This window comes from Pseudomonas sp. NPDC098740 (assembly GCF_044760065.1).
Taxonomy (GTDB): Bacteria; Pseudomonadota; Gammaproteobacteria; order Pseudomonadales; family Pseudomonadaceae; genus Aquipseudomonas; species Aquipseudomonas rossensis.
On record NZ_JBIWAM010000028.1, the window covers coordinates 13330 to 70236 of the forward strand.

General features: G+C 58.4%; 54 protein-coding genes (1 of these 54 only partly in view). 34 read left to right on the forward strand and 20 right to left on the reverse strand.

The genetic code is table 11. From position 1 onward, the window contains the following. Together ACIQU2_RS24935 and ACIQU2_RS24940 are read left to right on the forward strand one after the other, a co-directional pair. A partial coding sequence (locus tag ACIQU2_RS24935) for an ATP-binding cassette domain-containing protein (RefSeq protein WP_403144655.1) occupies positions 1 to 892 on the forward strand: 892 nt, incomplete at its 5' end. A 219-nt stretch (positions 893 to 1111) separates the two neighbouring features. Then, complete coding sequence (locus ACIQU2_RS24940) at positions 1112 to 2299, forward strand: MFS transporter (protein WP_403144658.1); 1188 nt, start codon at positions 1112 to 1114, stop codon at positions 2297 to 2299. Between the two features lie 126 nt (positions 2300 to 2425). Here ACIQU2_RS24940 and ACIQU2_RS24945 read toward each other — a convergent pair whose 3' ends face one another. Further along, positions 2426 to 3463: an alpha/beta hydrolase family protein gene (locus ACIQU2_RS24945; protein ID WP_403144661.1), complete on the reverse strand. Its 1038-nt coding sequence runs from the start codon at positions 3461 to 3463 to the stop codon at positions 2426 to 2428. Positions 3464 to 3641: 178 nt separating this feature from the next. After that, positions 3642 to 4253, reverse strand: coding sequence for an FMN-dependent NADH-azoreductase (locus tag ACIQU2_RS24950; protein ID WP_347804787.1), 612 nt, complete (start codon positions 4251 to 4253; stop codon positions 3642 to 3644). A 129-nt stretch (positions 4254 to 4382) separates the two neighbouring features. Between ACIQU2_RS24950 and ACIQU2_RS24955 the strand changes: the two genes are divergently transcribed. Further along, positions 4383 to 5291, forward strand: coding sequence for a LysR substrate-binding domain-containing protein (locus ACIQU2_RS24955; protein ID WP_403144664.1), 909 nt, complete (start codon positions 4383 to 4385; stop codon positions 5289 to 5291). Then, on the forward strand, positions 5288 to 5647 hold the full coding sequence (locus ACIQU2_RS24960) for an MmcQ/YjbR family DNA-binding protein (RefSeq protein WP_403144665.1): 360 nt from the start codon (positions 5288 to 5290) through the stop codon (positions 5645 to 5647). Before ACIQU2_RS24955 ends, ACIQU2_RS24960 begins: the two co-directional genes overlap by 4 nt. Here the strand turns inward: ACIQU2_RS24960 and ACIQU2_RS24965 are convergent. Together ACIQU2_RS24965 and ACIQU2_RS24970 are read right to left on the reverse strand one after the other, a co-directional pair. Then, on the reverse strand, positions 5644 to 6072 hold the full coding sequence (locus ACIQU2_RS24965; protein ID WP_403144667.1) for a DUF1294 domain-containing protein: 429 nt from the start codon (positions 6070 to 6072) through the stop codon (positions 5644 to 5646). The genes ACIQU2_RS24960 and ACIQU2_RS24965 overlap by 4 nt on opposite strands. Next, positions 6069 to 6899, reverse strand: coding sequence for an undecaprenyl-diphosphate phosphatase (locus ACIQU2_RS24970; protein ID WP_403144670.1), 831 nt, complete (start codon positions 6897 to 6899; stop codon positions 6069 to 6071). Before ACIQU2_RS24970 ends, ACIQU2_RS24965 begins: the two co-directional genes overlap by 4 nt. Positions 6900 to 7193: 294 nt before the next feature. Here ACIQU2_RS24970 and ACIQU2_RS24975 point away from each other — a divergent pair, with 294 nt between their 5' ends. The 3 genes from ACIQU2_RS24975 (at position 7194) to ACIQU2_RS24985 (ending at position 10058) form a co-directional block, all read left to right on the forward strand. After that, on the forward strand, positions 7194 to 8828 hold the full coding sequence (locus tag ACIQU2_RS24975) for a methyl-accepting chemotaxis protein (RefSeq protein ID WP_403144672.1): 1635 nt from the start codon (positions 7194 to 7196) through the stop codon (positions 8826 to 8828). A 145-nt stretch (positions 8829 to 8973) separates the two neighbouring features. Beyond that, positions 8974 to 9537: a nicotinamide riboside transporter PnuC gene (gene pnuC / locus ACIQU2_RS24980; protein WP_403144674.1), complete on the forward strand. Its 564-nt coding sequence runs from the start codon at positions 8974 to 8976 to the stop codon at positions 9535 to 9537. Continuing rightward, entirely contained in the window at positions 9534 to 10058 is a 525-nt protein-coding gene (locus tag ACIQU2_RS24985; RefSeq protein ID WP_403144677.1) for an AAA family ATPase, read from the forward strand. Before pnuC ends, ACIQU2_RS24985 begins: the two co-directional genes overlap by 4 nt. A 121-nt stretch (positions 10059 to 10179) precedes the next feature. On the opposite strand, the gene ACIQU2_RS24990 is transcribed toward ACIQU2_RS24985, so the two are convergent. After that, positions 10180 to 10413: a hypothetical protein gene (locus ACIQU2_RS24990; protein ID WP_403144679.1), complete on the reverse strand. Its 234-nt coding sequence runs from the start codon at positions 10411 to 10413 to the stop codon at positions 10180 to 10182. On the opposite strand from ACIQU2_RS24990, the gene ACIQU2_RS24995 reads away from it, so the two are divergent. From ACIQU2_RS24995 to ACIQU2_RS25020, 6 genes are all read left to right on the forward strand, one after another. Further along, positions 10391 to 10828, forward strand: a complete 438-nt coding sequence (locus ACIQU2_RS24995; RefSeq protein ID WP_347804779.1) for a hypothetical protein — start codon at positions 10391 to 10393, stop codon at positions 10826 to 10828. The genes ACIQU2_RS24990 and ACIQU2_RS24995 overlap by 23 nt on opposite strands. Position 10829: 1 nt before the next feature. Then, on the forward strand, positions 10830 to 11402 hold the full coding sequence (locus tag ACIQU2_RS25000) for an adhesin (RefSeq protein WP_347804778.1): 573 nt from the start codon (positions 10830 to 10832) through the stop codon (positions 11400 to 11402). A 51-nt stretch (positions 11403 to 11453) separates the two neighbouring features. Beyond that, on the forward strand, positions 11454 to 12926 hold the full coding sequence (locus ACIQU2_RS25005) for a heme utilization protein (protein WP_403144682.1): 1473 nt from the start codon (positions 11454 to 11456) through the stop codon (positions 12924 to 12926). A 63-nt stretch (positions 12927 to 12989) separates the two neighbouring features. After that, entirely contained in the window at positions 12990 to 13670 is a 681-nt protein-coding gene (locus ACIQU2_RS25010; RefSeq protein WP_347804776.1) for a C39 family peptidase, read from the forward strand. A 34-nt stretch (positions 13671 to 13704) separates the two neighbouring features. Further along, entirely contained in the window at positions 13705 to 14445 is a 741-nt protein-coding gene (locus tag ACIQU2_RS25015; protein WP_403144684.1) for a hypothetical protein, read from the forward strand. A gap of 46 nt (positions 14446 to 14491) precedes the next feature. Then, positions 14492 to 15772, forward strand: coding sequence for a hypothetical protein (locus tag ACIQU2_RS25020; protein WP_347804774.1), 1281 nt, complete (start codon positions 14492 to 14494; stop codon positions 15770 to 15772). A gap of 155 nt (positions 15773 to 15927) precedes the next feature. On the opposite strand, the gene ACIQU2_RS25025 is transcribed toward ACIQU2_RS25020, so the two are convergent. Then, on the reverse strand, positions 15928 to 17253 hold the full coding sequence (locus tag ACIQU2_RS25025; RefSeq protein ID WP_347804773.1) for a sigma-54 dependent transcriptional regulator: 1326 nt from the start codon (positions 17251 to 17253) through the stop codon (positions 15928 to 15930). 342 nt (positions 17254 to 17595) lie between these two features. Here ACIQU2_RS25025 and ACIQU2_RS25030 point away from each other — a divergent pair, with 342 nt between their 5' ends. From ACIQU2_RS25030 to nhaB, 3 genes are all read left to right on the forward strand, one after another. After that, positions 17596 to 17865, forward strand: a complete 270-nt coding sequence (locus ACIQU2_RS25030; protein WP_008149930.1) for a hypothetical protein — start codon at positions 17596 to 17598, stop codon at positions 17863 to 17865. 226 nt (positions 17866 to 18091) lie between these two features. Then, positions 18092 to 19381 carry a hypothetical protein gene (locus ACIQU2_RS25035; protein WP_403144686.1) on the forward strand — a complete coding sequence of 430 codons (1290 nt, stop codon included), beginning with the start codon at positions 18092 to 18094 and terminating at the stop codon, positions 19379 to 19381. Between the two features lie 78 nt (positions 19382 to 19459). After that, positions 19460 to 20962 (forward strand): sodium/proton antiporter NhaB, encoded by a 1503-nt coding sequence (gene nhaB, locus ACIQU2_RS25040; protein WP_403144688.1) that lies wholly within the window; start codon positions 19460 to 19462, stop codon positions 20960 to 20962. Between the two features lie 119 nt (positions 20963 to 21081). On the opposite strand, the gene ACIQU2_RS25045 is transcribed toward nhaB, so the two are convergent. From ACIQU2_RS25045 to gnd, 3 genes are read right to left on the reverse strand one after another with little or no spacing between them, the layout of a single operon-like run. Further along, positions 21082 to 21903 carry an HAD family hydrolase gene (locus ACIQU2_RS25045; RefSeq protein WP_403144689.1) on the reverse strand — a complete coding sequence of 274 codons (822 nt, stop codon included), beginning with the start codon at positions 21901 to 21903 and terminating at the stop codon, positions 21082 to 21084. Continuing rightward, positions 21900 to 23423, reverse strand: a complete 1524-nt coding sequence (gene zwf, locus ACIQU2_RS25050; protein ID WP_347804770.1) for a glucose-6-phosphate dehydrogenase — start codon at positions 23421 to 23423, stop codon at positions 21900 to 21902. Before zwf ends, ACIQU2_RS25045 begins: the two co-directional genes overlap by 4 nt. Further along, on the reverse strand, positions 23420 to 24400 hold the full coding sequence (gnd, locus tag ACIQU2_RS25055) for a phosphogluconate dehydrogenase (NAD(+)-dependent, decarboxylating) (RefSeq protein ID WP_403144690.1): 981 nt from the start codon (positions 24398 to 24400) through the stop codon (positions 23420 to 23422). Before gnd ends, zwf begins: the two co-directional genes overlap by 4 nt. Before the next feature lie 271 nt (positions 24401 to 24671). On the opposite strand from gnd, the gene ACIQU2_RS25060 reads away from it, so the two are divergent. From ACIQU2_RS25060 to ACIQU2_RS25075, 4 genes are all read left to right on the forward strand, one after another. Beyond that, positions 24672 to 24854, forward strand: a complete 183-nt coding sequence (locus ACIQU2_RS25060) for a DUF6026 family protein (RefSeq protein ID WP_056739988.1) — start codon at positions 24672 to 24674, stop codon at positions 24852 to 24854. A gap of 199 nt (positions 24855 to 25053) precedes the next feature. Beyond that, complete coding sequence (locus ACIQU2_RS25065) at positions 25054 to 26784, forward strand: phosphoethanolamine transferase CptA (protein WP_403144692.1); 1731 nt, start codon at positions 25054 to 25056, stop codon at positions 26782 to 26784. Positions 26785 to 26955: 171 nt separating this feature from the next. After that, positions 26956 to 29193: a TonB-dependent siderophore receptor gene (locus ACIQU2_RS25070; protein WP_403144694.1), complete on the forward strand. Its 2238-nt coding sequence runs from the start codon at positions 26956 to 26958 to the stop codon at positions 29191 to 29193. A 96-nt stretch (positions 29194 to 29289) separates the two neighbouring features. Next, positions 29290 to 29496 carry a hypothetical protein gene (locus tag ACIQU2_RS25075; protein ID WP_403144695.1) on the forward strand — a complete coding sequence of 69 codons (207 nt, stop codon included), beginning with the start codon at positions 29290 to 29292 and terminating at the stop codon, positions 29494 to 29496. 48 nt (positions 29497 to 29544) lie between these two features. Here the strand turns inward: ACIQU2_RS25075 and ACIQU2_RS25080 are convergent, their stop codons facing one another. From ACIQU2_RS25080 to ACIQU2_RS25100, 5 genes are all read right to left on the reverse strand, one after another. Then, the gene (locus ACIQU2_RS25080; protein ID WP_129444379.1) at positions 29545 to 30036 is read right to left on the reverse strand and encodes a GNAT family N-acetyltransferase; all 492 of its coding nucleotides are present in this window, start codon (positions 30034 to 30036) and stop codon (positions 29545 to 29547) included. 113 nt (positions 30037 to 30149) lie between these two features. Then, positions 30150 to 30731: a DinB family protein gene (locus ACIQU2_RS25085; RefSeq protein WP_403144698.1), complete on the reverse strand. Its 582-nt coding sequence runs from the start codon at positions 30729 to 30731 to the stop codon at positions 30150 to 30152. An 18-nt stretch (positions 30732 to 30749) separates the two neighbouring features. Then, the gene (zapE, locus tag ACIQU2_RS25090; RefSeq protein ID WP_403144701.1) at positions 30750 to 31868 is read right to left on the reverse strand and encodes a cell division protein ZapE; all 1119 of its coding nucleotides are present in this window, start codon (positions 31866 to 31868) and stop codon (positions 30750 to 30752) included. A 42-nt stretch (positions 31869 to 31910) separates the two neighbouring features. Further along, positions 31911 to 32252 (reverse strand): nuclear transport factor 2 family protein, encoded by a 342-nt coding sequence (locus tag ACIQU2_RS25095; RefSeq protein WP_007897370.1) that lies wholly within the window; start codon positions 32250 to 32252, stop codon positions 31911 to 31913. A 52-nt stretch (positions 32253 to 32304) separates the two neighbouring features. Next, the gene (locus ACIQU2_RS25100) at positions 32305 to 33021 is read right to left on the reverse strand and encodes a YafY family protein (RefSeq protein ID WP_347805766.1); all 717 of its coding nucleotides are present in this window, start codon (positions 33019 to 33021) and stop codon (positions 32305 to 32307) included. 203 nt (positions 33022 to 33224) lie between these two features. Between ACIQU2_RS25100 and ACIQU2_RS25105 the strand changes: the two genes are divergently transcribed. After that, the gene (locus ACIQU2_RS25105; protein WP_403144706.1) at positions 33225 to 34277 is read left to right on the forward strand and encodes an aldo/keto reductase; all 1053 of its coding nucleotides are present in this window, start codon (positions 33225 to 33227) and stop codon (positions 34275 to 34277) included. A gap of 131 nt (positions 34278 to 34408) precedes the next feature. On the opposite strand, the gene speB is transcribed toward ACIQU2_RS25105, so the two are convergent. Both speB and ACIQU2_RS25115 read right to left on the reverse strand, forming a co-directional pair. After that, complete coding sequence (gene speB / locus ACIQU2_RS25110) at positions 34409 to 35368, reverse strand: agmatinase (protein ID WP_140678502.1); 960 nt, start codon at positions 35366 to 35368, stop codon at positions 34409 to 34411. A gap of 13 nt (positions 35369 to 35381) precedes the next feature. Next, positions 35382 to 36473 (reverse strand): polyamine ABC transporter substrate-binding protein, encoded by a 1092-nt coding sequence (locus ACIQU2_RS25115; protein WP_403144709.1) that lies wholly within the window; start codon positions 36471 to 36473, stop codon positions 35382 to 35384. A gap of 102 nt (positions 36474 to 36575) precedes the next feature. Here ACIQU2_RS25115 and ACIQU2_RS25120 point away from each other — a divergent pair, with 102 nt between their 5' ends. From ACIQU2_RS25120 to ACIQU2_RS25140, 5 genes are all read left to right on the forward strand, one after another. After that, positions 36576 to 37469: a LysR family transcriptional regulator gene (locus tag ACIQU2_RS25120; protein ID WP_403144712.1), complete on the forward strand. Its 894-nt coding sequence runs from the start codon at positions 36576 to 36578 to the stop codon at positions 37467 to 37469. Positions 37470 to 37681: 212 nt separating this feature from the next. Continuing rightward, positions 37682 to 39154: a nucleobase:cation symporter-2 family protein gene (locus tag ACIQU2_RS25125; protein WP_403144714.1), complete on the forward strand. Its 1473-nt coding sequence runs from the start codon at positions 37682 to 37684 to the stop codon at positions 39152 to 39154. Positions 39155 to 39211: 57 nt separating this feature from the next. After that, positions 39212 to 39685 carry an LEA type 2 family protein gene (locus tag ACIQU2_RS25130; RefSeq protein ID WP_403144717.1) on the forward strand — a complete coding sequence of 158 codons (474 nt, stop codon included), beginning with the start codon at positions 39212 to 39214 and terminating at the stop codon, positions 39683 to 39685. 26 nt (positions 39686 to 39711) lie between these two features. Beyond that, a complete protein-coding gene (locus tag ACIQU2_RS25135) occupies positions 39712 to 40257 on the forward strand; it encodes a GNAT family N-acetyltransferase (RefSeq protein WP_347806456.1) in 546 nt (181 codons plus the stop codon). A 193-nt stretch (positions 40258 to 40450) separates the two neighbouring features. Further along, a complete protein-coding gene (locus ACIQU2_RS25140) occupies positions 40451 to 41365 on the forward strand; it encodes a LysR family transcriptional regulator (protein ID WP_403144722.1) in 915 nt (304 codons plus the stop codon). 101 nt (positions 41366 to 41466) lie between these two features. Here ACIQU2_RS25140 and ACIQU2_RS25145 read toward each other — a convergent pair whose 3' ends face one another. Further along, positions 41467 to 41718 carry a hypothetical protein gene (locus tag ACIQU2_RS25145; RefSeq protein WP_008155229.1) on the reverse strand — a complete coding sequence of 84 codons (252 nt, stop codon included), beginning with the start codon at positions 41716 to 41718 and terminating at the stop codon, positions 41467 to 41469. 165 nt (positions 41719 to 41883) lie between these two features. Here ACIQU2_RS25145 and ACIQU2_RS25150 point away from each other — a divergent pair, with 165 nt between their 5' ends. Next, complete coding sequence (locus ACIQU2_RS25150) at positions 41884 to 42201, forward strand: DUF883 family protein (RefSeq protein ID WP_347806431.1); 318 nt, start codon at positions 41884 to 41886, stop codon at positions 42199 to 42201. A 94-nt stretch (positions 42202 to 42295) separates the two neighbouring features. Here ACIQU2_RS25150 and ACIQU2_RS25155 read toward each other — a convergent pair whose 3' ends face one another. Next, on the reverse strand, positions 42296 to 43336 hold the full coding sequence (locus tag ACIQU2_RS25155; protein ID WP_347806430.1) for an Ldh family oxidoreductase: 1041 nt from the start codon (positions 43334 to 43336) through the stop codon (positions 42296 to 42298). Positions 43337 to 43567: 231 nt separating this feature from the next. Between ACIQU2_RS25155 and ACIQU2_RS25160 the strand changes: the two genes are divergently transcribed. Both ACIQU2_RS25160 and ACIQU2_RS25165 read left to right on the forward strand, forming a co-directional pair. Next, positions 43568 to 48373, forward strand: coding sequence for a dermonecrotic toxin domain-containing protein (locus tag ACIQU2_RS25160; protein ID WP_403144725.1), 4806 nt, complete (start codon positions 43568 to 43570; stop codon positions 48371 to 48373). Between the two features lie 97 nt (positions 48374 to 48470). Continuing rightward, positions 48471 to 49475, forward strand: a complete 1005-nt coding sequence (locus ACIQU2_RS25165; protein WP_403144727.1) for a FecR family protein — start codon at positions 48471 to 48473, stop codon at positions 49473 to 49475. Positions 49476 to 49532: 57 nt separating this feature from the next. Here the strand turns inward: ACIQU2_RS25165 and ACIQU2_RS25170 are convergent, their stop codons facing one another. Continuing rightward, positions 49533 to 51878 (reverse strand): acylase, encoded by a 2346-nt coding sequence (locus tag ACIQU2_RS25170; RefSeq protein WP_403144728.1) that lies wholly within the window; start codon positions 51876 to 51878, stop codon positions 49533 to 49535. Between the two features lie 244 nt (positions 51879 to 52122). Here ACIQU2_RS25170 and ACIQU2_RS25175 point away from each other — a divergent pair, with 244 nt between their 5' ends. After that, positions 52123 to 52494, forward strand: a complete 372-nt coding sequence (locus ACIQU2_RS25175; protein ID WP_347805929.1) for a fe2+ zn2+ uptake regulation protein — start codon at positions 52123 to 52125, stop codon at positions 52492 to 52494. A gap of 19 nt (positions 52495 to 52513) precedes the next feature. Here the strand turns inward: ACIQU2_RS25175 and ACIQU2_RS25180 are convergent, their stop codons facing one another. After that, positions 52514 to 52702, reverse strand: coding sequence for a hypothetical protein (locus ACIQU2_RS25180; RefSeq protein ID WP_347805930.1), 189 nt, complete (start codon positions 52700 to 52702; stop codon positions 52514 to 52516). Between the two features lie 151 nt (positions 52703 to 52853). Between ACIQU2_RS25180 and ACIQU2_RS25185 the strand changes: the two genes are divergently transcribed. From ACIQU2_RS25185 to ACIQU2_RS25200, 4 genes are all read left to right on the forward strand, one after another. Then, on the forward strand, positions 52854 to 52991 hold the full coding sequence (locus tag ACIQU2_RS25185) for a hypothetical protein (protein ID WP_347805931.1): 138 nt from the start codon (positions 52854 to 52856) through the stop codon (positions 52989 to 52991). 275 nt (positions 52992 to 53266) lie between these two features. Next, entirely contained in the window at positions 53267 to 54508 is a 1242-nt protein-coding gene (locus ACIQU2_RS25190; protein WP_403144732.1) for an MFS transporter, read from the forward strand. 21 nt (positions 54509 to 54529) lie between these two features. After that, positions 54530 to 55660, forward strand: coding sequence for an acyl-protein synthase (locus ACIQU2_RS25195; RefSeq protein WP_347805933.1), 1131 nt, complete (start codon positions 54530 to 54532; stop codon positions 55658 to 55660). A 1-nt stretch (position 55661) separates the two neighbouring features. Next, positions 55662 to 56907, forward strand: the 5' portion of a protein-coding gene (locus ACIQU2_RS25200) for an aldehyde dehydrogenase family protein (RefSeq protein ID WP_403144736.1). 1157 nt of this gene lie beyond the right edge of the window; 1246 of the gene's 2403 nt are visible here — the first part of the coding sequence; it begins with the start codon at positions 55662 to 55664; its stop codon lies beyond the right edge, outside the window.

Genomic DNA, 56907 nt, shown 5'->3' on the forward strand with positions numbered 1-56907 from the left:
CCCGGTCAACTACGACGAGTACATGACCGTGGCGACCCAGTCCCGCGAGCAACTGCTGTCGGACAACGCCAAGAAGAAAGCGCAGATCTCCGAACTGCAATCGTTCGTCAGCCGCTTCTCGGCCAACGCCTCGAAAGCCAAGCAGGCCACTTCCCGCGCGAAGGCGATCGACAAGATCCAACTGGCCGAAGTCAAGCCCTCGAGCCGTGTGAGCCCGTTCATCCGTTTCGAACAAACCAAGAAGCTGCACCGTCAGGCGGTCATCGTCGAGCGCATGGCCAAAGGCTTTGACGGCAAGACACTGTTCAAGGACTTCAGCTTCCAGGTTGAAGCTGGCGAGCGCGTGGCGATCATCGGCCCGAACGGTATCGGTAAAACCACCCTGCTGCGCACCCTGGTCAACGAACTGACCCCGGATGCCGGTACCGTGAAGTGGACCGACGCCGCAGAACTGGGCTACTACGCCCAGGACCACGCGCACGACTTCGAAGACGACTGCAACCTGTTCGACTGGATGGGTCAATGGACCCAGGGCGGTGAGCAAATCGTTCGCGGCACCCTCGGCCGGATGCTGTTCTCCAACGACGAGATCCTCAAGTCGGTCAAGGTCATCTCCGGTGGTGAGCAAGGTCGCATGCTGTTCGGCAAGCTGATCCTGCAAAAGCCGAACGTGCTGATCATGGACGAACCGACCAACCACTTGGACATGGAATCCATCGAGGCGCTGAACCTGGCGCTGGAGAACTACCCGGGCACGCTGATCTTCGTCAGCCACGACCGTGAGTTCGTATCGTCCCTGGCCACCCGCATCATCGAACTCAGCCCTAGCGGCGTGATCGATTTCAGCGGCACCTATGACGATTACCTGCGTAGCCAGGGCGTTGTGTTCTAAGCGTCTGCTGCAATTGAAAAGCCCTGTCCTGGTGACGGGGCTTTTTATTGTCTGAAGATCAAAAGATCGCAGCCTTCGGCAACTCCTACTTTGGAATGCGCCCCCCCTTGTAGGAGCTGCCGAAGGCTGCGATCTTTTGATTTTAGTTAGCCTGCTTCCTTTTATTTGCAGCCCGCGCCATGATGCAGTTCTCCTACCGCCGCCCGCGAACGAGCCCTTATGTCTGTGCAGCAACTGCCACCACAAAGCTCCATGGCGATCACCCTGCAGATCGTCTCTATCGTCTTCTATACCTTTATTGCCTTCCTCTGCATCGGTCTGCCGATTGCGGTATTGCCGGGCTACGTCCACGAACAGCTGGGTTTCAGTGCGATCATCGCGGGGCTGACCATCGGCTCGCAGTACCTGGCCACCCTGCTCAGCCGCCCGATGGCCGGGCGCCTGTCGGACAGCATCGGCACCAAGCGGGCGATTGTTTACGGGTTATCGGGGATTGTGTTGAGTGGCGCGCTGACGTTGATTTCAACGCTGCTGCAAAGTTTTCCGTTGCTGAGCCTGTTGATCCTGATCGCCGGCCGCTTGTTGCTGGGGATTGCCCAGGGATTGATCGGGGTCGGCACCATCAGTTGGTGCATGGGTCAGGTGGGCGCTGAACATACCGCGCGATCGATCTCCTGGAACGGCATCGCCTCGTACGGCGCCATCGCCATCGGTGCACCGCTGGGCGTGGTGATGGTTGGCGAGCTGGGGTTCGCCAGTCTTGGGATCGCGCTGTCGGTGCTGGCGCTGACGGCGTTGTTGCTGATCCGAAACAAACCCTCGGTGCCGGTGATTCGCGGCGAGCGCCTGCCGTTCTGGGCAGTGTTCGGGCGCATTGCGCCGTTCGGCGCGAGCCTGAGCCTCGCCTCCATCGGTTACGGCACGTTAACCACTTTTATTACCCTGTATTACGTCAGCCGCGGCTGGGCCGACGCGGCTTATTGCCTGACGGTGTTCGGCGTGTGTTTCATTCTGGCGCGACTGTTGTTCATCTCCAGCATCAGCCGTTTCGGTGGGTTCACCTCGGCCATTGCCTGTATGAGCATTGAAACGGTGGGCCTGGTGTTGCTGTGGCTCGCGCCTTCGACCGGTTATGCGCTGATCGGCGCAGGCCTGACCGGGTTCGGTCTGTCGCTGGTGTATCCGGCGCTGGGGGTCGAAGCGATCAAGCAAGTGCCCAACTCCAGTCGCGGGGCGGGATTGAGTGCTTACGCGGTGTTTTTCGATCTGGCGCTGGCGATTGCCGGGCCGTTGATGGGCGCGGTGGCGTTGAACCTTGGGTACACGTGGATTTTCTTCAGCGCGGCATTGTTATCGGTGTGCGGGCTAGGCCTAACCTTGATACTGAAACGCCGCGCAGTAACCTGACGCATGCAATCCCTGTGGGAGCGAGCTTGCTCGCGATGGCGCCCTCAAATTCAACATGGATGTTGGCTGACAGACCGCTATCGCGAGCAAGCTCGCTCCCACAGGGATTAAGTGGTGGTCATAAAATCATTGATCGGCGGTCTGCATTCCGGCCCGGGTCGGTTTGCCAAGCGCATGAGAGAAGAAACGCCCAGCTTCGGAAATCATGTTGCGATGGATGTCTTTGCGATCGACGCCATCGGCATCGGTGCACAGCGCCGGCATAGCGATGATTTGTTCTTCATTGCAAGGCGCCATAAACACAAAGTGCCCTGCCCCCGCCAGCAACTTGAAGTCCGGTGCGATCGGCAGTTTGCGCGCCAGGGCGGCGGCATTCTTGTCGAACGCCACCAGTTTGTCGCCGTCACCGCTGTAGAGCAGGACCGGCACGTGCACGTCGGCCAGGGTATGGCGACCAAACTTCAGGCTCAGCGGCGCCATGAGCAGCAAGGCGCGAACCCGAGGGTCAGCCACCGGTTGCAAGTCATCGCGGTCAGCAATCAATTCGCCTTGGGTGTTGCAGGCATCGCGGTCGTCCGGACGTTCCTGACAATAGCGGCGCAGTCGGTCCAGGTCTGGTGTCGCGCCGGACAGAATCAGCGCCGTCTCCCCGCCCGCCGAATAACCGATCACACCGACCTGATCGGCATTGACGAAGGGCGCGAGCATTCGATCGCCCAGCGTCGCGGTAATGGCTTCGGAAATCTGGATGGGCCGACCGTAAAGGTTACTCAACGTACCGAGGCGGCTGTGGTCTTTGGAGTTGTCACCGGGATGGGTCACCGCCACCACCACAAACCCTTTGCGTGCCAGCGACGTGGCGAGGTCGTTTAAAGCCAGCGGGGTTCCGGTGTTGCCGTGGGACAGCATCAGCATCGGAAAACGACCGATGGCGACTGGGGTGTCTTCGCCCGCTTCGACCGTGTAGCCCTCGATGAGGCTGGAGTGCTCCTTGTCGCTGGAGGGATAGAAGGCGATGGCGCGCATCGGCTGCAAGTCCAAAGGGTCAAGAAAACTCATCTCATGGAAGCCGACGCTCCAGTGAGGATGCGGCGCAGGCGCGGCGTGCACTGAGTTCAGGCTGCTGAGCAGACAAATCAGTAAAGTTGCACAAAGACGCACCATGGGAGGCTCACCTGGCTAATGACCGGGGACGTTAACCCTCGACTGCATAACTTGGGCCACTTTTTAATGAAATTCCGAAATAGCCAGAAACAAAAAACTCCGTATCTGGCACTTGCGTGATCAGAATACAGAGTTTTTTGGGTATTGCCCGAGCTGTTTGATTTTCTTTACACAAGCCTTACGCGGCGGCGAACAACTGCTCGCTGATTTGCGTCTGGGCGTCGCTCATGGCTTTGGTACGAACTTCGTCACCGTAGGCAAGGCCATGGGCACGGACGAACTCGAGGTCAGTGATACCGATGAAGCCGAACAGCACCTTCAAGTACTCTTCGTGAGCCACGCCCGTGGCCTGACCAGCATGCAGACCGCCGGAAGTCGATACGATGACGACTTTCTTGCCACCGCACAGGCCTTCAGGACCGGCTTCGGTGTAACGGAAGGTCTGACCGGCAACGGCGATGCGGTCGATCCAGGCCTTGAGTTGGGTCGGGATGGTGAAGTTGTACATCGGAGCTGCAATCACCACGGCATCGGCGGCGAGGAATTCGGCCAGGGTGGTGGCGCTCAGCTCGGCTTCGTGTTGCTGCGCGGCGTTACGCAGTTCAGCGGTGGTGCCGGCGGCAACCAGGGTCGTGGCGGAGAAATGGCTGATGGCATCGGCGGCCAGGTCGCGATAGGTCACCACGGCAGTCGGCTCTGCGGTTTGCCAGGCTTTAACGACTTCGCTACTCAGCTGACGGGAAGCCGAGTTGTCACCAAGAATGCTCGAATCGATATGCAGCAGTTTCATGTGGGATCTCCAGGTGAGGATCGCTACGAGGCGATCTGATGGGGAGAATCCTACAGGCGAAACCAATAGCTGATTAGACTGCAACAATGCGATAGTTCGTCCCACTGATAGAACAATCGAGCTCACACCATGCAAGACCTCAATGATCTCTACTACTTCGCCAAGGTGGTTGAAGCCGGCGGCTTCGCTGCGGCCGGGCGTTTGCTCGGAATTCCCAAGTCGCGGTTGTCGCGGCGCATCGCCGAGCTGGAAGAGCGTCTCGGCGCGCGCCTGCTGCAACGCACCACCCGACAACTGAAGTTGACCGCCGTGGGTGAACGTTACCTGCGGCACTGTCAGGCAATGCTGCTGGAAGCCGAAATGGCCGACGAAGCCGTCGCCAGTATGTCCAGCGAACCTCGCGGGCGTTTGCGGGTGTCCTGCCCCGTCGGGCTGGCCCACCAAATTCTGCCGACAGTGATTAGCGATTTCCTTGAAAAGTTTCCTCAGGTTCAGCTGGAAGTCATGCTGCTCAATCGTCGCGTCGATCTGGTGACCGAGGGCGTCGATGTCGCGCTGCGGGTGCGTGAGTTGGGCGATGAGGATCCGCTGCTAGTCACCCGACGTTTGCGCCAGGCGCAGATGGCGATGGTCGCCAGCCCCGGTTTTTTGCACGGACGTGAAATCAACCACCCCGAAGACCTGAAAAACCTGCCCGTGCTCGGCGCCCTGGAAGCCGACCGCCTGGTGCATATCCGCATGCTCGACCAACAGGGCAAAAGCTGCGATCTCACCCTTGAAGCGCGATTGGGCATCGATGACTTTATCGTGCGCAAGGCCTGCACCCTCGCCGGCCAGGGTTTTACCATGCTGCCGATGATGTATTGCGAGCAGGAACTGGAAAACGGCTCGCTGGTACAGTTGCTACCCGACTGGTCGTTGCCTGGCGGCTGGCTGCAAGCGGTCTACCCTCATCGGCGCGGGGTGATGCCGGCCGTACGCGCGTGGCTCGACCATTTGATCGAATCATTCAATGCCTGTGGGGACCGACTGATATGAAGGCTGGACGTATGAGCGAGGAGGATGTCACGCAATTCTGTCTCGCGCTGCCGGGTGCGCGGGAAGACTACAAGTGGGGTGGCGTACGGGTGTTTTCGATTGCAGGGAACAAGATGTTTGCCTTGCAGAATCTGCGGGGCGAATCCCTGGCCTTCAAGGTCGACAAGGACTTGTTTCTCGGTCATTGCGACCGCCCGGGAATCCGCCCGGCGCCGTATCTGGCGCGGGCTCAGTGGATCATCATGGAAACGCCCTACCCGTTGGGCCCTGAAGAGCTGCAAGGCTTGTTGCAGCGTTCCCATCAATTGGTGGTGAGCAAGTTGCCCAAGCGCACCCAGGTCGGACTGCTGCTTTAAAGCAGCGCGAAAAGATGGGCGCCGAGAAACAGCTGGTCGATCCAGAACACCTGATGCATCAGCACGATGATCCAGAACACCAACTGAAACGAGAGCTTGCGCGTCTTGTGCCGAAACAGCTGCTGCGCCAGCAAGGCGCCCGGCCAGCCTCCGGCGAGTTCCACCGCATGCAGCACGTTCTCCGGTGTGCGCCAACTGTCGGCGCGCGCCTTGCGCTTGTCGCTCCAGTACAGCAAGAACGCCAGCAGGCTGACGACCCCGTACGCCGCCAACGGAATCACGGAAACCCCGCGCAGCCACAACGACATCGAGCCGTACAGCGGCAGCGCGCACAGGACCGCAAACACCAACAACTTCAGCTGAAGATTGCGAATCTCTCCTGCGGGTTTGCGTCCGGGCTTGTTGCGTGCGCTGGCGTCATTCATGGCTTGACCGCGGCCCAGTCAACCCAGCCGAACTGCCAGGTGGCCAGGATGAGCAGGCCGAACGCGATGCGATACCAGGCAAACGCCGCATAGCTGTGGCTGCCAATGAACACCAGCAAGGCTCTGACAGCAATCATCGCGAAGATGAACGCCGTGACGAAACCGATCGCGAACACCGGAAAATCAGACGGAACGAACAGGTCGCGATACTTGTAGCCCGAGTACACCGCTGCGCCGACCATCGTCGGCATCGCCAGGAAGAAAGAAAACTCGGTGGCGGTCTTGCGTGACAAGCCGAACAGCAAACCGCCAATGATCGTCGAGCCGGAACGCGAGGTCCCTGGGATCATTGCCAGGCACTGGGCGAAGCCAACTTTCAGGGCGTCTTTCCAGGTGATTTCGTCGACGGTGTGGGCATGCACTTCATGCTGACGCTGCTCAGCCCACAGCATGACGATACCGCCCACGACCAACGCCGTGGCAACGGTGATCGGGTTGAACAGATACTCGTGGATCAGATCAGCGAAAATCACCCCCAATACCACGGCCGGCAGGAAGGCGATCAGCAGGTTCGCGGTAAAGCGTCGAGCGCTCGGCTGGGTCGGCAAACCGATGACCACGTCGAAGATCTTGCGGCGGAACTCCCACACCACCGCCAGGATCGCGCCCAACTGGATAATGATGTTGAAGGCCATAGCCCGCTCGCCACCGAAGTCGAGCAGGTCAGCCACAATGATCTGGTGCCCGGTACTGGATATCGGCAAAAACTCCGTCAGCCCTTCTACAACCCCAAGAATCAATGCCGAAAAGGCAGTCCAAAGATCCATCAATCCCCCAAGAAGCGATGCGCCACGGCATGCCCCGTTAATATTTTTTCCGAACGTTTACTGCGATCAGCCTAGCTGAAGTCCCGCGCGCGCAGGATCCAGACGAAACCATAAAAATTCCGTGAAAAATCAACTTGGATTCAGGTTTTTCCGTGCGGGGCCGAAATCCTATCAGACAAGTCTGATTAACGCTGCCGCGTTATTGGACTTGGGTCGGATATAACCGATTGGCAAAGTGTGGTTGGATGCTGGCGATCATTTATTACAAGAAAAAGAATCCGGAGTGACAGCGTTATGAACAGCTTGCGCAGTATGTCGATCAGCCGACGCTTGTGGCTCATCTTGATCGTGGCCGTCCTGATGCTAATGACGTTGGGCGTCTTGATGCTCAAGCAGATTCACGATGACCTGTACCACGCCAAGGCTCAGAAAACCCAGCATGTGGTGCAAACCGCCAGTGGCATTCTGACCTATTACCACGACCTCGAAACCGCCGGCACGCTCACCCGCGATGCTGCACAGAAGCAGGCTCTGAGCGCCGTTCGCGGTCTGCGTTATGACCAGAGTGACTACTTCTGGATCAATGACCTGACGCCGGTGATGATCATGCACCCGGCCAACCCGAAGCTTGATGGCCAGAACCTCTCGGCGATCCGCGACCCGGACGGTTTTGCCCTGTTTAACGAAATGGTCGCCGTCGCCAAGACCAAGGGTGCCGGCACCGTCGACTATCGCTGGCCGAAACCGGGCGCCAGTGCACCGGTTGAAAAAACCTCCTACGTCAAACTGTTCGACCCCTGGGGCTGGGTGATCGGTTCGGGCGTGTATATCGATGACATGCAGGCCGAGTTCTATGGTCAGGTCTGGAAGGCCTCGTTCGTGGGGCTGGTGATTGCCCTGTTCATGGCGCTGCTGGTCATCCTGATTGCCCGCAGCATCGTGCGTCCACTGCAGGAAACCGTGAACGCCATGGCCAACATCGCCAGCGGCGAGAGCGACCTGACCCGCAGCCTCGATACCCATGGCCAGGATGAAGTCACGCAATTGGCACGCCACTTCAACGCCTTCACTGCCAAGCTGCGACTGGTGATCAGGGAACTGCAAGTGTCCGCCAGTGCCCTGGGCCAGTCTTCCAGCGAACTGGGCAACGACGCCGTCCAGGCCCAGCAACGCAGTCAGCAACAGTCCCAGCAAATGGAACTGGTGGCCACGGCAATCAATGAAGTGACGTATGGCGTGCACGACGTCGCGAAAAACGCCGAGCACGCCGCCAGCGAAATGCGCGATGCCGAGTCTCAGGCGCAGCAAGGTCAGGTCAACATCGATGGCAGCCTGCAACAGATCGACAAGCTGTCGTCCACCATCGATCAGGCGGTGGAAGTGATTCGTACCCTGGCCGCCGAAAGCACGCAGATCGGCAGCGTCCTCGAAGTGATCCGCTCCATCGCCGAGCAAACCAACCTGCTGGCCCTCAACGCGGCCATCGAGGCCGCCCGGGCCGGTGAGCAAGGTCGCGGTTTTGCGGTGGTGGCCGATGAAGTGCGACTGCTGGCCCAGCGTACCCAGAAGTCCACGGCCGAGATCCAGTCGATGATCGAACGCCTGCAAAGCCACTCCGAAGCGGCGGTCAAAGTGATCGGCGACAGCAGCCGTGCATCGCAGTTGACCATCGAGCAGGCCGGCCTGGCCGGTGCAAGCCTGAATGCCATTGGCCAGGCGCTGCGCAATCTCAATGGGTTGAACGCCTCCATCGCCAGCGCAACCTTGCAACAGGCGCATGTGGTCGAGGACATCAACCAGAACGTCACCCAGGCCGCTGGTTTGTCCCACAGCACAGCGCTGGCGGCCGAACAGTCGAGCGTGGCCAGCGTTCACCTGAAGGAATTGAGTGAGCAGTTGAACGGGCTGCTCAAGCAGTTCCGGGTGTAACCCGAAAAGATCGCAGCCTGCGGCAGCTCCTACAAGGAAATGCGTTCGGCGTAGGAGCTGCCGCAGGCTGCGATCTTTTGATCTTCAAACTTCGCTCCTTCCCGTTACAATCCGCCCCCTCTTCGACTTCTCCCAAGGAACCTCCATGTCCGGGCTTGAACTGTTTGCCGCTGCCCTCGGTGTCATTGCCGTCTGGTTGACGGTCAAACAGAACCCTTGGTGCTGGCCGATCGGTCTGGTCATGGTGCTGCTTTATAGCTGGATCTTTTTTGAGGTGAAGCTCTACTCGGACATGCTCCTGCAGGTGATCTACGCCGCATTGCAACTCTATGGCTGGTGGCAGTGGACGCATGCGGGGGGCGCGCACCATGGTCGGCAGGTCAGCCTGCTCGACGGTAAATCGGTCGCTATCAGTCTGGTCATTGGAGCGGTCGGCAGTCTGTTGCTGGGCGCTGCAATGGCGAACTGGACCGATGCCGCACAACCCTGGCTCGATGCGGCACTGACTGGCTTCAGCCTGGTGGCGCAGTTATGGATGGCGCAAAAACGCGTTCAATGCTGGCCGCTGTGGTTCACCCTGGATGTGATCTTCGTCGGGCTGTTTATCTACAAAGACCTGTACTTGACCGCCGGGCTCTACGCGCTGTTCGCCCTGATTGCTGTGCAAGGCTGGCGGGAATGGCGGGTCGATCCGGCGTTGCGCACATGAAAGTTCTGGTACTCACAGGCCCCGAATCCAGCGGCAAGAGTTGGCTGGCAGCCGAGTTACAGCAGCAGTTCGGCGGGGTCCTGGTAGACGAATATGTACGCTGGTTCATCGAACAAAACCCACGAGATACCTGCCTGGCCGATATTCCGCAAATCGCCCGAGGGCAGCTGAAATGGGAGGACGAGGCACGCGCCCGGCAGCCGCATTTGCTGATTCTCGACACTCACTTGCTGAGCAACATCCTCTGGAGCCAGACCTTGTTTGGCGCTTGCCCGACGTGGATCGAGCAAGCATTGCTGGCACGGCACTACGACCTGCATTTGCTGCTGAGCCCTGAAACCGTGGCCTGGCATGACGACGGGCAGCGTTGCCAACCGCAACTGGCAGAACGCCAGGCGTTTTTCCAGGCCAGCCGCCAATGGCTTGACCTGCACCGCCAGCCTTGCCAGGTGCTGCAAGGTGATTGGAAACAGCGCAAGGACGCGGCATTCGAGGCTGTGACCCGCTTGCTCAAGGCCTGACCGGGTACCCGCCCTGCCGCAAATGTCCATTCCTGAAACACTCACCTCTGCGCAAACCCGCGAGTTAAAGCGGCTCAAGCACGCCGGCAAGAAAATGTTAAGCCACTGATACAACCTGCCTTCAGCGCCCTTTAGCGAGCAATGCCGCCAGCATGGACGGCACTTTTGCGTGGCTCTGTCTCAGTGGCGTTACAATTTTTTTTTTGACAACCTCAACAATTAAAGCCAACCAACTGTTTTTAAAAGAAAAACAAAAACCGGCACATCTTCTGCTCTCTTCCTCGTAACGCTGATAAGGGTCCAGCGTTCCACTTACAGAAGGAATTGCCGCCGTGGGGAAATTTGATAAAAGCATCTACACCCTCCTGCTGATCGGATTCGCACTGAGCTCAGGTGTCTGCCTGCCTGTACAGGCTGACAACGGCATCATCATTATCAAACGTGATGTCCAGCCGCGCATGGCAACACGTGCGCCGCTGATTCCCGACCCTAGCCCCACGACCGCCAATGCCAACCCGTCCAAACAAATCATCAGTCAAACGAACGAGTTGAGCGACGGCGACTTTGCCGGTGTTGCCAGTGGTGCAGGCATCTCCCGCCTGGTCACTCAAAACACCAACAACCTGGGCGGCAATATCAGCAACCAGACCCAGCTTTCCAACCTCCCCGCTGGACGCTCGGGAAATGCCGGAAACGGTATTGCCAACATGGTTAATTCAAGCGTCCAGCAAGGCCTGGGTGCTCTGAAAGTCATAACGGGAGACCGTTAAGATGAATCGTACGCTGCTGATTATCGCCATGTTTTGCAGTGCATCGACCTTTGCCCAATCTCCCGTCATCAATAACGCCGACATCGACGGCTCGGGCACACAGTACCAGGGCAACCTCGCGGTCAACCAGGCCGCCGGCGATCTCCAGCAACAGGCTAACGCCCGGGCCATCGCCGTTGGCCATGGAGCCAGCGCGACCACACAGATTCGCCAACGGCTGCGTACGGTGGTCGACCCCAGGATCGATGCTCGATCCAGCATTCAAGGCGACTCCTTCAGCCACGGCAACGGCGTACTGGGCGTCAACCAGAGCGCGGGCGCCAGCAACCAGCAAGCCAATGCCCTGCGGATAAGCATTGGCACACAGCCGCAAAGTATCGACGACAGCGTCCTCAGGCAACAGAACGTGGCGCTGATCACTAACTCCGATCCAACTGACTCTGCACCAGGCTATCGCCAGGTCGCTACCAGCGATCAGGCCTTCACCGGTAGCCGTGGGGTGATCCAGTTGAATCAGAGCGCCGGGGTGGGAAACCGAACGGCCAACACCCTGAGCGTCCGGGTCACGGATTGACCCAAACAGGTAGGTACAACACTTAACCTAAAATAAGTACGGAGAATCACCATGAAACCTTCGATGGCAATAAAGCCTCTGGTTTTTGCAATTGCTGCGGTCTTGGCTGTAGCTGCACAAGCGGGTCAGAACGATCGACGTGGTAACCATAATGGTCATCATAACGGTGGCCACCACACTCCTCCTCCAACCTGGATCCAAACCAAAGCGACCGCCAATGCAAACGATAGGCAGACCAGTACCGGCAACCGCATCCACAACGAAGGGACTCAGAACTCAGCCGAGATGAACAGCTCTGCCTCAGGCGCGAGCGGCAACGTCGGCGTCAACGTGGCAGCAGGCGCGGGCAACCAACAAGACAACGCGGCCGCCATCGCAAACGCTGGCTCCGACTCCAGTCTCGATAACAGCTTTGTGTTCGGCACTTCCCAAGCCAGCGCTAGAGTCTCGCAATACAGCAACAATAATAAGGTCAACAACTACGGCGTCACAAACTCTGCCGTGATGAGCGGATCGGGCGATGGCAGTAGCGGCAACATGGGTATCAACATTGCTGGCGGCGACCTCAACCAGCAGAAAAACACCATGGCAATTGCCAACTCCAATGCCCCGCTGGGTAACGCAACAGCCACCGCCTCTGCCAATCAAAACGGTCCTGGCCTGATAGTGAATAACACCGCTGATCGGACCTACCGCGTAGATACGATTACCGTTACCAACACGGCCAGCGGTAGTTTCTCTAAAGATAAGTCATTCGAGCTTAGCGGCAGTGAAAGCGCTTCTTCGAGCTGGGCCGCGGCCGGAGCCAAGAGCTCTAATTCCAGCGGTTCCCTTAGCGTTGATATAAGCGGTTCGAAGAGCAGCAATGCGAGCGGTTCCAACAGCAGTTCTGCGAGCGGTTCTAACAGCAGTTCTGCAAGCGGTTCCAACAGCAGTAGTGCAAGCGGTTCTTCGAGTGCATCCTTGAACGCTTCCCTGGGCGCTACTTTGGACATTGATACGGCGGCTTCCAGTTCCACTACCGTCAACAATGGCTTTGGCGATCGCACCCGCAGCAGGAGTTCCGAGGCATCGCTTAGCGCATCGCTTGACGCAACGCTTGACGTAGCGGTAAACAAATCGTTCGACAAATCGAGCGAATCCTCGTTCGACAGATCTCGCGACTCCTCGTACGACAGATCTCACGAATCCTCGTACGACCAATCGCGCGATTCCTCGTTCGAAAAATCGTTCGATAAGTCGTTCGAGAAATCGAACGCCTCCTCGTTCGAAAAATCGGCCAGTAAATCGTCCGAATCCGAGTTCGCAAAAGCGGGAAGCTTCAGTGAGAGCAGTTCATTTGATTTGAGCAACACCTACTCCTATCAAGTGCTGACTCCAACTGGCTGGGCAAACCCTGTGACCAACACTGCAACCCTGAGCGGTTCGGTGAATGGTGGCAGTGGCAACCTGGGCGTCAACGTGGCTGCCGGTGTGGGTAACCAACAAAGCAACTCGCTGGCCATTTCCAATCAGTCGTTCTAATTGCTGTCTCTGGAGGCCCCCTTATGGGGGCCTTTTTTCAACACAACCAGAAGGCATCCCACTATGCGCATTATCGCCTTGGCATTTTTGCTTTGCGTGACCAGTGTTAGCGAGGCTGCACAAATACCGCTTTCCGTCCTGCCGGGCGGCGCGGTGGTGTTCAAGCCGATCCAAAGCGTGCGTGAGCGCAAGTTTGCCGACCTGGTCCAACAGAAAACCGACTTCAGTTGCGGCGCAGCTGCGCTGGCAACGGTATTGCGTCAGGCCTATTGGCTGGACGTGAACGAAGAACAAATCATCGAAGGCATGCTGGCACACTCCGATCAGGATCTTGTCCGCGTCCAGGGCTTTTCCATGCTCGACATGAAGCGCTACGTGGAAAGTATCGGCATGCGGGCCCGTGGTTACCGGGTTGCGCAGGAAACGTTGAGCGAGATCAGAATTCCGGTTGTGGTACTCATGGATATCCGTGGCTACAAACATTTTGTGGTTATGCAAAGAGTTCATAAGGGCTGGGTCTATATCGGAGATCCGGTACTCGGTCATAAACGTTACAAAGTCGAAGACTTTGTAAAAGGCTGGAACGGCATCATCTTTGCCATCATCGGCCAGGGCTACGACAAAACCAATGCGTTGCTCGACCCACCCCTGCCACTGACCGCCAAGAACCGCATCAACACCTTCAGCCCGGTGCAAGACGCAGAGTTGATGGATTTCGGATTCATCCAAAGCGACTTCTTCTAATAACAAGGGAGCACGACGCTCCGGGAGCATTCCCATGAAGACTCCAATCTGGCTGGCGATGGTTTGCCTGGCCACCAGCCTGCCGACCCAGGCACAGATATTCAAACCCATTGAACTTAACGATCTCGAATTGGCAACCCTGCGAGGCCGCTATGTCATGCCGGGACGGATCGTCAGTTTCGGCATTGTCATGACCAGCACTTGGCAAAATGCCAACGGTGAACTGATCGGGGCAACTTCCTCGATGCAAATTCAACAATCGACCATCACGCCACAGTTCTATGTGTCGATAATCAACGAAAAAGGTAATGGCTCAGCGAGTTCGCAAGGCACCGGTACCGTCATTGGCGGCAGCGGCCTCAACAGCACCGAAGGCGTCACTCAAGTCGTGCGTGCTGCCGGCGACCATAACACTGCCTACAACAACGTTGATATCAACGTCACAAGGGCTAACCAAGCGCCAACAACGCAACAGCAGGGCCAGGCATTGGCCGCAGGCTCGACGTTGGTCGGCGCCAATGGCGCGGGCTCGCTGAGCATTTCCTCGGCCGGTACGGGTGTGCAACTCAACATCGTGGCCAACAACAACCAGGGCAGTACCGTACAACGCCTGGGCCAGGGTGGGCTGATGCAGAACACGACTTTGCTCGGCGGTGGCAACCAGGTCCGCAACCTCACGTCCCTCAATGTCGTGCTGCGTGACAACGTGGCGACAGCCGGGTCGCTGAACGGCAACCTGGACCAGCTCAAAGGTCTTCGCACTCAAGGATTCTGATCTACGCTCAGTCTCATCAGATGAAGTCAGAAGGGACGGCTAATCCATGCACCGATCGTTAACGTTCAGAGCTATCGTTTGTTTGAGTAGCCTGGCCCCGGCAACACTGCTATACGCAGCACCGGACCCCCAGGTCGAGATACTAAAACAAGAACTCATGGAGTTGAAACAGCGTTACGAAGCACAACAGAACGCGCTGATGGTACTCGAGCAACGCGTTCGCCAAGTCGAAGAAACACCTGCGACACCGGCTCCCAAACGCCTGACCAAATCCCCTGCCGAAACGACCCGGGGTGGCCAGACGGTGGCCGCCGGTGCGCCGGGAACCACAGGCAGTTCATACGGCCAATCGCTCAAGGATGATTCGGAGCCTGCGCAAAGCGTTTCCAACCTGTATGACGAAGCCAGCGGCTTCTTCGGTGGCGGCAAGTTCAGCGTCGAAACCGGCCTGACCTACACGCACTACGATACCCGTGCATTGGTACTTAACGGCTTCCTGGCACTGGACTCGATTTTCCTCGGCAACATCAACCTCGACCGCATCAAGGCCGACAACTGGACCCTGGACCTGACCGCCCGCTACAACACGGGACAACGCTGGCAGTTCGACATTAACGTCCCCGTGGTTTATCGCCAATCCACGTATTCCTCCGGTGGCGCCGGTGGCGCTGGCCCGGTGACGTCGGACGCAACCGTTACCCGCGACCCGACCATTGGCGATGTGAACGTTGGCGTCGCTTACAAGTTTCTGGATGAGTCAGCCAACCTGCCCGACGCGGTCGTTACACTGCGCGTCAAGGCGCCGACCGGTGATGACCCTTACGGCATCAAGCTGGTCAATGACCCGGCCAACGATAACCTCTCGGTACCCGAGGACTTGCCTACCGGCAACGGTGTCTGGGCGATCACCCCGGGTATCTCGCTGGTCAAGACCTTCGACCCGGCCGTGCTGTTCGGCAGCCTGTCCTACACCTACAACATTGAAGACTCTTTCAGCGACATCAGCCCTCAGATCAACTCCAAGGTGCCCGGTGACGTGAAACTGGGCAACTCCTGGCAGGTCGGCGCAGGCATTGCATTCGCCTTGAACGAGAAGATGAGTATGTCGTTCTCGTTCACCGACCAGTTCGCCAGCAAGAGCAAGATCAAGCCGGACGGTGGTGATTGGCAATCGATTACCAACAGCGATTACAACTCGGCTAACTTCAACATCGGCATGACCCTGGCAGCAACCGATAACCTGACGATCGTTCCCAACCTGTCCATCGGTCTGACCGACGACTCGCCAGACTTTTCCTTCAGCCTGAAATTCCCGTACTACTTCTAATCCACAACAACAAAGCCCCGCTGCGACTTCAATCCCAGCGGGTTTTTTTTGTTGTAGATCAAAAGATCGCAGCCTTCGGCAGCTCCTACAGGGTGAACGCATTCCAATGTAGGAGCTGCCGAAGGCTGCGATCTTGTGATCTTTAGATCTTGCGTCTAACGTATCTGATGCTTGTGCAACAAACGGTAGAAGGTAGGCCTGGATATCCCCAGCACCTTGGCGGCGATGCTCAAATTATCGCTGTGGCGGTTAAGTACATCGCACAAGGCCTGGCGCTCTGCCCGGTGCTTGTAGTTTTCCAGCGTGCCCATCGGCGCGGCAACGGCCTGCTGGCTGATCAGCCCCAGGTCTCGCGCTTCGATCTGCCGGCCTTCGGCCAGTACCAACCCGCGACGTACCCGGTTGGCCAGCTCGCGCACATTGCCCGGCCAGTCATGCTTGCCCATGGCAATCAAGGCGTCCTCACTGAAGCTGCGCGGACGGCGGCCGGTTTCATGACTGTAGAAATGGGAAAAGTGGTTGGCCAGCATCGACAGATCGCCATTACGCTCACGTAAGGGCGCGGTCACGACCTGCAACACGTTCAGGCGATAATACAGATCTTCGCGAAAGCGTTTCTTTTCGATCGCGGCCTCAAGATCGACATGGGTCGCGGCCAATACCCGCACATCCACAGGAATCGGCTGACTGCCGCCCACCCGCTCGATGTGCTTTTCCTGGAGGAAACGCAACAGGTTCGCCTGCAGCTCCAGGGGCAGATCACCGATCTCGTCGAGAAACAGCGTGCCGCCGTTAGCCGCTTCGATCCGCCCGACCTTGCGTTGATGGGCGCCAGTAAAAGCACCCTTCTCGTGGCCAAACAGTTCGGACTGGATCAAGTGTTCTGGAATTGCGCCGCAATTGATCGCGACAAAGGGTTTGCTGTGACGTTGGGATTGTCGATGGAGCGTGCGGGCGACCAGTTCTTTACCGGTACCGCTTTCACCACGGATCAATACCGGAGACTCGGTGGGCGCCAGCTTGCTCAGCAACTTGCGCAGTTCGCGAACGGGTTTGCTGTCGCCAAGCAGCTCGTGTTCAGGCTGATCAATGTGAACCGTGCCCTGCCCGCGCAGGCGTGCCATCCCGAATGCCCGACCCAGCGTCACCTGAACCCGAGACACATCGAATGGCAAGGTATGGAAATCGAAGAACCATTCGCAGACAAAGTCCCCGACATTCTGCAATCGCAGGACTTCCTGGTTGAGTACGGCGATCCACTCGGTACCGCTACGGCTGATCAGTTCTTTGACGGCTTCCGGGCGTTCGAGGTGAAAAGGCTGCAAACGCAACAGGCCGACGTCGCAAGTTTTGTCCCCTGCGTTTTCCAGGCTGCAGCTGTCAACATCCCAACCCACAGAGCGTAAACCCGGCAATAGACGATGACAGTCGTCGCAGGGGTCCACTACTAACAGACGTCGTAAGGCAGGCGCTTCGATCATGGCTGTTCCTTGGCGCCAAATTTATGAAATATTATTAAAAACAGTCGTTTGGCGGACCTGGCTGTAACGTTAGCAATAATTTGACGTGACCTTGTACCGTTTGACTATAGATCCGTTGCGTTATTAGTTATAAGAAGCGACTTAGTTAGTTACCTAACGAGTCCTTCCTTTCATTCAGCTTTCAAATCCTGTCCACACCTTGAGCCAATCAAAGAAAGTTGATATTTCTTTTAATTGTATGTGACCCGCCCCCCGGTTGCGGGCATCAGTACAAGTAACCAGCCGAACGGTAAGCCCAACCGACGGCACATCACTTGATTGGGCATACAGAGAGAAAAACCCATGAACGCCCCGCTCCGCATCAACGAAGCTCTTTTGATTGCCGACCGCGCATTCCAACCGTTCCAATGCGTGGCCTGGGCCCCACAAGACGGCAATGGCGAACTCAGCCTGACCGTTATCGATCGCACCAACACCCGCAGCATCGGCCGTAAGCAGATCCCAAGCAGTGCCTATACCGATCCTGCGCAACTTGAATGCCTGCTTGAAGCGGCACGTGCGGAATTGAGCGAGGAGGGTTACAAACTCCAATCGTGGTCGATGCCACACTAAGCGTTTTGCGGGTTACTAAACGGTAACCCGCACCCTCCTGAACTTGCACGCGACCAACCACTTGGCAGGCTTGTCAGTGGGTCGAAAAGACACTGTTCTGGCACACAGCGACCCTCCGTCTGTTAGTTATGACAGTTGTGCATCCAGGCGTTCAGGGATTGAATGTTTCCTTATACAGTCGCCACCCAAACTCCCGGTTCAGGACGACTCGCAAGGAGCTGCGTGCATGTCAATCCAGACCGCGTTTGCATTACCGGCAACCCTGAACAACGCCGGCAAACTTGATACAACCTTTGCCTCGTCTGGCAAAACCCAGGTGTATTTCGCTGGCAGCCTCTCGAGCATGGCCAACGGGGTCGCGATTGATTCACGTGGCAGGTTGTTAGTCGCGGCGAAGGTCGGAACGCCAGGCGGTAGCCGCTTCGGCGTGGCACGCTTGCTCGACGACGGCTCGGCAGATCTGGCGTTCGGCAATCAAGGCAGCGTCATCGGGCAATTTGAACACGGCTTCGAGGCCATGGCCGGCAAAGTCCACGTACTGCCTGATGGGCACATTCTGGTAGCCGGCCTGCACTACGAAAATGCTCACCGGACACTGCCCGCCCTTGCCCTGTTTGATCAGCATGGTCGGCCGGCTCGATGTTTTGGCGACAATGGCCGCTGCGTCGTGCGTCTGCCGGGCGGTCTTTCCCGAGGCATGCGTGACACTTGGCTCCCCCCCGGCGTATCGGGTGCAGAAGCTTGTGATTTCTGCGTGCAGGAGGATGGTCGAATCCTGCTGCAGGCCAATCATCACTTCGAACTGTCCGATCATGTCGGCATGCTGATACGGCTCAACACCGACGGCTCGCTGGACGACACCTTCAACGGTCGTGGCTTTGTGATTGTCAGGCACTTGCTGATGAACACCTGGCTCAGCAGCCTCATGGTGCAACGAGACGGCCGGATCCTGGTGGGCGGGTCGATCAACTTCCCTGAAGAAGGTCTGCTGGCCCGCTATCAAACCGACGGCAGGCTCGACGATTGTTTCGCCGTGGATGGTTTCATGACTTTCAAGGCACGTGGGTATAGCGCTCAGGTCAGCCAGATCGTCCAACAGGAAAATGGCGATGTGCAGTGCTTTGGCAGCAGCCGCGACCCGATGCATTGCATGGCACTGAAAGTACACAGCAACGGTCGCCCGGACATTCATTGCAATGGAGGCCAGGCCCAATTGCTGGAAATCGGTCACAGCGGCTGCCAGTGGACCGACGCACAGGCACTGCCGGACGGCTGCGTGGTGACGGTCGGAGCCACGATCGGCGGCGTCGAGGCGGATTTCATTCTGGCGCGGCATCTGCCCGACGGGCAACTCGATCGCAGCTTCGGCAATGGCACCGGTTGGGTTCGCACCCGCCTGGGCCGCAGCCTGGATACCGCGACTTCCGTGGTCATGCAGGCCGACGGAAACATTGTCGTCGGAGGCTATTCACTGGATGGCAACTATCGAGCGATCGTCGCACGCTATCTGGCGTAGGCCTGCACAGTTTTCCTACACTTGATCTTCCCTTCTGCTTACGGCAAGTTGCGCGCTTCTTAATACAAGGAGTAGCCGATGCCCGGTTCAATGGCACAGGCGTTCGCGCACAATTTTCTCGGGCATTCACCCCGCTGGTACAAGGCAAGCATTGTCGGCTTCCTGATTCTCAACGCATTGGCGCTGTGGACCGTCGGCCCGGTGGTGGCCGGCTGGCTGCTCGTGCTGGAATTCATCTTCACCCTGGCCATGGCGCTCAAGTGTTATCCGTTAATGCCCGGCGGCCTGCTGTTGATCGAAGCACTGTTGCTGAAGATGACCACGCCCCAGGCACTCTACGACGAGCTGGTGCACAACTTCCCGGTGATCCTGCTGCTGATGTTCATGGTGGCCGGTATCTACTTCATGAAAGACCTGCTGCTGTTTCTGTTCTCACGACTGCTGCTCGGGGTTCGCTCCAAGGCGCTGCTGGCGTTGATGTTCTGCTTCCTGTCGGCGTTTCTGTCGGCGTTTCTTGATGCCTTGACCGTGACCGCCGTGATCATCAGTGCAGCCGTCGGGTTCTACTCGGTGTATCACCGCGTCGCCTCGGGCAACGATCCGCGTCAGGACAGCGAGTTTGGCGATGACCAGCACCTGCCCACACTCCATCACGCCGACCTCGAACAATTCCGCGCCTTTCTGCGCAGCCTGCTGATGCACGGTGCCGTGGGTACCGCACTGGGCGGTGTTTGCACATTGGTCGGTGAGCCGCAGAACCTGCTGATCGGCCACGAGATGGGCTGGCACTTCTCTGAGTTCTTTCTGAAAGTCGCCCCGGTTTCATTGCCGGTCCTGGTGGCAGGCCTGGTGACCTGCGTCCTGCTGGAGAAACTTCGCTGGTTCGGTTACGGCACGCTGTTGCCGGACAACGTGCGTGCGGTTCTGGCCAATTACGCTGCAGAAGACAATGCCGAACGCACCTCGCGCCAACGTGCAGCACTCATCGTGCAGGGATTGGCAGCGCTGATTCTGATTGCGGGGTTGGCGTTCCATATTGCTGAGGTCGGCCTGATCGGCTTGATGGTGATCGTGCTGATCACCGCATTCACTGGCATCACCGACGAGCACCGTATCGGCAACGCGTTCAAGGACGCCATGCCGTTCACAGCGCTGTTAGTGGTGTTTTTCGCGGTGGTGGCGGTGATTCACGATCAGCAACTGTTCACGCCTTTGATCCAGTGGGTGTTGGCGCTGCCAGCGGATCAACAGCCGGGCATGCTGTTTATTGCCAACGGCTTGCTGTCGGCCATCAGCGATAACGTGTTCGTCGCGACCATTTACATCACCGAAGTCAAACAGGCCTTCATCTCCGGCCACATGAGCCGTGAGCATTTCGAGACGCTGGCGATTGCGATCAACACCGGCACCAACCTGCCGAGCGTGGCGACGCCCAATGGTCAGGCTGCGTTTCTGTTCCTGCTGACCTCGGCGATTGCACCGCTGATTCGACTGTCGTACGGACGGATGGTGTGGATGGCGTTGCCGTACACCGTGGTGATGGGTGTTCTTGGCTGGTATGCCGTGAGTTTCTGGCTGTAACACCAATCAACCTGTAGGAGCTGTCGAGTGCAACGAGGCTGCGATCTTTTGATCTTCGCTTGTAAAAGCAACATCAAAAGATCGCAGCCTCGCTGCACTCGACAGCTCCTACAGGGGTTTCAGCGTTTCAGGATGTAGCGCTCGATTGCCTGCGCCGCGCCGTCCTCGGTATTGGCGCCCGTCACCACGTCCGCCTGGCGCTTCACCGCCTCTTCCGACTGCCCCATGGCGATCGACAAGCCTGCGCGGTGAAACATCGCCGGGTCGTTGCCGCCATCGCCCAGCGCCGCGGTCTGCTCCAGCGGCACACCGAGAAATTCGGCCAGTGTCGCCAGCGCTGCACCCTTGTTGGCTTGCATCGCGGTCACGTCCAGATAAATCGGCTGTGAACGGGAGACCTGTGCCTGGCCTTCCACTTTGGGCAGCAGGAGCGCTTCCAGCTCAATCAACAACTGCGTGTTGTTGCTGGTGGCGACGATCTTGTCGATGCGTTCCAGGTACGGCTCAAAACTCTCGACCACCACTGGCGGATAACCCAGGCCGTGCTGTTCACGAGGCACCATTGGGCCGTTCGGATCTTTCAGCAACCAGTCGCCACCACTGAACACCCAGATTTCGATGTCCGGCCGGTCGGCAAACAACGCCAGAGTGGTCAGTGCCGCCGTTGCCGGCAAGTAATGCGCGACCAGCAAACTACCGTCCGGATTGACGATGGTGCCGCCATTGAAGGCTGCCGTTGGCAGGTCGACGCCCAGGGCTTCAATCTGCTGCAACATGGCTTTGGGTGGACGACCGGTGGCCAGGCTGAACAACACGCCCGCCTCGCGCAAGGAGCGGACCGCTGAGAGGGTGCGTTGGCTGAGGCTGTGATCGGGCAGCAACAAGGTGCCGTCCATGTCACTGAGTAAAAAACGGATGGGTTGCGACGTTGTATCACTCATCCGAGACCGTGCCAGACGCGACCATCGCGAGTCAGGAGATCTTCTGCAGCCAGCGGGCCGTCTTCGCCAGCGGCATAGCTCTGCACGCTCGCATCCTGCTGCCAGGCATCAAGGAAAGGCTGCACGGCGCGCCAGCCGTTCTCGATGTTGTCGGCGCGCTGGAACAGCGTCTGATCGCCGGTCAGGCAATCGTAGATCAGGGTTTCATAGCCGGTGGACGGCTGCATTTCAAAGAAATCCTTGTAGGCAAACCCCAGTTCGATATTGGCCATTTTCAAGGCTGGACCGGGCCGTTTGGCCAGCAGATCGAACCACATGCCTTCGTTAGGCTGAATCTGGATTCGCAGATAGGTCGGTTGCAGCTCATCGACTTCAGTATCGCGGAACTGCGCATACGGCGCCGGTTTGAAGCAGATGACAATCTCGGTGTCGCGCACGCTCATGCGCTTGCCGGTGCGCAGGTAAAACGGCACGCCGACCCAGCGCCAGTTGTCGATCATGACCTTAAGTGCCACATAGGTTTCGGTGTTGCTGTCGGGCGCCACGTTGTTTTCCTGGCGATACCCCGGCAACGGCTTGCCGTCGATTTCGCCGGGCGCGTATTGGCCGCGCACCGAATTGGCCAGCGCTTCCTCGACTGTCCAGGGACGAATCGCACCGACCACCTTGGCTTTCTCACCGCGTACCGCATCGGCGCCAAAGGCGGCCGGCGGCTCCATCGCGACCATTGCCAGCAATTGGAACAGGTGATTGGGCACCATGTCCCGCATGGCGCCGGTGTGTTCATAAAAACTGCCACGGGTTTCCACGCCGACGGTTTCGGCGGCGGTGATTTGTACGTGGTCGATGTAGTGGTTGTTCCAGAACGCTTCGAACAGGCTGTTTGAGAACCGGCTGATCAAAATGTTCTGCACGGTTTCCTTGCCCAGATAGTGATCGATCCGGTAGATCTGGTTTTCCGTCATCACCTTGAGCAAACAAGTATTCAAGGCTTCGGCAGTATGCAGATCGGAACCGAAGGGTTTTTCGATCACTACCCTTCTGAACGCTTCTGGCGACTCTTGCAGCAAGCCGGCGGCGCCGAGACGACGCACCACTTCGCTGAAGAAACGTGGCGCGGTGGCCAGGTAGAAGACAGCGTTGCCAGTACCGCTGGCGGCGATTTTCGCCGCCAGCGCTTGATAAGTGCTGTCGTCCAGGAAGTCGCCCTGGACGTAGCTGATGCCTTTGGCCAGTTTGGCCCACAGTTCCGGATCAAGGGCTTGATCGCCCTTGCCGACCTTGCTCGCCACTTCAGCTCGAATGAAATCTTCGAGCTTGCGGGCAAAGGCTTCATCGGTGATGGCGTTGTGGTCAACGCCGATGATCCGCAGTCCATCCCCAAGCAGACCGTCACGACTCAGGTTGTACAGCGCCGGCATCAGCAGACGCTTGACCAGATCACCATGGGCACCGAACAGAAACAGCGTGGTCGGTGGTGCGGGTTCTGCCTTGGATTTATTGCGGATCAGACGGGTCATTTTTTCGAAGTCTCCACATGGCCGCCGAAGCCGAAGCGCTGGGCCGAGAGAATCTTGTCGCCAAAGGTGCCTTGCCCGCGCGAACGGTAGCGGGAGAACAGCGAGTTCGACAGCACCGGTACAGGCACCGATTGCTCCATGGCGGCTTCGATGGTCCAGCGACCTTCACCGCTGTCAGCCACCGATCCAGAGTAACCTTCGAGTTTAGGATCGCTGGCCAGCGCGTCGGCGGTCAGGTCGAGCAACCAGGACGACACGACGCTGCCACGACGCCAGACTTCGGCGATGTCGCCTACGTTCAGGTCGAAACGCTGGTCTTCCGGCAGGTTGGTGCTGGCCTTGGTCTTGAGGATGTCGAAGCCTTCGGCGAAGGCCTGCATCATTCCGTATTCGATGCCGTTGTGGATCATTTTCACGAAATGGCCCGAACCGGCCGGGCCTGCGTGGATGTAACCGCGCTCGGCACGATCGTCTTCGGACTTGCGGTCCTTGGTCCGAGGGATGTCGCCCAGGCCCGGTGCAAGGCTCTCGAACAGCGGATCAAGGCGTTTAACCACCTCGGCTTCGCCACCGATCATCATGCAGTAGCCCCGCTCCAGGCCCCAGACGCCGCCGGAGGTGCCAACATCGACGTAGTGCAGGCCTTTTTCCGAGAGGTTTTTCGCCCGGCGGATGTCGTCCTTATAGAAGGTGTTGCCGCCGTCGATGATGGTATCGCCAGCTTCGAGCAAGGTGCTCAGGGTGTCGATGGTGTCTTCGGTCGGTGCGCCGGCCGGCAGCATGACCCACACCGCACGTGGCTTGGCCAGGCCAGCGACCAGCGCCGGCAGGTCGATGACGCCGGAGGCGCCTTCTGCGGCCAGGGTGTCGACAAAGGCGGTATTGCGGTCGTAAACAACGGTGGTATGACCGTTGAGCATCAGGCGCCGCGCAATATTTCCGCCCATGCGGCCCAGTCCAATAATCCCGAGTTGCATGTTCTGATGCTCCCTACTACAAATAATGTGTGTCAAAGGTTATAGCCCAACGCGACTATTGAGGGTTAGTCCAGAGCGTTGGCACATAGTTTCCGGGCATTGTGCCCGATCCAGATTGATAACGTCGGTAATCGCGCCGAAGACACAACGACCATAAAAAATAAAAAAGTTCCCTTCTGGGGCAAAAGAAATCAAAATCAACGCCGATAGTAAGTCAGCACCCGATTTCGGGGCAGGTTTACAGTTGAGACAGCCATTTGCGAGGTGAGCAATGGGCACAGTACACGCAGCACTGCCAGCACAAACCCTTTACGTCACGATCCGTCGCGATGAATTGCGCCAGTTGAAAGACGAGCGCGACCAGTTGAAGCAGGAGCTCGCGCAATTGCGCTTGTTGACACAAAGCAATCAGGCCCAGCCTTTGCCCGTCACTCACCGTGTGCCTCACGCCTGATCCCCTCGCTTGATTCGGAAGCAGCCCACTGCTGTTTCCGACCCGCCATCCCCCTTTTGACAAACCCGGCAACTCACGAAGTTTTCACATCCGTTTCTTGATACTGCGGCGCCTTATGGCCGTTCGGTATCCGCGCGGCGCCCGTTCGTCGGTGACATTGATGTCCCGGCGGGGAAGTGATTATTGGCTGGAGCGCTGAATGCTTTTGTTTAAACGCAGCAACACGTCTGCGAAAGGTTTCGACTGGACAGGATTTCTCTGGCTGTTCCTGTTCTTCTGGTATTTTTCCGGCATTACCCAACTGCTGATCCAACTGACAGGCACCTCCGGTTTTACCGGGTTCCGCCAGGCCTTTGTGATGAGCGCCATCTGGCTTGCGCCGATGCTGCTGTTCCCCAAACGAACACGTGTCATGGCTGCGCTGATCGGTGTGGTGCTGTGGGCCTGCTCAATGGCCAGCCTGGGTTACTTCTTCATCTATCAGCAGGAGTTTTCCCAAAGCGTCATCTTCATTATGTTCGAGTCGAACATCTCTGAAGCCGGCGAGTACATGACACAGTACTTTGCCTGGTGGATGGTGGCGGCGTTCCTCGCTCACACCGCTTTCGCTTACTTCCTCTGGACTCGCTTGCGCCCGGTGTACATGCCTCGCGGTCGGGCACTGGTGGCTGCAACGGCGATTGTGGTCGCTGTCGTCGGTTATCCGCTGATCAAGCAAACCGCGCGTACCGGCAGTCTTGCCGGCGGTTTCGAGAAGTTCGAAACGCGCATCGAGCCCGCGGTGCCTTGGCAGATGGCCGTGGCCTATCACCGCTACCTCGACACCCTGGCCGGTATGCAAGACATGCTCAATAGCGCCAGCAAGATCCCTCCCCTGCACAATTTCATAGATTCGGCGGCCAATCAGCCGGCGACCCTGGTGCTGGTGATCGGTGAGTCCACCAACCGTCAGCGCATGAGCCTCTACGGCTACCCTCGGGAAACCACCCCGGAGCTGGACAAGCTCAAGGATCAACTGGCGGTCTTCGATAACGTCATCACCCCGCGCCCTTACACCATCGAGGCGTTGCAGCAGGTTCTGACCTTCGCCGACGAAGAAAACCCGGACCTGTATCTGTCGACCCCGTCGCTGGTCAGCATGATGAAACAGGCAGGCTACAAGACCTTCTGGATCACCAACCAGCAGACCATGACCAAGCGCAACACCATGCTGACGACCTTCTCCGAGCAGGCCGACGAACAGGTGTACCTGAACAACAACCGCAACCAGAATGCCGCCCAGTACGATGGCGACGTGATCGAGCCGTTCAACAAGGCCTTGGCCGACGCTGCGCCGCGCAAGCTGATCGTCGTGCATTTGCTCGGCACGCACATGAGTTACCAGTACCGTTATCCGTCGTCGTTCGATAAGTTCAAGGACCGCAAAGGGGTTCCGGACGGCGTGCGCGACGATCAGGTGCCGACGTACAACAGCTATGACAACGCGGTGCTGTACAACGACTTCGTGGTTTCGAGCCTGATCAAGGACTACGCCAAATCTGACCCGAACGGGTTCCTGCTGTACCTCTCCGACCACGGTGAAGACGTTTTCGACTCGCCTGGCCACAGCACCCTTGGGCGCAACGAAAGCAAACCGACGGCGCCGATGTACACCATTCCGTTCATGGCCTGGGCCTCGCCGAAATGGCGCGAAAACCATGACTGGAGCTTTGCCGGTGATCTGGGTCGGCCTTACAGCAGCTCGCACCTGATCCATACCTGGGCTGATCTGGCGGGTCTGAGCTTCGATGAACTGGATCGCAGCAAGAGCCTGGTCAGCGACAGTTTCAAGCCACGACCATTGATGATCGGCAATCCTTATGAGCGCGAGCAAAAGGCATTGATCGACTTCAGTCTGATGAAACCCAAGGCGGTGGCAGTCGTTCAGTAGTAATCCTTTCAGGGGCCGGTTCCGGCCCCTTTTTCACTGCGCCAATGGCGCGATTGCGTTGTCCGAAACATCTACAAATAACAATAATTCTCGTTAATCGATAAATCCCTCCTTCCCTCTTCGTCTTTGAACAAACGGAATTTTTCCCTCGAAGACAAGGAGTCGGCTGCGATGTTCGCGCCTATCACCCGTTCCATGACCTTTACCCTGGGCCTGTGCGGTGCCGCCCTGTGCCCCGATCTGCTGGCCGAAACCAGCCCTGATCAAGAACCCGGCCGCACCCTCGAACTGGGCGCCACCCATGTGACCGCCCAAGGTTTGGGCAGCACCACCGAAAACACCGAGTCGTACACCACCGGCGCCATGAGTACCGCCACGCGCTTGAACCTGTCGATCAAGGAAACGCCGCAATCGGTGTCCGTGGTCACGCGCCAGCAAATGGACGATTTCAAACTCGGTACGCTGTCCGAAGCCATGAGCCAGACCACCGGCGTGGTGGTTCAGCACAACGATTCGGACCGGGTCAGCTATTCGTCCCGGGGTTACTCGATCACCAATTTCCAGATCGATGGCATGCTGAACACCTTCAGCTACATGAAGTCCGATTCCGACACCATCATCTACGACCGCATCGAAGTGGTTCGCGGTGCCACCGGCCTGACCACTGGCGCGGGCGACCCTTCGGCCACCATCAACATGGTGCGTAAACGGCCGACGTCGCAGTGGCAAGTCCAGACCGGGGTCAGCGGTGGTAGTTATGACGACTACTACAGTTATCTGGATGTCGGCGGCCCGCTGGCTTTCGATGGCCGCTTGCGCGGACGCAGCGTGCTGGCCTATCGCGACAGCGATTCGTTCCGCGACAAGTACCAGCAACAACGTGAAGTCGGCTACGGGATTCTCGAAGCCGACCTGACCGATGACACCGTGTTGGCCGTGGGTTACGACTATCAGAACAAACACGTCCAGGGCACGTCCTGGGGCACGGTGCCGTACTGGAACGCCGACGGTGGCAAGGCCAACCTCGGACGCTCCACCAACATGGCCACGTCCTGGAGTTCCTGGCCGCTCAAGGACAAAACCGCGTTCGCCACACTGGAACACCAATTGGGTGCCGGCTGGCACGTCAAGGCCGCCTACACCCATCGCGAGAGCGACACCGACGGCAAGATCTACTACGGCGGCGGGGGTTTCCCTGAGGCAGATCGCAGTGGCATGAGCGCCAACGTCAGCCACATGCTCAGTACGCAAAAAATGGAGGCGTATGACTTCAACGTGGCCGGCCCCTACTCGCTGTTCGGGCGGGAACACGAAATGATGATCGGCTATGGCGAGGCCGAGCGCCGGGAAGATTCCCCCTACATGGTGGACGGCCCCAGGGCGGCGGATTACGAAAACATCCGCGACTGGAAATACATGGGCGACATCGCCAAGTTTCCCGACACGGTCACCAGCCTTTCAGGTTCAAAAGACAGTACCCGCCAGAAGGCCGGTTACCTGGCCACTCGCCTGAGTCTGACGGATGACCTGCACGCCGTACTCGGCAGTCGTTATGGCAGCTGGAAGGTGTCGAGCAAGACCAACAAGTACGACGACAACCTGCAGCTGAACGACGTTGATGCCAGCAGCCAGGAACACAACGACATGTGGACGCCCTACGCCGGGCTCCTCTACGACCTCACCCCCGAATACACGGCGTATGTCAGCTACACCGACATCTTCAACCCGCAAGACAATCGCGACAGCAATCGCAAATACCTCGAACCGGTGGTGGGCAGCAACTATGAACTGGGGCTCAAGGGCAGCCTGCTTGAAGAACGCCTCAACGTGGCGACCGCGCTGTTCTGGAGCAAACAGGACAACGTAGCCGAACTCGACGATTCGGTGCCACCGGACCCGGCGACCGGTGAGGAGTTCTTCAAGTCAGGCGGTAAAGGCAACAAGGTTCAGGGCTTCGAAGCCGAGGTCTCGGGCGAGGTCATGGCCGGCTGGAACATGACGGCCGGCTACACCTACACCCACTCGGCTAATGGCGAAAAGAAACGCGCCAATACCAACCAGCCGCTGAATATGTTCCGGCTCTCCACGGCCTATCGTCTGCCCGGCGACTGGCAGGCACTGACCGTGGGTGGCGCGGTGAACTGGCAGAGCGATGTGTTCCGCGCCGCCAGTCGCCCGGTGGGGCGTAATGCCGACGGTGCGGTGATCACCGAAAGGACCAGCATCCGGCAGGAGGCCTACACCGTGGTCAACCTGATGTCGCGGTATGAGTTCGACAAGCACCTGTCGGCCTCGCTGAACGTCGATAACCTGTTTGACAAGAAGTATTACGACAACGTCGGGTTCTATAACGGTGTGTTCTGGGGGGACCCGCGCACGGTGACCCTGAGCCTGGACTGGAAGCTCTAGGCGCAGGTAATTCCCATTTAACGGAATCGGCGGATAATGTCCCTTCGACATTGCTTCATGGACGAAAGGACCCGACAACTCGTAGTGGGGCACACCATGAAACGTACAACCATGATCCTCGCCGGCCTGATGATGCTCAGTTCAACAACCGCATTTGCCGAAGGTGGCGCTGAACGCATGCGGTATTACTTTGAGAGCCTGCGGCTCAGCCAAGAGGCGAATCAAAGTAACGCCAGCAACACTGCTGAAATCAGGGTTCCGGATGATCAAACTGCGCAAGTGACAGAGCACTACAAACCGTAACGACAAAGGGCGTCCTGATGGACGCCCTTTTTCTTTGCTCGTAATACCTTAAAGCGCCTTGGTCCAGAACAGCATTCGACCGTGCGCCGGGTCGAACATGCCTGCGGCAAAACCGAACTTGCCATAGGAAGCCTGGGCGACTGCATTACCTTCCAGCACCTCCAGTGTGATTTTGCAGCAACCGCGCTGGCGAGCGATGTCCTCGACCTTTTGCAGCATTTTCTGGCTCAACCCCAAGCCGCGAAACTTCTTCACCACCACCACATCGTGCACGTTGACCAGCGGTCGACAGGCGAAGGTCGAGAAACCTTCAAAGCAATTGACCAACCCGGCCGGCTCGCCACCGACAAACGCCAGAACGCTGAACGCGTGGGGACGTTTGGCCAGTTCCGCCGGCAGTTGCTTCAACAAGTCGGCGGGCAACGAGTGGCCGCCACCCATCGGGTCTTCGGCGTAAGCATTTAGCACCAGTCCAATAGCCTCGGCATGCACCGGATTGGTGTAACTGGCCTGAAGCACAAGAATTTCTGCGGATTCCATTTCCACCCTCGTTCACACATTAAGTTGCCCCAGTGCATCTCGCACTGAAGGGCCGACCGACAATATCGCGGGCACAGCCGTGTCGACAACCCGATCCTGCTGTAATTTTTCGCTCAAGCGCCCCAGATCAGCGCCTCGGTCCACCCCAGCTCGGCAAAATCCTCAGCCCTCAAGCCTGACTCACCGGCACAGAAAAACTCGTCCAGTTGCGGTGGTTTGACCGAGGTGCCGCTGAGCATGGCGTGAACCTGCCCGCGATGATGAATCTGGTGCTCGAACAGATGGGAGAGCATGCGTACGCGGCTCTCATATTGCGGCGTGTCCCGGGCGATGGTCACGATCTTGCCGAGGTCGGCGTCGCGCATTTGCTCGCAGTAGGCGATCAATCGCCGGTCTACCAGCGTTTGCTCGCGCTTGAGGTCTACTGCGTGCGTAAACGGCTCGTCCTGGCTGAAAAACACATAGCATTCGGGATGCGGGTCATCGCCACGCAACTCCCGCTCCAGCGCATCCACGTAAAACCAGTCGCAGGTCAGGATGTGATTGAGGGTGGCGCGCAGACTGGGAAAGAAGCTGACCCGCGGTGCCGCCAGATCGGCCGGGCTCAACTGGCTCCAGGCCTTGGCGAGTCGATGATTGGCCCAGGCGTTCTGATAGGCCATGGTCAGCAAATGGTGCGACAAAGGCTGATTCATGTTCGCGGCTCCTTGGGTTCACGCTTGGGCGAAACGTTGCAGCTGCATTTCCTGTAAACGGCTGAGGGTGCGGCGAAACGGAAACACCAGATAGCCCTCGGTGTACAACGATTCCATGGGCACCTGGGCCTCGAGGCACAGCGGCACCTTGCGGTCGTAGCACTCGTCCACCAGGGCGATGAAACGCCGTACACCGTCGTCATGCACCGACAATTGTGGCAACTCGCGATCACCCGCAACCACCCGCTCGACGCCGTCTTCAGTGCCTCGGGCGATGCGCCCCTCGCGCTTTTGCGCGCTGAGGTCGGGCACGTCACTCAACAGAATAGCGCTGAAGGTGTCGCACAGGGCGATGAAATCCATGGCGGCAAACGGCTGTTCACAGAGATCGGCGTAACGAGTCCAGAGTACGGCTGGACTGGCCTGCACGACATTGAGTGTGCGGTAGCCGACCTTGATCGGGTCACTGGACACCGACTGTCCGACGGTCAATGCGTTGAACACTTCACCCAGAGCGCTGGGTTGCCCCGGTGCCACCACCCAGTAACGTTGCAAACCTTTGCCTGGGTGCAGGCGATGATCTTCACCTCCATCCACCGCAATCACCTGCATATGTATCTTGATGGCCTCGATGGCGGGCACGAACCGGTCGCGGTTGAAGCCATCGGCGTACAGCTGGTCCGGTGGCTGATTGGAGGTGCAGACCACCACCACGCCCTGCTCGAACATCACCTGAAACAAACGCCCGAGAATGATGGCGTCGCCGATGTCGTTGACGAACAATTCGTCAAAGCACAGGACCCGCACTTCCTCGCTCAGTTCGCGAGCCAGCGCCTTCAACGGGTCGGCTGTGCCGGTCAGCTGAAACGAACGCTGATGCACCCAACCCATAAAGTGGTGAAAGTGTTGGCGACGGGCCGGGACCTTCAGGCTTTGGTAAAACTGGTCCATCAACCAGGTCTTGCCGCGCCCGACCGGGCCCCAGAGGTACACGCCAGTGATCGGCGTGCGCCCTTCATGCAGCGCCTCGTAGCATTTCTGCAGCGCCCACACGGCATGTTCCTGGGCTTCGTCCTGGACGAAGCCTTTCTGTTCGATGGCGTGTTGCCAGGCGCTTAAGGGGGAGTCGACATTCATGCGCGGCAGTATACGTCCATGTAGCAGCTGGCTCCCATGTGGTTAGAGGGAGATGTCTAGCCGGGCAATCTTGCCCTGTTCATTCAGGCGAAACATGTAGCGCAATTCTAGCGGGCTGCCCGGAAACGTTCCGGAGATCAGGTTATGTACCAGCACTTTGCCGGTGCGCAGTTGCACGTCGAGCACTTCAACCCGTGGCTGGTAACGCTGGGCGGTGTCTTGCATCCATTGCGCGATGGCCTGAGTACCGACCTGGTGCTGGCCTTCATCGAACACATTGGCATCCTCAGCGAAAAAACTGGCGACCCGCGAGGTGTCGCGGGCATTGGCGGCAGCAATGTAGGCGGCGATGGCGGGTGCCAGTGAAGAGGCGGGATTGGACATGGTTACGGCTCCTTGTTTGTTGAGTCTGGAGCCATGCTAAAACAAGCCTGTGTCAGTTCTTGTCAGGAGTGAAGCGCCCTGCTTCGTCCAGTTGCATCTGCTTGCGCCAGGTGCGCAGCAGGTCGCTGCGCCGCCCCGGATAACGCTCGCCCTGCTCGTTCGCTGCCGAGATCCGGTCAGTGCGAAAGGTGCGATAGGCGCTGCGCAATTCACACCAGGCGACGATGATTCGCACCTCGTTCAGAAACCCCAGGGCCAGCGGCCAGATCAGCCGCTGACTCGGCACCTGGTTGGCGTCCGCGTAATCGATGTGCAGCTTGGCCTGATCGCGGATGGCCTGGCGAAATACATTCAGTGGCACGGCGTTGGGCGCAAAGCCATAGCCGGGCGGTCCCGGCAACATCGTCGGATTGCGTAACGCGTCCAGCGCTTCAGGCGCCAATACCGCCGCAATCTTGGCCAGCGCATCCGCCGCAGCCTTGCTCAACACCTCATCCCCACGCTGATCCACATAGCGCAACCCCAGCACGATGGCTTCGGTTTCATCGGCGTTGAGCATCAACGGCGGCAGAAACAAACCGCTGCGCAGCACGTAACCGATCCCCGCTTCGCCGTAGATTGGCGCGCCAAGGGCGGTGAGTTCGGCGATGTCGCGGTACAGCGTGCGTTCAGAAATCTCCAATTCGCCGGCAAGCGTCGCCGCGGTCACCGGACGACTTTTGCCGCGCAGCACTTGCAACAAGGTCAGTAAACGAGTGGTACGCGACACGATTGGCAGGCTCTGTCCGTAAAAGTTGTCGGAGCTTAGCAGACGACCCTGTCAGAAAGTGGCAGTAGCAATGAGGCCAGTGGTCGGCCTTTCTCTTGCGAACGGAAAAGCGTCTTGATGGCGAATATTATTCGCATCATATTAAATACATGTCGACAGACATTTATATTCGACCCCACGTCTTTTCCTTCAGGAGTCATCCCATGCATTACAAAGTCTTCGGCCGCAAAACCGGCTTGCGGGTCTCGGAACTGGCGCTGGGCGCCGGCAATTTCGGCACCGGTTGGGGCCATGGCGCCGAGCGCGACGAAGCCAAACGCATTTTTGATGGCTACCTGGAGGCCGGCGGCAATTTCATCGACACCGCCAACGGATATCAGGCCGGCCAGTCGGAAGCCATGCTCGGCGAGTTCATCGCAGCGGAACGGGATCGCTTGGTCATCGCCACCAAATACACCCTGGGGACAACGCCGGCTGCGGGCATTTCCCACACCGGCAACAACCGCAAGAACATGGTTCGCGCCGTGGAAGAAAGCCTGAAACGACTCAACACCGACCACATCGACCTGTTCTGGGCCCACATGAGCGATGGCGTGACGCCGATGGAAGAAATCCTGCGCGGTTTCGACGACCTGGTGCGCGCGGGCAAGATTCATTACGCCGGGCTGTCGAACTTCCCGGCGTGGCGCATCGCTCGGGCCGATTTGCTGGCCGAGATTCGTGGTTTCTCACCGATTGCTGCGATTCAGGTGGAATACAGCCTCGCCGAACGCACGGCCGAACGTGAACAACTGCCGATGGCCGAAGCCTTGGGCCTGGCCGCTACATTATGGTCACCGTTGGGTGGCGGGTTCCTCACCGGCAAGTACCGCACCAACGATGGCGACAACCGCGCCGCCAAACTCGGCATGCTGATCCACGCCGAGAAAAGTGCCCGTGAAACCGCCCTGCTCGACACTTTGCTGGCCGTCGCCGCAGAACTGGGCGCCAGCCCAACGCACGTGGCCATTGCCTGGCTGCGGGAAAAAGCCAAGCGTTCGACCACGGCGCTGATTCCGATACTCGGCTCGCGCACCCGTGAACAACTGGATGCGACCTTGGGTGCGTTGAATGTGCAATTGAGTGCTGAACAGTTGTCGCGGCTTGATGGTGTCAGTGCTATGGCAATGGGCGTGCCCCATGAATCCATTGCCGGGTCGATGGCGCGATTTACCGGCGCTGAAACCCTGGATCTGCCGATCATCCCAGTGGCCTGACACAGATCAATTGTGGGAGCGAGCTTGCTCGCGATGGGGCCGGCACATGCAACAGATGTGTTGAATGTAAGGCCGCTATCGTCGGAACGCCGCCCGGAGCAAGCTCGCTCCCACATTTTTTGGTTTGTGTGTTACCGGTCGACCTTATGCTTCGCTGCATAGAGGCACAGCATTTCCATCGCCAACGTCGCCGCGGCCAGTGAGGTAATGTCCGCACTGTCGTAGGCCGGCGCCACTTCCACGACGTCCATCCCCACCAGATTAATCCCGCGCAAGCCACCCAGGATTTCCAGCGCCTGCACCGTGCTCAGGCCACCGCACACCGGCGTTCCGGTGCCTGGAGCAAAAGCCGGATCAAGGCAATCAATGTCGAACGTCAGGTACACCGGGTTATCACCGACCCGCGCTCGAATGGCCTCGACAATCGCATCAACACCACGTCGATGCACTTGCCGCGCATCCAGCACTTGAAAGCCCTGGTGATCGTCATTGGTGGTGCGCAAACCGATCTGCACCGAACGCGACGGATCCACCAACCCTTCCTTGGCCGCGTGCCAGAACATCGTGCCGTGATCGACGCGCTTGCCGTCTTCGTCCGGCCAAGTGTCGCTGTGGGCGTCGAAGTGGATCAACGACAGCGGACCATGTTTACGCGCATGGGCCTTGAGCAGCGGATACGTGATGAAGTGATCCCCGCCGAACGTCAGCATCGCGCTACCGGCGTTGAGTATGTGTTCGGCATGGGCTTCGATGCTTTCCGGCACCGACTGCGGTGTGCCGTAATCGAAGTCGCAATCGCCGTAGTCGATGACCGCCAGATGGTCGAACGGGTCGAACGTCCACGGCCAGTGGCGTTCCCAGGCAATCCCGGTGGACGCGGCACGAATGCCGCGTGGTCCGAAACGCGCTCCGGGGCGGTTGCTGGTGGCGGTGTCGAACGGGACACCGCTGACCGCTACGTCGACGCCGCGCAAGTCGCGACTGTAGCGTCGACGCATGAAACTGGTGATACCGGCGTAGGTACTTTCGGCGGCAGTGCCGTAGAGGCTGTCGCGGGTCATGGCCTGATCGTTTTGCATCGGGACGTCCATCTCGGGTTCCTTATTATTGGCGGCTACGGAAAGTGGTCCACAAGCGAGTGCGCTGGCGCAGGTCCTTGAGGCTCATGCTGCGGTCGGCGTACAGCAGACCGCGAACATCGGCGGGTGGGTAAATGTCCGGGTCGGTGCGCACCGCCTCATCCACCAGCGGCGTTGCTGCCTGGTTGGCCGTGGCAAAGAACAGTGTGTTGGTCAGCGCCGCGACGGATTCCGGGCGCAACATGAATTCGATAAAGGCGCGGGCGGCTTCGGGGTGTGGGGCGTCCTTTGGAATCGCCAGGTTGTCCTGCCAGACCAGCGTGCCCTCTTTCGGAATCCGGTACGCCACTTCAAACGGCTTGTTGGCCTTGCGCGCCTGATCGGCCGCCATGCTGGCGTCACCGTTGTAGGTCAACGCCAGGCAGACGCTGCCATTGGCCAGATCGCTGATCTGCCGACCGGTCGCGACGTACAGCACATTGGGTTGCAGCTGATGCAACAGCGCCTCGGCGGCTGACAGATCAGCCTTGTCAGTGCTGTAGGGATTTTTACCCAGGTAATGCAGCGCCAGGCCGATCACTTCCTGAGGCGAATCGAGAATGGCGATGCCGCAGTCTTTCAGTTTGCTGGCGTACTCAGGCTTGAACAGCAGGTCCAGGCTGTTGAGCGGCACATCCGGCAAACGCTGCTTCACCGCTTCGACATTCATCCCCAAACCCAGGGTGCCCCAGGTGTAAGGCACGCCATAGCGGTTGCCGGGGTCGACGGCAGCGAGTTTTTCCAGCAAATCCGGATCGAGGTTGGCGTATCCCTTGAGACCTTCATGTGGAATTTCTTTCAACGCACCGGCTGCCAGTCCGCGAGCCAGCACACTGGAAGATGGCACGACCACGTCATAACCGCTGCCACCGGTGAGCAACTTGGTCTCGAGCACCTCCGAGGAATCGAACGTGTCGTAGCGCACGTGGATGCCGGTTTCCTGCTCGAAACGCTGCAAGGTTTCAGGTGCTACGTAATCGGACCAACTGTAGAGATTGAGGACTTTTTCCTCGGCCTGGGCCGATACGGCCATGGCGAGGAACAGCGCGGGTAAACACAGCTTGAACATGGGAGCCATGACGGAACACCTGACCAGATGAAGTGGATGCAGAATGCGTCGTCGGATACATTGGAAAAATACCAAGTTAGTTATCCTGACTTTATCCAGGAGTAATGTTTGATGCTCGGCCAACTCCATGATCTCGATCTGCAACTGCTGCGCCTGTTCGTCAACGTGGTGGAGTGCGGCGGTTTCAGCGCGGCTCAGGGTGAGTTGGGCTTGAGCCAGTCGAGCATCAGCCAGCAAATGGCCAAACTGGAAACCCGGCTCGGCTATCGCCTGTGCAGTCGCGGCAAGGGTGGTTTCAAGATCACGCCCAAGGGCGAACAACTGCTCAGCGCGACTCGCAGCCTGTTCGAGTCCATCGAAGCCTTCCGCCACCAATCCAATGGTGTGGCCGGGCGTTTGATCGGCGAGGTTCGTCTGGGGTTGTCCGAAGCGCTCGATCAATCCGTGCTGCAACGGGTGGCCGATGCGATCCGGCGCTTTCGTGAACGGGACGAATCGGTCCGCATCGAATTGATCAGCGCCATGCCCGGCGAAATGGAACGGTTGCTGCTGCAACAACGACTGGACCTGGCGATCGGCTATTTCTCACAAGTGCAAAGCGCTTTTGACTACCGCGAACTGTTTACCGAAACCCAGCACCTGTATTGCGCATCCGGCCATCCGTTGTTCACCCATGATGCGCCTGACGATCAAGCGCTACAGGCGTGCGATCGGGTCGATCACCCTTATCGCTTCCTGCGCAGCGACGAACCCTTCCAGGGGAAAATGTGTTCGGCGCGCTCGGAGCAAGTCGAAGGTACCCTCGCCTTCATTCTTTCCGGCAAGCACGTCGGTTACTTGCCCAGCCACTTTGCCCGCAGTTGGGAAGACAAGGGATTACTGCGGGCCGTGCGCCGTACCGATATGAGTTTCGACGTGGCATTCCATCTGGCCCGCCATCGCGCCCAGGTACCGGGGGATGCGCAAAAAGCCTTTGAAGAGGATTTACTCGCGGCGTTTACCTGAAGCCAGCGACGTTCCTGTGGGAGCGAGCCTGCTCGCGAAGGCGGCGTATCAGTCGATATCAATGTTGGATATGCCGGCCTCTTCGCGAGCAGGCTCGCTCCCACAGAGGTTACGCTTGGTATGTGAGGTTCATCGCTCGCCACAAAATAGTCTTTCTGGCATCCTGCGCCTCCATTTTTTGACCCGGCCCGCCTTCTGGCACGCACATCACCATGACCGCCACTGAAAAAGCCCCTGCCCCGCGCTATAACGACCTGATTTACGGCCTCGACGATCGCCCGCATCTGACCGCCACCGTCTTCGCCGCCCTGCAACACGTGCTCGCCAGTTTCGTCGGCATCATCACCCCGACGCTGATCATGGGTGGCGCCCTCGGCCTGCAAAGCGAAGTGCCGTACCTGATCAGCATGGCGCTGTTCGTCTCGGGGCTGGGCACGTTTGTTCAGGCGCGTCGTTTCGGCCCGATCGGTTCCGGCCTGCTGTGTCTGCAAGGCACCAGTTTCTCATTCATCAGCGTGATTCTCAGTGCCGGTTTCATGGTCAAGGCCCGGGGTGGCGGCACCGATGAGATCCTGTCGACGATCTTCGGTGTGTGCTTTTTCGCTGCCTTCATCGAAGTGGTGTTGAGCCAGTTCATCGGCAAATTGCGGATGCTGATCACCCCGGTGGTGACCGGCACGATCATCACGCTGATGGGCCTGTCGCTGATCAAAGTCGCCATGACCGACATCGCCGGCGGTTTCGGTGCGGCGGACCTCGGCGCGGCCAGTCATCTGGCCCTGGCGGCCCTCGTGCTCGGAACGATTGTGCTGTTGAACCGGGTCGATGTGCCGTTCCTGCGCCTCGGTGCGATCGTCATCGGCCTGACCCTCGGCTATGTCGTGGCCTGGCTGATGGGTGACGTCAACTTCGCCAGCCTGCCCGACGTACCGCTGATGAGCGTGCCGGTGCCGTTCAAGTACGGCTTTAACTTCGATTGGGTGGCGTTTGTGCCAGTGGCGGTGATTTTCCTGGTGTCGCCGCTGGAAGCCGCCGGTGACTTGACCGCCAACTCGATGATTTCCCGGCAGCCAGTCAAAGGCCCGATCTACATCCGCCGGATCAAGTCCGGCCTGCTCGCCGACGGCCTCAACTCGGCCATGGCCGCCGTGTTCAACAGCATGCCGATGGTGACCTTCGCTCAGAACAACGGCGTGATTCAGCTCACCGGCGTGGCCAGCCGCTACGTGGCGTTCTTCATTGCCGGTTTGTTGGTGGTGCTGGGGTTGTTCCCGATGATCGGCGCGGTGCTGCAGTTGATGCCCAAACCGGTACTCGGTGGTGCTGAACTGGTGATGTTCGGCACCGTCGCCGTCGCCGGGATCAAGATCCTCGCCGAAGCCGGCCTGCATCGGCGCAACATGCTGATCGTGTCGATTTCGCTCGGCATGGGCCTGGGTGTCGCGGCGGTGCCGGAAGTGTTGCGCGAGTTGCCAAAGGCGCTGCACAACATCTTCGAATCGCCGATCACCGTCGGCGCGTTGTGCGCTATCGTGCTCAACATCTTCCTGCCCGAAGAGTTCATTGAACTGGAAGAAGACGATTTCGATCCGGAAGCCTCGATCCTGCGGGTCATGGAAAACCCGGATGTCCCGGCCAAGGGTGAACCCGTCTCGCCCGCAGCTGTCGCACCCTTGAACCGCTAGAAAATGCTCGAGGCCGAGCCACTGGTGGTTCGGCCTTTTCTTTAAGAGAGCATGTCCATGCGCAGTGTCCACGCCGTAATCCTTTCCCTTCTTTTGCTCTCCCTGAGCGCCTGCGCCCTGCTGCCCAATCGCGATCCGCTGAACATCAACGTGGTCGGCTTCGAGCCGCTGCAAAGCCAGGACATGGAAGTACGCTTTGCCGTGAAAATACGTGTACAAAACCCCAACGAAACCACCATCAATTACAACGGCGTGGCCTTGGACCTGGAAGTCAACGGCCAGCCACTCGCCTCTGGCGTCAGCGATCAATCGGGTTCGATTGCACGCTTTTCCGAAACCGTGCTGACCGTTCCGGTGAGTGTTTCGGCGTTCTCCGTGTTGCGCCAGACACTGGGCCTGAGCAAAACCCAAACCCTCGACAACCTGCCCTACGTCCTGCGCGGCAAACTCGCGGGTGGCTTGTTCGGCACGATGCGTTTCGTGGACAGTGGCAAACTCAGCCTGCCAGGGTCGACGACCGGCACCTGGTAAATCCAACTCAAGGAGCAACAAAGAACATGGAAGCCACACCAACGCTTTACACCCAACGATTGATCCTGCGCCCGCTGGAGTTGGCCGATGCCGAAGCCGTCCAGCAACAGTTCCCGCACTGGGAAGTGGTGCGTTATCTGAACGCCCTCGTTCCTTGGCCGTACCCTGCTGACGGCTCACTGACCTATCTGCGTGACATCGCGTTGCCAGCGATTGCCGCTGGTAAAGAGTGGCACTGGTCGATTCGTTTGAAGTCGGCGCCTGAGCAACTGATCGGCAATGTCAGCCTGATGGATGAACAGGACAACAACCGCGGCTTCTGGCTAGGGCCGAAATGGCAAGGCCAGGGCTTGATGACCGAAGCCAGTGCGGCCGTCACCGAGTACTGGTTCAAAACCCTCGGCCGGCCTGTGATGCGGGTACCAAAAGCGGCGCCCAACATAGGCTCGCGCAAACTCTCGGAACGTACGGGGATGCGCTTGATCCGCAGCGATGAGGGCGACTTCGTCAGCGGGCGATTCCCCAGAGACCTCTGGGAAATCACCCGTGAAGAGTCGCTACAGCAGCGCTGAAGATCCAATGTGGGAGCGAACTTGCTCCCACATGAGTTATGCGTTGAAGCGCACACCCTGTTTGGCGCGCTCATCCACCGTCAACTCAAACACGTCCGGGCGCGCGTAGTGCCCGACCACGTCGTTGGCGATCTCCACGCCATTCTCAGGCCCCACGGGATCATGAATAAAGCCCCGTTTGCTGCTGAATGATATGAACCAAATGAATATCGCTACCGTCGATCTCAACCTGCTGAAAGTCTTCGAAGCGCTCCACGAGGAGTCCAGCGCCAGCCGGGCCGCGTTGCGTCTGGGCGTGACGCAATCGGCGGTCAGCGCGGCACTGCGAAGGCTTCGCGAGGTGTATGGCGATCAGTTGTTCGTGCGCACCGGCCGCGGACTCGCGCCCACGCTCAAGGCCAACCAGTTGAAACCGGTGGTCAGCGATGCCCTGAACAAATGCCGGCAGAGCCTGGCGATGGTCGATCCGGCCGCCCACTATTACGACGGGCGCTCGGTGACCGTGGGTATGTCCGATGATTTCGAAATCGCGTATGGGCGCCGGCTGATCGAAGAAATCGTCCGCGTCGCGCCGAAGCTGCGGCTGATCTTTCGTCAGACCCACAGTCAGATCGTCGCCCAGGCGTTGATGGAACGCAGCATTGATCTGGCGATCACCGCAGGTGGGTTTGCCGAGCGCTTGCTCAGTCGTCAGGTGCTGGGGGAAGGCGGTTATCTGTGTTTGGTGGACCCGATGAGCCTGGCCGAGGGACAGCAGACCCTTAACCTTGATGAGTTCGTCGCCCGCGAGCACATTCTGGTTTCGTCGGGCGGCTTTATCGGGATCACCGATGAGGGGCTGGCGGCGCTGGGGTTGACTCGGCGGGTATGCGCTTCGACCACACACTTTGCCGCGTTGCCGCACTTGCTCAAGGGCAGTCAGGCCGTGGCGACCATCCCGGCCCATGCGGCGCAAAGCATTGCAGCGCTGAGCGGACTGACACTGCTGCCCTGCCCTCTGGCGTTGCCGCGATACCCGATCGAACTGGGCTGGCGCACCAGTACGCAGCTCGATCCGGTGGTGCTGAAAGTACGCGAAGCGATTGTCGCGAGTTTTGCGAGCGCGTAGGAGCTGCCGCAGGCTGCGATCTTTTGATTTTGCTTTTTTAAAACAAGATCAAAAGATCGCAGCCTTCGGCAGCTCCTACAGAGATGTGTGTCGAGTTCAGGTTACTTGGCAGCCATCAGGCGATTGACTTCACTGCGCACCATGTTCGCGAATTCCGGGGGCGACATGCCGTCAAGTTCGGCACGGACCCACTCGGCCCATTTGCCTTTGCGCTTGGCGCGCTCACCGAACAACCGCGCGGCTTCGCCCTTGGACTTGCCCAGGTTGCTTTGCCATAGATCGAACAGACGGGATTTCTCATCTTCCAGCGCAGCGCGCTCTGCAAGGGGTTTGTCGGCCAGATTGAAGCTCATGGGAGTTACCTGCTGCGTAAAATAGGCGACATCTTACACTGTAGGAAGAAATGTCCGACTCAGGATTTTTCGTCAGGGTTGGGTCAACGCGAAAATCCACTGCAACTTTTTCGCTGACGGCAGACTCCATTGTTCACTGTCCATTTATCTGCAAGGAGTACCTCAATGGCCCGGAAAACCGCCGCACAAATCGCCGAAGACCAGATCAAGGATCAGGCCTTCAGCGAACTTCAGGCTCTGATCGAAGAATCGGAAAAACTGCTCAAAAGCAGCGCCTCACTGGTGGGTGAGGAAGCGGACACACTTCGTGGGCAAATCGCTCAGAAACTTCAGCAGGCTCGGGACTCCGTCACCCGCGTTCGTGACCGGACCAAACCTGCGGTCGAAGCCACTGAAACCTACATCGGTGGTCATCCGTGGCAAACCGTGGCGATCTCTGCCGGTTTCGGCCTGGTAGTCGGGTTGTTGCTGGGTCGGCGTTAAGCGACCCCGTTTTAATCCGTACCCAGCAAAAAGGCGAGCACGCAGCTCGCCTTTTTCATGCCCGGCTTTTATGCAGACTGAGAGTATGCAGGACTCAGAGCCCGGCCAATTCCCGCAAACTCGCCAACGTCTGAGCATCGAGCCGGATGCCTTCGGTGCTGGACTTGGCCCGTTGTTGGTGACGTCGATCCCCCGGCAAACGCTTGAGCCCCACACCGTGCATCTGCCGGACCAGTTCCTGACTGCGCTCGGCAAAATTCTGCCCGGCCGCCTTGCTCGGGTCGATCACGATCAACAGTTGGCCAGTCCACGGCGTCTTGGCCCCCGGATGGTTCGACCAATCGAACTCGAAGGAAAAATTGCCGCCGGTCAACGCCGCCGCCAACAGCTCGACCATCATCGACAGCGCCGAACCTTTATGCCCGCCAAACGGCAGCAACGCGCCGCCCTCAAGAATCGCTTTCGGGTCCTGGGTCGGCTGGCCGAGACCGTCCACCCCCATGCCTGGCGGCAAACGCTCGCCCTTGCGCGCGGCGATCTGCACATCGCCATGAGCAATGGCGCTGGTCGCCAGGTCGAAGACAATCGGATCGCCGTCAGCCCGAGGGGCGGCAAAAGCAATCGGGTTGGTCCCGAACAGCGGACGATCGGCACCGTGCGGCACCACGCAGGTCATGCTGTTGACCACGCTCAGCGCCACCAGCCCTTCATAGGCGAAAGGCTCGACATCCGGCCACAAGGCTGCGAAATGGTGGGAGTTACGAATCGCCAGCACCGCGATGCCGGCGCTGCGGGCTTTTTCCACCAACAAACCGCGTGCTGCGGCGAGGGCCGGTTGGGCGAAACCATTACCGGCGTCGACCCGGACAAACCCCGAAGCCACGTCCTCGACCACCGGCACGGCCTGGCCATTGACCCAGCCGCTCTGGAGCGTCGACACGTAACCGGGAATGCGGAACACGCCATGGCTATGGGCGCCATCGCGTTCGGCGCCGGCGCAGTTGAGGGCCAGTGTCCTGGCCACCTCGGCGGAGGTGCCATGGCGCTGAAAAATCTGCTCAAGCAAAAGAACGAGCGCGTCGAAATCGAGCGTTTGAGTGTTCGAACTGACGGCCACTTCGGGCGTTGCGGTCATCTGAAGCTCCAGTTTTATTATTGAGTACGGGCAACAGGGTGAAGCGAGGTTGCAGGGCAACCCAAAACAGTTGTCGATTAAGCGCTGTTTTACCGTCGTCCTGTCAAGTCTCGACAGCCTGTTCGCATCAAGCAATATGTACCGCACCCAAGCCTGCCACTGGCCGTACTGTTTTTCCTCAATCCAACAGCCTGCGATTAACCGTCGATCGCAGCACATCGAGGAAAAACCATGATTGCTCCCCCACTGCCGTATTTTTTCGACGACGCAGTACTTGCATCCAAAGCCGAACAGCCCGGTGAACGCGAAAAGGCACTGTCCTTCACGATTGATGACCTGAAGTGGTTGAATGCTGTTTATCTGGCGACGCATGAAGCCCGTATCGCCAATAGCGAGCCCATGCACGTCGACCAGCTGCTTTTAAGCGTACCTGATGCACCAGATATCCCCCTGGCCGGCGCCTTTGCCATGAGCCGGCCCAACGATGGAGAAGTCACGCTCTACACACCGTGGAAAGGCCTGATCAAATTCGCGGACATGGAGGACCTCAAAAGCAGACTCAAGGAATGGTTGGCACAGCCCACTGGCAAGCGTGAGTTATTGCGCTTTCTCTCCATCGAACAACGCAGCGCTTTACCCGCCGCCACTGCGCCAGAAATTACCACGCAAATAATTGAAGGTGCGGTGTTCCAGGACCAGGAGCTCACCCTCGAGCGCAATCAGGCTCAGAACATCAAGACGATGATGGGCGAGCTGGTCAAGCTGCCAACGCTGCAATCGATGCTGGACGAGACCCTCAAGAACGCGTTGCACAAGCCGTTCCCCAAACTGGACCAGCGCCTTACTCGACTGAAGAGCTTTGTCATCGACAGCGATGACCAACAATTGCTTTCCTCGCATTCACTGAGCGATGCCCTGCTGCATTACTACCTGACCAACGAGTGGCCGACTGTCGATTCCAGAGTCTTTTCCAATCCCCAACACAGTGTGAGCAGCAACGCCGATATTCAGGCCTGGGAAAGCGCAGTCAAAGAGATCGCGCAAAGTTTTACCCCTCACTTGCAAGGCCTGCTCAAGACGTTCTGGAATACACCGATGAACAATGGGCAGTCACGCCGGGAGGTTTTTGCCGAGGTTTTGCGCGATACCTTTCACGTGAAGCTTTTGCTTCAGCGTCAGCAAAGTGTGCTAACGACGCAGGAATACCTACGACTGATGAATGTCAGCCTCGTACCTGACACCGACGATCCTCTTCGTATCGAAAAAGTACGTGTCACCGCCCCCTTCAAGCATTACGTGGAGCTCGCCTCGACCGTGATGATCGGCAGCAGCGACACGCTGGGCTTTCTGTACACCCCGTCCAGAGGCATCGAGGCAACGAGCGACCTGCCCGCTGTCAGGAAAATCGTCGCGCAGATGTTGAAAAGCGAAGGGCGTGAAGACACGCTGCTCAACTTCATGTCCTTGGACGAACGCGCTACGTTTCTTTCAATGGAGCCGGATGAACAAGTGATTGTCGGTGAACCGATCATCGGCCCGGTGTTTGAACAGTTGATGACTGACATCCTTGGCAAGCAACGAGAGAATCTTTCCCATGCGCTGAGCCGTTACCGTGAAAGCGAAGGCACGCAGGATCCCCGTGCCTTGTTCGACAACGCACTGGATGTCCGGAGACTGATCGACGAACGACTGCTGGCGGCCGATGCCGCAGGACGCTGGAGTACACACGCAGACCGGCGCCTGAGCGCGCAACCAGCCACCGTTCGTGGCGAGTCGGCCAAAGAGCATCTGGCCCTTCTCTCCACCGTTAAGCGGCCGCTCGACCTACTCCTCGAAAACCTCCCGGTCATTCCCGCAACAACCCGCACGATTACCGAGGCGCAGAGCATCGTCGATTCGTCACTCGGAAGCTTGCAATCGCGTTTCACTCAGACCCTGTCAACGGCATTGCGCAGTGAATTGAAGCTGCACACCGTCATGCGCACCCTGGGTGCGACGGAACAGACGATCATCAACACCGTGCTCGATACCCCGGTACGCTTGCAGCGAGCTGCATTGAACGGCTTTTTGCCGGACGTGTTTTCCTTGGCGCTGAAGGCAGGCGACGCTGTCGACCCGTTGAAACTGGCCAGTTGTTTTGTGCTGACCGAACGAGGAGGCCTGGACCCGTTGCATTCGGGCAAGGCGATTCTATGGACGCCTGCGTCGGGATTTGAAGCCTACAAGGCGTTGGCACCGCTGCTGACCGAGCTGGGGCGACGCCTCAAGGACGACGATGATCGCACCTCACTTCTGGAGAACCTCGGACGTAGTGAGAGAGTGGCTGGGCAGACTTACACCCTGGCGCCCCTGCAGCGAATAGATGAGCATTTTCTCGAACACGTGCAAAGTCCCTATGTCCAGCTGGACGAGGCGTGCGTCACCCGTGCGCTGGCCACGAAGCTCCCCGAGCCGGCCCTGGCCAGTCTCCTGAAGCTGGTGGCACTGCGTGAACCGATGACGGGGTTAGACCGTGTGACGGACATTGCCCAATCCCTGACGACCCAGCAAAAACTGCCGGCATGGCTGGCCAAGGCGTCCATCAAAGATCAGATATTGCATGGGGAGTTGCTTCAGCAATACCTCGACAACGTCACCGACGACCAGGACTACCTCACCGGCATACGCTCCCTGGCGCGCACGGCGCACCATGAGCTTGAAAAACAACTCAAGGCAGACACCTTTGACATCGATCCGGATAAGGTCCAGATCCAGATCCACAAACGCTCGAGGTCTGCGGCCAGCACCCAAACCCTGACCGACTTTGCACTGACCCATTTCAAGGATCTGGACAAAACCCATTTCACACTGGTGTCGCTTGATAACACCGAGATTCCCGAGGACATGGACCAAAGCTACATCAGAGACCTGATACGAAACTTGAAGCTGGGCGAACATCAGCAGAAAACATTGAACGAAGCCTTTGCAGACACCCAGGCAAACGCAGCGGACCGCAGGAAGCGGTTTTACACGCAATTACCCTGGCAGCTGATGCATTACGCCCACACGAAAAAATTGCAGGAGCGCCTGAGCGAGACGGGGTTTGATCTGATACGCCAGGTCATGGACATGCCTGACGCTATCGCCCGCGCGGCAGTCGACGGTGCCCACGCGATCATCCGCCCACTCGAGCTCCTGGGCATCAAGAGTGAACAGGCGGTCAAAGTGCCAGGCGTCTATCTGATTGGCTCATCGGCCGATAGCACCGCGCCACAGGTCCTTGTCGCGCCTCATAACCCTCGGCACGGAGTCAAAGAATATGAAAACGAGAAACAATTGCTGACAGAGCTGAAGACCCGCGGTTCGCTGCTCGATTGGGTACTCATGAATCTGCCGCAACCTGACCGGATGCTGTTGGAAAACCGGATGGCGACCGCCAGTAACCGCCTCCCCGAAGTGACGCTGGCGTCCAATCCGATCAAGGGGAATCTGTTCAAACACTTGTTCAACGACAACGTCGACTTATTAGTCCGATTGCTCGGTTGTCAGACCGATGACAACAAGCAGGGTGAATGGGCAACCATCAAGCATGTGCTGGGTGAAGATTTGAATGAGGCATTTACGTTCTTGACGGGCAAGCTTGCCTACCCGATCACGGTGTGGCGCAGTTATCGCGACATCAAGCAATCCGCCGAAGACCTTCAGATGCACAAATGGGGGGCGGCGATAAAAGAGTTCATCAGCGGCATTGCACAACTCGCCACGTTGCGACAATCGCTGGAAGGGCAAGCGAAGCCATCTTCTACGCCAAGTGCACCTGCGCCAGAAACGCCCGATACCCGGTTCAAATGGCAGAACGTTGCCATTACAGCCCCCGAACGTACGCAGTTGAAGCGTCATGGAAGCATCGACGTCGATCTGAATTCGCTCACATTAAACTCAAGTCTTGGGCTCTATACTCATCCGACGACAAAAAAAACCTACGCACCGGTTGAAGGAAAGGTATATCCGGTCGCAAAGCGCGGCACACGCTGGCGCATCGCCGACACAAACGTTCGCGGTCCTCGGCTGAGTCAGAACGTGTCGAAACAATGGGTTCTGGATAGGCAAACGCCAGCGCCCCGTTTCAGCATCGGCAATCGGTTGCGCACCGCATTTTCGGTTTGGGAGGGCATGAACGTCGATGCCAGTGGAATGCCCGAAATCCGTCGACTGTTTCCGCAAAAGGCTCGTCAAATTGACGAAGCGTTGGACCTGGCAACCACCTATGCCTGGAACTGCTTTCAAAACCTGCAATTGCTGAAGTCCTCCGACGACACGGTTACCCCCGTGCATCAACTCATCATGGATTTTATTGATGTACCGCAGGTGCAGTCCGCGCATGTGGCGCAGCTTGAAAAAGTCTTGGGCGACATTTTTGCGGCCTTGTTGGACCCTTCACTCAGAAAGCCGAAGAGCAGTCGTTTTGTAATCGGCAGGCTGGTCAGTGGTGCGGAAACGTCATTCGCTTTCACCATTCCAACGGATGCAAAGCGGAAAATTTATCTGGCAGAAAAATTCTTCAACACCGGTTTCGACAGCTACCACCCACATCTTTCCGACCCCTCCTTCCCAATCAACACCCATGCTCGAGCAGCAACCCTTATTCATGAGCTTTCCCACCTCTTCTGCAACACCGAAGACATTGCTTACCTCGATTCCGGCAAACCATTCTCCCATCTGATCAATACGACCAGCACAACCGCCAGAGACCTCAAGGACGCGTTGAACACCCTTCAGGACACCGCACTCTCGATCAAGACACCCCTGACTCAGCTGTTCATGACCCAGGATCCTGATACCGGTGAGTGGGAGGATCCGGGCAGCACTTCATATGAAAATACTGATCGGGTAAAAGCGCATATATTGACCTTGACCGGCGGAGAAAACCTGAGCGGTGCCCGTAAAATTTTCAAGAGAGATCCACTGGTCAGACTCAAGGTGCAACTCGGCAACGCTGACAGCGTTGCATGGCTCATCAGCCATATGGGGCGCCAACTGCACACCAGTACCCCATGAATCGAAAAATAAGTGCCCGTTTGATGGGTAACTGCCATGACGGATGTTCTCGCAGACTTCCTCACAAGGTTAGAATGCAGGAAATCAGGATGAGTCAATGACCGACAACCCTCTCTCGCAAGCCGAATACGACGCTGTCACCGATGCCGCTGCGCATTGGTGCATGCGTCTGCACGCCATCGATTGCACTGCTGAAGAGCGGCTGGCGTTCGAGCAATGGCATGACGCTCATCCGCTTCACGCGTTCGAGTACGAGGCCATGCTGGAGATCTGGGATGTCGCGGGCGACCTGCCACGGCCAGAAACCGTGGTGGTCCCGATGGTCCGCGCCAAACCAGCTACGCCTTGGCGCACCTTCGGTATCGCAGCGGCGGTTTGCGCCATGGCGTTGCCACTGGCGGCCTATAGCGGCTGGAACCTGGGCTGGCTGCCCAATTCCTACCAACATTTCGAGGCGAACGACAATGTCCGCCAGGTCACCCTGAGTGATGGCAGTCAGGTGGAACTGAACCTGGGCAGTGAGCTGACGTTCAGCAACTACAAAGACCAGCGTCGGATCACGTTGAAAAAAGGCGAAGCCTTCTTCAGCGTCAGCCATGACACTCGGCACCCCTTCATTGTCCAAGCGGCCGAAGGCAGGATTCGGGTCACCGGAACCCAATTCAACGTCTGGATGTATGAAGATCAGGTACGGGTGAACCTGATTGAAGGTTCGGTGCTGGTGAGCAGCAATGACGCCGTTACGGGTGACGGTTTGCGCCTCGGGCCAGCGATGCAGGCTAGCTATAGACGCGGCGACTTCACTCCCCGGATCAGTCAGACCTACGACAATGACAACTCACTGGCGTGGCGCAGCGGAAAACTGGTGCTCGATGATCTGGCGCTGACCGACGCATTGCCATTGATCAATCGCTACTTGAACAAACCGGTGATGGTAGCCGACAACAGTACCGGCTCGATTCGTATCGGCGGCATCTACAACATCAAAGAGCTCAACAACCTGGTGGCTTCCCTGCCCAAGGTATTGCCGGTCTACCTGACCCGCAACAAAGATGGCAATCCGGTCCTCAATTCCATTCCGCAACAAACCCCAAAAAGCTGAAGGCCGCGACCCTTTGCGGGGTGCGGCCTTCATTTCCTGGTTCAAGCATCGTCAGCGTTACTGTGCGGCCACCTTCCCGGCTTTTTCATCCTGCTCGCGGATCGTCTGAACCTGGTACTTCGGATCGGACGTGATCTGCTGTTCGGTGAACGGCAACACACTCAACTGCTTCCTGGAAAATGCCAGGGTCTGGTCTCTGGAGTACTTGGAGGCCGGATCACTGGATAGCGAGAACGCCAGCAGGCCCTGGGCCTGCGGTCCCTTGTCATCGAAAGTCACCACCTGCAAATAGCTGGTACCGCTGACAACTTCGAGTTTACCGTCGGTTCTCGGCACGCTCTGAATGGCGTTATAAACCCCCAGAGTGCCAGGTCCACCGTGAATCGGCGTCTGCTGGCCGCCACTGCTGACCACCTGGATATCACCCCAGCGGCTATCGGCCTTGAGCCCCATCTTGTTGATCTGCGCGACCGAGGCCAGCATCGCCTCGCGAACCGCCTTTGCGACGTCCGGGCGATCGACCCCCAGGCCACTCGGGGTGTGTTGCGGGTCTTTCGGATCGAACGCCACACGCCAGAGGTCAGGCGTTTGCTGTAGCGACGCCATGACATTCTGAAAATGCACAAACCCCAGACCACTGTCCAGATTCGCACTGCGATCCCAGGCCTTGAGACTGGCACACAGCGGCGCGAGCGCTGGCGCATCGGTACCCAGTGCCGCCGCACAGAACTGCAGCAGGTCCGGCATCACTTGTGCCGCCTGATACACCTGGTCGTCCATCACCATGTGTTGCAGATCCGCCGCTGCTATTGGGCCGGCCTTGTTCAACGTGTTCAGGCGATCCAGGGCAAAACGCGAGCGTAGCCCCAATGGCTGGCCGTCCTGGCTGATCAGTGGCGAAAAACCGGTGAGCGGTTGCGCCGGGTTGGCCATCCAGGCCGAATCGTTGGAGTGCTGCACAAAATCCTTGCGCAACAGCTGCGGCAACTTGTCTGCCGCAAAAATGCCTTTTTGTGCAGCCGTCGGGTCGATGTCCCAGGCACACGCACTGTTGGAACCGTCGAGGACGATCATCTGCAACCCGGCCCGCGGATCACTGCACCTGGCCAGTTTGTCGGCACTGACGTTCGGCACGACCGAGAGATTCATGTACAGCGTCTGCCCCTGGTCATCCGTCGCCAGGGTGTTGACCCACGGGATCCCCTGGATCTTGTGCACCGAAGCCTGCAAGTCCTTGAGGCTGACCGCGCGGTTCATTGCATACCACTGCTGCAAGACCCGATCGTTATCCAGATTGGCGTCGCGCAAGCTGTAGGCGAACTGGTTGTCCCAGTCGAGCTTTCCGGGCCATTGCACGATCGGACCGAACTGCGAACTGTAGACCACATGAGAAACCGGTCTGGTCTGGCCATCCGGTTGTTTCACGTTCACGGTCAGGGTCTGTTTCTTCATCGGCAATGACTTGCCGTCGAGCAGATAACGGCTCGAATCCTTGGGATCGAGTTGCAGGCGATACAAGGTGAAATGCTTGGACGAGTCCACGGTGTGGGTCCACGCCAGGTGCTGGTTGAAACCGATGTTGATCATCGGCAGCCCCGGCAGCGCCGCGCCCATGACGTCCAGTTTGCCGGGAATGGTCAGGTGCATTTGATAGAAACGCATCCCGCCGACCCAAGGGAAATGCGGATTGGCCAGCAACATGCCGCGGCCGTTGAAAGAACGCTCACTGCCGACCGCCACGGCGTTGCTGCCGCGGTCCAGGGCAAACCGCTGCATGCGCGAGGCGGCCACCTGGAACGTCACCGGTTCACCCGCCACAGGAGCAACGGCTTTGGGTGGCGCCGCGCCGGCCAAGGCTTCGGCAAACTGCCCTACTCCGCCCTCGACCAGCAGACGTCGCGTCAACTTGACCAGATCCCGGGCGGTTATCTCGCGCACCCAGTCACCCTGACACTGCTGCGGCAAACCCTGCACCCGACGTTCTGTCAGCGAACGGTTATAGCCCGCCACATAACCTTCAATAAGATCGCGCACTGGCGGGGTTTGTGCTTGCCAGAAACCCTCGACGGCCTGTGGCGTGTTCAGCCAATTGAAAAACAGATCGCTGACCAGGTTTTCGCGCTCTTCGACCGTGAACTGATCCGGGCCGAAATAGCGTGAACGTTCGCCGTTCACGGTGGTGATCTCATTGGCCAGCAGGCACAGGTTGTCCTGAGCGTAGGCGTATCCAATGCCATAACCGAGCCCGCGCTCGTTGTCGGCACGGATATGCGGCACACCGAAACTGGTCCGGCGGATGTCGGCGCTCGCCTGCTCCGGCTGACTGCGTGCGTTTGCCGCAAGACTCAAGCCTACCAACACGCCTGCAAGGCTCAACCGGGTTAACTGCCTGGAAATAATCACGCTCGCTCCTGATCGAAAATACAAACACCCTGCGTCATACACGCACTGCGCCTTCCCCTAGAAACGAATGAAATGACAAAAATTTAGGCCGTGAAAAGCGCTTTTTACGGGCATCTCACAGGCCGCTGACGTGATGGCGACAAAATTTCTACATTCGGGGCTTCATTATTTGCCCTGCTCGTACGTCTTATTGAATGAGAGCACCCATCACATTTCCTGGCCGGCTCGGAAAAGGAGTTTTTGCATGTACAACTCGCAACTGCCAACGGACGGTAGCAATGCGCCAAAGAGCTCTGCCATGGGCTCCGGTGTTTTCAGTCAACGGGGCGAGCGCAATGGCAACGAGCGGATCAGGCTGCTGCTCAAAAGCTATGGTCTGCGAACCAGTCTGATCCGCCTCAAAGTCATCGACGCCTTGCTGACCGCCGCCGAAAGCGACCGTAGCCTTGGCGTGCGCGGCGTGCACAGCCACTTGCTGGACCTGGATATACCCCTGTCCTTTCTCAGTGTGCGGGAAGTATTGAAACGCTTGTGCAGCGAAGGCGTGGTCACGCTCAATCCGGACAAAAGCTACAGCCTGCATCCGCACGCTGCAGCCATGCTCCATCGCGAGTGATCCGCTCAAGGTGCGTCGCTCAGGGTTTGACCTTGCGACGCATCATGCCATTGATCACCACCACGACCACCGCCACGCCGATGGCGATGTACTGAAACAGCTTCTCGCTGATGACGCCTGCGTTTTGCAGATACGAAAGGCCGAACATGATCCCTAACACCACGAGGGAGATCAGAATCGAGTATTTCAAACGTTGCGACTGAGTCATTGCGAGTTCCTGAATCTGAAAAATGTGTCCGGTTTGTATCCAAATGCATGCCAAGCCCCCTACCGCTCTCTGGGGATGGGGCGCTACAAACGGGGTCTCATGTTACAGCCGATCAAAAGATTTGGCTTTATTGCCCCATGAGGATTTTTAAATGCTCCGTCGAATCACACTGCTGATTCCCCTGCTCGCTCTCCTGACACTGAGCGGCTGCATCGTTTTCCCCCACGGCGGCTGGCACGGCGGTCACCATTACGACCGTGGCGGGCCGGGTTATTACCAGCATCGATAAGGGTTGGTTGTGTCATAAAGCGTGGATAAATGAACATTCATTCGTAAGGCAAATACCCCACCCAATAACTATTGAACAAATGCCCGCCCTGTCGCGGGCATTTTTCGTACATGCGTATTCACTTCTTGTTTCCTTCCCTGTGCACATCGAAACATAGCGATAACCATTGAAGCTTTCGGTCTTAATCGTCCATTTGAGCTATTCATATTCGATGATTACTCTCGGTGCATCGCAATAAACCCGCTATTAAATTTTGAGCAAAGAACAGGGATGCCATGCACAAGCCTTTAATCAATATCAGCCCCCACCATTTGTTTGGCTTTTGCCTTGCAATAACTTTTTTCGAACTGCTGACCTATATGGCCAGCGACATGATTATGCCGGCCATGTTGACCGTCACCCGACAACTGGATGCCAGCCCCGACCATGTCCCCTACGCCTTCAATCTTTATCTGGCCGGCGGCATGCTTCTGCAATGGCTGATTGGCCCGCTGTCTGATCATTTCGGTCGCCGCCGGATGTTGCTCACCGGCTGTGCGGTATTCGCCATGGCCTGTGCCGCAGCGTTCAACGTGCAAAGCATTTATGCGTTCAATGGCTTGCGACTGATTCAGGGCATGGGGTTGGGGTTTGTCATCGCGGTCAGCTACCCGGCCCTGCAAGAAGTTTTCTGCGAAGCCGACGCGGTCAAAATCATGGCGTTGCTGGGGAACGTTGCACTGCTCTCCCCGCTTCTGGGGCCGTTGCTCGGCAGTCTGCTGCTGGAGTGGTTGTCCTGGCGAGAGCTGTTTTTACTGCTGGGTCTCGGCGGCGTGATGGTCTGGCTCGGGCTTTACCTGTTCATGCCGGAAACCGTGGGCACCCTGCGCCACGACGGTCAGCGACTGGAAGCCGTGCGTTTTGAATGGCACGGCACCGTGCGCCGCTATGTCGCGTTGCTGACTAACCCGCAATTCCTTTGCGCCGCAGTCGCGCTGGGCGTGATGAGCCTGCCCTTGATTGCCTGGATCGGGTTGGCGCCGCTCTTGCTGATCCACAACCAGGGGCTTTCAACTCTGCACTATGGCCTGTGGCAAATCCCGGTGTTCGCGGCCGTCATTCTCGGCAATCTGATTCTCAACCGACTGATTGCCAACGCTGAACTGCCACAACTGATTCGATACGCGCTTTGGCCGTTTTGCGGCGGGCTCATCGCGCTAGTCGTCGTCAGCTTCTACGGTGCTTCGACAGTCGTGCTGATCAGCTGCCTGGCGCTTTACTCTGTTGGGCTTGGCATGAGCAATGCCGCGCTGTACCGGCTTGCGCTATTTGCAAGCGACGACAGCAAAGGTCTGGTCTCGGCCATGATCGGCATGATCTCGATCGCCGTCATGGGCGGCGGCGGCTCGCTTATTGCGGCCGTCGGTGCCGGTGACAGCCACGAATCGTTCGCTTTGATGGCGGGTATCGCGGGGCTGCTGAGCCTGGCGCCCCTACGCCTGTTTCTGCGGCGCTCTCACATCGCGCTTGCCGTCTGACACCACACAGTAGGTCTTTTGATGATCCATTTACCCCACACCGATGCGCTCTGCGCGTTAACGCAACCCTATTGCCTGGATTCCGTACCCGAGGGCCTGTTCGACCAGGCAATGGGGGAAATCAGCCTGTTTCATTGTCACCACACGCCTGGCTACGAACGCTGGCTAAACGCCAACGGGCTCGATGCAAAGGACCTGGAGACACTGGATGACTGGTCCAGGTTGCCACCGATTTTCGCCAACTATTTCAAACGTCACTTGTTGTTCGGCCCCTCCGGCGAAGGCGCGCTGGAGCTGACCTCATCCGGCACCAGCGGCCAGAAGAGTCGTATGCGCTATGACCCTCGCAGCATGGCCGCGGCTCAAGGCATGGTGAGCCACATTTTCAGGTACTACGGCTGGGATACTCCGCAAAGCCCCTGCAATTATTTGCTCCTGAGCTACGAGCCTGAGGCTGCCATCACCTTGGGCACCGCTTACACCGACCAGTTTCTCTGCAGCTATGCTCCCGTCAATCGCGTCGTCTACGGATTGCGCCGGACGGGTAAAGGCCACGAGGTCGACCTGTTTGGCGTGATTCGCGCCTTGCAGGAGTTTGCCGACGAGGGATTGCCCGTGCGGATTCTCGGATTTCCTGCGTTTCTTTCGCATGCGCTACAGCACATGGAAAACACCTGCGCACCGAATCTCAAGCTACCCGCTCAGTCATTGGTGTTTTTGGGGGGCGGCTGGAAAACCCAGGCCGCACAAGAGATTCCCCTGCTTGAGCTGTATGCCCGAATCAACCGGCAATTAGGTATCGACCTGTCCCGATGCCGGGACGGTTACGGTGCCGTCGAGCATGCCGTGCCCTACATCCAATGTGCCCGCCATCATTTTCATGCACCCATTTACTCGAAGGTTTTCGTGCGCAACCCATCCGATTTCACGGTCCAGCCATACGGCCAGCGCGGCTTGCTGGAATTCGTCTCCCCGTACATTTCGTCAAGCCCGGCGCATGCCGTGGTCATGGGCGATCTGGCGACACTGCACCCGGGAGCAAGTTGCGGATGTGGCCTGACGACCGATTGGTTCGAGCTGCACGGACGTGCCGGCACCACCGCCAGTCGCAGCTGCGCCATGGCGGCTTCCGAATTGCTGGGAGGGGTTTGATATGTACCTCATCAATGGCCAACTGCATGACGACGTTACCCCGGAAAGCGCCCTCGAGCGCCTTCAGAAACAATTGCCCCGATTGCTTTCTGCACCGATCGACAGCGAGACCGTCATCAAGGCCGCCGCTCATTTCGCCACGCAATTACAGACTCGCAGTCTGAACCTGTCCCTCGACGACGATCAATGTCAGGGACTTATCGATTTCTGCCAGTGCAGCAACCTGAGCAGGAAGCTTGAGCGGGAACTGGGTTCGCAACCCCGTTCGCTGAGGCGTATCGACTACCAGCAGCCACATTTTGAAAGCTGGCACCCGTTGGGACTGGTGGTGCATGTGACGCCGGGCAATGCGCCGATGCTGGCGTTCTGCGCGGTTCTCGAAAGCCTGCTGGCCGGTAACATTAACTGGTTACGCCCCAGCGCCAGCGATACGGGTTTGACTGCGCAATTGCTGGCTGCCTTTGTGAAGTGCGACACCAGTGGCAGGCTTGCCGAATTCGTCGCGGTGCTGCCCGTGGGCACTTCCCGGATAGCCGAACTCTGCGCTCAGGCCGATGGCGTGTCAGCCTGGGGCGGTGAAAAGGCGCTCAAGGCGATTCGTCAGCAAATCCCCACCGGATGTCGCTGGATCGATTGGGGGCACAGGATCAGTTTCGCTTATCTGTCGCCTGACGCGGCCAACTCTTCGGCGCTGGATGCGTTGGTGGATGAGGTTTGCAGTCTGGATCAGCAAGCGTGTTCCAGTCCGCAATGGGTGCTGGTGGACAGCAACGATCCGGCGACCCTGCAGGACCTGGGAGAGCGTTTGAGCGAAGCCTTCACGCGTCGTGCCTCGCACTGGCCGGCGCTGGTGCCCACGGACCAGGAAGCGTGCGAGATCACCACCCGCACGGCCATGGCGCAACTGGATTACTGTTTTGCGAACCAGAGCGGCCAGGTCTGGGCCGGCCACGGATGGCGGATCATCTGGGAACACCATCAGACGCTCGCGCCTTCGCCGCTGTTTCGTACGGTGCTGCTCAAACCCGTACCGCAACACTTGATCGCCGAGACGCTGTTGCCTTGGCGCACTGTCCTGCAAAGCTGCGCACTGATTTGCTCTGCGACAGAAACGCCAGGACTTGTGCGAACGCTGGTCAACGCTGGGGTCACCCGTATTGCGCCTTGCGCAGGGATTCATGACGGCTACACCGGTGAGCCCCATGATGGCGTCTACGCGTTGACGCGTCTGAGTCGCCGCCTCTCGG

Coding starts and splice junctions, on each gene's coding strand:
- ACIQU2_RS25105 (WP_403144706.1), top strand. CDS start 33,225: ATGCATTACAAAGTCTTCGGCCGCAAAACCGGCTTGCGGGTCTCGGAA.
- ACIQU2_RS25165 (WP_403144727.1), top strand. CDS start 48,471: ATGACCGACAACCCTCTCTCGCAAGCCGAATACGACGCTGTCACCGAT.
- ACIQU2_RS25095 (WP_007897370.1), bottom strand. CDS start 32,252: ATGTCCAATCCCGCCTCTTCACTGGCACCCGCCATCGCCGCCTACATT.
- ACIQU2_RS25145 (WP_008155229.1), bottom strand. CDS start 41,718: ATGAGCTTCAATCTGGCCGACAAACCCCTTGCAGAGCGCGCTGCGCTG.
- ACIQU2_RS25120 (WP_403144712.1), top strand. CDS start 36,576: ATGCTCGGCCAACTCCATGATCTCGATCTGCAACTGCTGCGCCTGTTC.
- ACIQU2_RS25030 (WP_008149930.1), top strand. CDS start 17,596: ATGAACGCCCCGCTCCGCATCAACGAAGCTCTTTTGATTGCCGACCGC.
- ACIQU2_RS25195 (WP_347805933.1), top strand. CDS start 54,530: ATGATCCATTTACCCCACACCGATGCGCTCTGCGCGTTAACGCAACCC.
- ACIQU2_RS24990 (WP_403144679.1), bottom strand. CDS start 10,413: ATGCTTTTATCAAATTTCCCCACGGCGGCAATTCCTTCTGTAAGTGGA.
- ACIQU2_RS25070 (WP_403144694.1), top strand. CDS start 26,956: ATGTTCGCGCCTATCACCCGTTCCATGACCTTTACCCTGGGCCTGTGC.
- ACIQU2_RS24950 (WP_347804787.1), bottom strand. CDS start 4,253: ATGAAACTGCTGCATATCGATTCGAGCATTCTTGGTGACAACTCGGCT.
- ACIQU2_RS25060 (WP_056739988.1), top strand. CDS start 24,672: ATGGGCACAGTACACGCAGCACTGCCAGCACAAACCCTTTACGTCACG.
- ACIQU2_RS25020 (WP_347804774.1), top strand. CDS start 14,492: ATGCACCGATCGTTAACGTTCAGAGCTATCGTTTGTTTGAGTAGCCTG.
- gnd (WP_403144690.1), bottom strand. CDS start 24,400: ATGCAACTCGGGATTATTGGACTGGGCCGCATGGGCGGAAATATTGCG.
- speB (WP_140678502.1), bottom strand. CDS start 35,368: ATGGACGTCCCGATGCAAAACGATCAGGCCATGACCCGCGACAGCCTC.
- ACIQU2_RS25005 (WP_403144682.1), top strand. CDS start 11,454: ATGAAACCTTCGATGGCAATAAAGCCTCTGGTTTTTGCAATTGCTGCG.
- ACIQU2_RS24945 (WP_403144661.1), bottom strand. CDS start 3,463: ATGGTGCGTCTTTGTGCAACTTTACTGATTTGTCTGCTCAGCAGCCTG.
- ACIQU2_RS25140 (WP_403144722.1), top strand. CDS start 40,451: ATGAACCAAATGAATATCGCTACCGTCGATCTCAACCTGCTGAAAGTC.
- ACIQU2_RS25015 (WP_403144684.1), top strand. CDS start 13,705: ATGAAGACTCCAATCTGGCTGGCGATGGTTTGCCTGGCCACCAGCCTG.
- ACIQU2_RS25125 (WP_403144714.1), top strand. CDS start 37,682: ATGACCGCCACTGAAAAAGCCCCTGCCCCGCGCTATAACGACCTGATT.
- ACIQU2_RS25065 (WP_403144692.1), top strand. CDS start 25,054: ATGCTTTTGTTTAAACGCAGCAACACGTCTGCGAAAGGTTTCGACTGG.
- ACIQU2_RS24960 (WP_403144665.1), top strand. CDS start 5,288: ATGAAGGCTGGACGTATGAGCGAGGAGGATGTCACGCAATTCTGTCTC.
- ACIQU2_RS25180 (WP_347805930.1), bottom strand. CDS start 52,702: ATGACTCAGTCGCAACGTTTGAAATACTCGATTCTGATCTCCCTCGTG.
- zwf (WP_347804770.1), bottom strand. CDS start 23,423: ATGACCCGTCTGATCCGCAATAAATCCAAGGCAGAACCCGCACCACCG.
- ACIQU2_RS25025 (WP_347804773.1), bottom strand. CDS start 17,253: ATGATCGAAGCGCCTGCCTTACGACGTCTGTTAGTAGTGGACCCCTGC.
- ACIQU2_RS24940 (WP_403144658.1), top strand. CDS start 1,112: ATGTCTGTGCAGCAACTGCCACCACAAAGCTCCATGGCGATCACCCTG.
- ACIQU2_RS24970 (WP_403144670.1), bottom strand. CDS start 6,899: ATGGATCTTTGGACTGCCTTTTCGGCATTGATTCTTGGGGTTGTAGAA.
- ACIQU2_RS24975 (WP_403144672.1), top strand. CDS start 7,194: ATGAACAGCTTGCGCAGTATGTCGATCAGCCGACGCTTGTGGCTCATC.
- ACIQU2_RS25175 (WP_347805929.1), top strand. CDS start 52,123: ATGTACAACTCGCAACTGCCAACGGACGGTAGCAATGCGCCAAAGAGC.
- ACIQU2_RS25080 (WP_129444379.1), bottom strand. CDS start 30,036: ATGGAATCCGCAGAAATTCTTGTGCTTCAGGCCAGTTACACCAATCCG.
- nhaB (WP_403144688.1), top strand. CDS start 19,460: ATGCCCGGTTCAATGGCACAGGCGTTCGCGCACAATTTTCTCGGGCAT.
- ACIQU2_RS25010 (WP_347804776.1), top strand. CDS start 12,990: ATGCGCATTATCGCCTTGGCATTTTTGCTTTGCGTGACCAGTGTTAGC.
- ACIQU2_RS25035 (WP_403144686.1), top strand. CDS start 18,092: ATGTCAATCCAGACCGCGTTTGCATTACCGGCAACCCTGAACAACGCC.
- pnuC (WP_403144674.1), top strand. CDS start 8,974: ATGTCCGGGCTTGAACTGTTTGCCGCTGCCCTCGGTGTCATTGCCGTC.
- ACIQU2_RS25130 (WP_403144717.1), top strand. CDS start 39,212: ATGCGCAGTGTCCACGCCGTAATCCTTTCCCTTCTTTTGCTCTCCCTG.
- ACIQU2_RS25115 (WP_403144709.1), bottom strand. CDS start 36,473: ATGGCTCCCATGTTCAAGCTGTGTTTACCCGCGCTGTTCCTCGCCATG.
- ACIQU2_RS25135 (WP_347806456.1), top strand. CDS start 39,712: ATGGAAGCCACACCAACGCTTTACACCCAACGATTGATCCTGCGCCCG.
- ACIQU2_RS25085 (WP_403144698.1), bottom strand. CDS start 30,731: ATGAATCAGCCTTTGTCGCACCATTTGCTGACCATGGCCTATCAGAAC.
- ACIQU2_RS25075 (WP_403144695.1), top strand. CDS start 29,290: ATGAAACGTACAACCATGATCCTCGCCGGCCTGATGATGCTCAGTTCA.
- ACIQU2_RS25185 (WP_347805931.1), top strand. CDS start 52,854: ATGCTCCGTCGAATCACACTGCTGATTCCCCTGCTCGCTCTCCTGACA.
- ACIQU2_RS24965 (WP_403144667.1), bottom strand. CDS start 6,072: ATGAATGACGCCAGCGCACGCAACAAGCCCGGACGCAAACCCGCAGGA.
- ACIQU2_RS25045 (WP_403144689.1), bottom strand. CDS start 21,903: ATGAGTGATACAACGTCGCAACCCATCCGTTTTTTACTCAGTGACATG.
- ACIQU2_RS25000 (WP_347804778.1), top strand. CDS start 10,830: ATGAATCGTACGCTGCTGATTATCGCCATGTTTTGCAGTGCATCGACC.
- ACIQU2_RS25155 (WP_347806430.1), bottom strand. CDS start 43,336: ATGACCGCAACGCCCGAAGTGGCCGTCAGTTCGAACACTCAAACGCTC.
- ACIQU2_RS24985 (WP_403144677.1), top strand. CDS start 9,534: ATGAAAGTTCTGGTACTCACAGGCCCCGAATCCAGCGGCAAGAGTTGG.
- ACIQU2_RS25150 (WP_347806431.1), top strand. CDS start 41,884: ATGGCCCGGAAAACCGCCGCACAAATCGCCGAAGACCAGATCAAGGAT.
- ACIQU2_RS24955 (WP_403144664.1), top strand. CDS start 4,383: ATGCAAGACCTCAATGATCTCTACTACTTCGCCAAGGTGGTTGAAGCC.
- zapE (WP_403144701.1), bottom strand. CDS start 31,868: ATGAATGTCGACTCCCCCTTAAGCGCCTGGCAACACGCCATCGAACAG.
- ACIQU2_RS25190 (WP_403144732.1), top strand. CDS start 53,267: ATGCACAAGCCTTTAATCAATATCAGCCCCCACCATTTGTTTGGCTTT.
- ACIQU2_RS25160 (WP_403144725.1), top strand. CDS start 43,568: ATGATTGCTCCCCCACTGCCGTATTTTTTCGACGACGCAGTACTTGCA.